40 protein-coding genes (2 of these 40 cut by a window edge) are annotated in these 57,671 nt (G+C 74.3%); 16 read left to right on the top strand and 24 right to left on the bottom strand.

Annotated features, from left to right (window positions below):
* Positions 1 to 590, bottom strand: partial view of an MFS transporter gene (locus tag ACIRD3_RS07945; protein WP_402213074.1) — the 5' portion only. It extends 943 nt beyond the left edge of the window; 590 of the gene's 1,533 nt are visible here — the first part of the coding sequence; the start codon lies at positions 588 to 590; its stop codon lies off the left edge, out of view.
* Positions 591 to 857: 267 nt separating this feature from the next.
* Here ACIRD3_RS07945 and ACIRD3_RS07940 point away from each other — a divergent pair, with 267 nt between their 5' ends.
* Positions 858 to 1,229: a YciI family protein gene (locus ACIRD3_RS07940; protein WP_402213072.1), complete on the top strand. Its 372-nt coding sequence runs from the start codon at positions 858 to 860 to the stop codon at positions 1,227 to 1,229.
* Positions 1,226 to 2,452: an RNA polymerase sigma factor gene (locus ACIRD3_RS07935; protein ID WP_402213071.1), complete on the top strand. Its 1,227-nt coding sequence runs from the start codon at positions 1,226 to 1,228 to the stop codon at positions 2,450 to 2,452. Before ACIRD3_RS07940 ends, ACIRD3_RS07935 begins: the two co-directional genes overlap by 4 nt.
* 46 nt (positions 2,453 to 2,498) lie before the next feature.
* Here ACIRD3_RS07935 and ACIRD3_RS07930 read toward each other — a convergent pair whose 3' ends face one another.
* The 5 genes from ACIRD3_RS07930 to ACIRD3_RS07910 all read right to left on the bottom strand — a co-directional run bounded on the left by ACIRD3_RS07930 (position 2,499) and on the right by ACIRD3_RS07910 (position 10,360).
* Positions 2,499 to 3,026 (bottom strand): GNAT family N-acetyltransferase, encoded by a 528-nt coding sequence (locus tag ACIRD3_RS07930; RefSeq protein ID WP_402213070.1) that lies wholly within the window; start codon positions 3,024 to 3,026, stop codon positions 2,499 to 2,501.
* A gap of 91 nt (positions 3,027 to 3,117) precedes the next feature.
* Entirely contained in the window at positions 3,118 to 4,857 is a 1,740-nt protein-coding gene (locus tag ACIRD3_RS07925) for a penicillin-binding transpeptidase domain-containing protein (RefSeq protein ID WP_402213068.1), read from the bottom strand.
* Between the two features lie 203 nt (positions 4,858 to 5,060).
* Complete coding sequence (locus ACIRD3_RS07920) at positions 5,061 to 5,567, bottom strand: carboxymuconolactone decarboxylase family protein (protein WP_402213066.1); 507 nt, start codon at positions 5,565 to 5,567, stop codon at positions 5,061 to 5,063.
* A 126-nt stretch (positions 5,568 to 5,693) separates the two neighbouring features.
* Positions 5,694 to 6,932 carry a cytochrome P450 gene (locus tag ACIRD3_RS07915; protein WP_402213064.1) on the bottom strand — a complete coding sequence of 413 codons (1,239 nt, stop codon included), beginning with the start codon at positions 6,930 to 6,932 and terminating at the stop codon, positions 5,694 to 5,696.
* Between the two features lie 218 nt (positions 6,933 to 7,150).
* Positions 7,151 to 10,360, bottom strand: coding sequence for a M28 family peptidase (locus ACIRD3_RS07910; protein ID WP_402213062.1), 3,210 nt, complete (start codon positions 10,358 to 10,360; stop codon positions 7,151 to 7,153).
* Between the two features lie 301 nt (positions 10,361 to 10,661).
* On the opposite strand from ACIRD3_RS07910, the gene ACIRD3_RS07905 reads away from it, so the two are divergent.
* From ACIRD3_RS07905 to ACIRD3_RS07880, 6 genes are all read left to right on the top strand, one after another.
* The gene (locus tag ACIRD3_RS07905) at positions 10,662 to 12,101 is read left to right on the top strand and encodes a helix-turn-helix domain-containing protein (protein ID WP_402213060.1); all 1,440 of its coding nucleotides are present in this window, start codon (positions 10,662 to 10,664) and stop codon (positions 12,099 to 12,101) included.
* Positions 12,102 to 12,344: 243 nt separating this feature from the next.
* Positions 12,345 to 13,202, top strand: a complete 858-nt coding sequence (locus tag ACIRD3_RS07900; RefSeq protein WP_402213058.1) for a sterol desaturase family protein — start codon at positions 12,345 to 12,347, stop codon at positions 13,200 to 13,202.
* Positions 13,203 to 13,269: 67 nt separating this feature from the next.
* Positions 13,270 to 22,512, top strand: coding sequence for an amino acid adenylation domain-containing protein (locus ACIRD3_RS07895; protein ID WP_402213056.1), 9,243 nt, complete (start codon positions 13,270 to 13,272; stop codon positions 22,510 to 22,512).
* Positions 22,499 to 24,298, top strand: coding sequence for a phytoene desaturase family protein (locus ACIRD3_RS07890; RefSeq protein WP_402213054.1), 1,800 nt, complete (start codon positions 22,499 to 22,501; stop codon positions 24,296 to 24,298). Before ACIRD3_RS07895 ends, ACIRD3_RS07890 begins: the two co-directional genes overlap by 14 nt.
* 26 nt (positions 24,299 to 24,324) lie before the next feature.
* Positions 24,325 to 25,989: a phytoene desaturase family protein gene (locus ACIRD3_RS07885; protein ID WP_402213473.1), complete on the top strand. Its 1,665-nt coding sequence runs from the start codon at positions 24,325 to 24,327 to the stop codon at positions 25,987 to 25,989.
* Positions 25,986 to 27,041, top strand: a complete 1,056-nt coding sequence (locus ACIRD3_RS07880) for an MDR family NADP-dependent oxidoreductase (RefSeq protein WP_402213052.1) — start codon at positions 25,986 to 25,988, stop codon at positions 27,039 to 27,041. The genes ACIRD3_RS07885 and ACIRD3_RS07880 overlap by 4 nt, the downstream gene beginning before the upstream one ends.
* A 28-nt stretch (positions 27,042 to 27,069) precedes the next feature.
* Here the strand turns inward: ACIRD3_RS07880 and ACIRD3_RS07875 are convergent, their stop codons facing one another.
* Together ACIRD3_RS07875 and ACIRD3_RS07870 are read right to left on the bottom strand one after the other, a co-directional pair.
* Positions 27,070 to 28,299, bottom strand: coding sequence for a pyridoxal-phosphate dependent enzyme (locus ACIRD3_RS07875; protein ID WP_402213050.1), 1,230 nt, complete (start codon positions 28,297 to 28,299; stop codon positions 27,070 to 27,072).
* An 84-nt stretch (positions 28,300 to 28,383) separates the two neighbouring features.
* On the bottom strand, positions 28,384 to 28,938 hold the full coding sequence (locus ACIRD3_RS07870; RefSeq protein ID WP_402213049.1) for a YceI family protein: 555 nt from the start codon (positions 28,936 to 28,938) through the stop codon (positions 28,384 to 28,386).
* A gap of 139 nt (positions 28,939 to 29,077) precedes the next feature.
* Here ACIRD3_RS07870 and ACIRD3_RS07865 point away from each other — a divergent pair, with 139 nt between their 5' ends.
* Entirely contained in the window at positions 29,078 to 29,380 is a 303-nt protein-coding gene (locus ACIRD3_RS07865; protein ID WP_402213047.1) for a hypothetical protein, read from the top strand.
* Positions 29,381 to 29,422: 42 nt separating this feature from the next.
* Here ACIRD3_RS07865 and ACIRD3_RS07860 read toward each other — a convergent pair whose 3' ends face one another.
* Entirely contained in the window at positions 29,423 to 30,022 is a 600-nt protein-coding gene (locus ACIRD3_RS07860; protein ID WP_402213045.1) for a hypothetical protein, read from the bottom strand.
* Positions 30,023 to 30,076: 54 nt separating this feature from the next.
* A complete protein-coding gene (locus ACIRD3_RS07855; protein ID WP_402213044.1) occupies positions 30,077 to 32,887 on the bottom strand; it encodes a penicillin acylase family protein in 2,811 nt (936 codons plus the stop codon).
* Between the two features lie 317 nt (positions 32,888 to 33,204).
* Between ACIRD3_RS07855 and ACIRD3_RS07850 the strand changes: the two genes are divergently transcribed.
* Positions 33,205 to 34,437: an SUKH-4 family immunity protein gene (locus tag ACIRD3_RS07850; RefSeq protein ID WP_402213042.1), complete on the top strand. Its 1,233-nt coding sequence runs from the start codon at positions 33,205 to 33,207 to the stop codon at positions 34,435 to 34,437.
* 58 nt (positions 34,438 to 34,495) lie between these two features.
* On the opposite strand, the gene ACIRD3_RS07845 is transcribed toward ACIRD3_RS07850, so the two are convergent.
* The 3 genes from ACIRD3_RS07845 to ACIRD3_RS07835 form a co-directional block, all read right to left on the bottom strand.
* On the bottom strand, positions 34,496 to 35,398 hold the full coding sequence (locus tag ACIRD3_RS07845; protein WP_402213040.1) for an N-acetylglucosamine kinase: 903 nt from the start codon (positions 35,396 to 35,398) through the stop codon (positions 34,496 to 34,498).
* A 297-nt stretch (positions 35,399 to 35,695) separates the two neighbouring features.
* On the bottom strand, positions 35,696 to 36,709 hold the full coding sequence (locus tag ACIRD3_RS07840) for a zinc-binding dehydrogenase (protein ID WP_402213039.1): 1,014 nt from the start codon (positions 36,707 to 36,709) through the stop codon (positions 35,696 to 35,698).
* A gap of 179 nt (positions 36,710 to 36,888) precedes the next feature.
* Entirely contained in the window at positions 36,889 to 37,575 is a 687-nt protein-coding gene (locus ACIRD3_RS07835) for a macro domain-containing protein (protein ID WP_402213038.1), read from the bottom strand.
* Between the two features lie 260 nt (positions 37,576 to 37,835).
* On the opposite strand from ACIRD3_RS07835, the gene ACIRD3_RS07830 reads away from it, so the two are divergent.
* Together ACIRD3_RS07830 and ACIRD3_RS07825 are read left to right on the top strand one after the other, a co-directional pair.
* On the top strand, positions 37,836 to 39,455 hold the full coding sequence (locus tag ACIRD3_RS07830; protein WP_402213037.1) for an ADP-ribosyltransferase domain-containing protein: 1,620 nt from the start codon (positions 37,836 to 37,838) through the stop codon (positions 39,453 to 39,455).
* 155 nt (positions 39,456 to 39,610) lie between these two features.
* The gene (locus tag ACIRD3_RS07825; RefSeq protein WP_402213036.1) at positions 39,611 to 41,776 is read left to right on the top strand and encodes a HelD family protein; all 2,166 of its coding nucleotides are present in this window, start codon (positions 39,611 to 39,613) and stop codon (positions 41,774 to 41,776) included.
* Between the two features lie 51 nt (positions 41,777 to 41,827).
* Here ACIRD3_RS07825 and ACIRD3_RS07820 read toward each other — a convergent pair whose 3' ends face one another.
* The 4 genes from ACIRD3_RS07820 to ACIRD3_RS07805 all read right to left on the bottom strand — a co-directional run bounded on the left by ACIRD3_RS07820 (position 41,828) and on the right by ACIRD3_RS07805 (position 45,641).
* On the bottom strand, positions 41,828 to 42,430 hold the full coding sequence (locus ACIRD3_RS07820; RefSeq protein ID WP_402213034.1) for a phosphatase PAP2 family protein: 603 nt from the start codon (positions 42,428 to 42,430) through the stop codon (positions 41,828 to 41,830).
* A complete protein-coding gene (locus tag ACIRD3_RS07815; RefSeq protein ID WP_402213032.1) occupies positions 42,423 to 43,913 on the bottom strand; it encodes a diacylglycerol/lipid kinase family protein in 1,491 nt (496 codons plus the stop codon). Before ACIRD3_RS07815 ends, ACIRD3_RS07820 begins: the two co-directional genes overlap by 8 nt.
* A gap of 465 nt (positions 43,914 to 44,378) precedes the next feature.
* On the bottom strand, positions 44,379 to 45,233 hold the full coding sequence (locus tag ACIRD3_RS07810) for a universal stress protein (RefSeq protein WP_402213030.1): 855 nt from the start codon (positions 45,231 to 45,233) through the stop codon (positions 44,379 to 44,381).
* A 15-nt stretch (positions 45,234 to 45,248) separates the two neighbouring features.
* A complete protein-coding gene (locus ACIRD3_RS07805) occupies positions 45,249 to 45,641 on the bottom strand; it encodes a DUF302 domain-containing protein (protein WP_402213029.1) in 393 nt (130 codons plus the stop codon).
* A 182-nt stretch (positions 45,642 to 45,823) separates the two neighbouring features.
* Here ACIRD3_RS07805 and ACIRD3_RS07800 point away from each other — a divergent pair, with 182 nt between their 5' ends.
* Entirely contained in the window at positions 45,824 to 46,099 is a 276-nt protein-coding gene (locus ACIRD3_RS07800) for a DUF6059 family protein (RefSeq protein ID WP_402213027.1), read from the top strand.
* Positions 46,100 to 46,168: 69 nt separating this feature from the next.
* On the opposite strand, the gene ACIRD3_RS07795 is transcribed toward ACIRD3_RS07800, so the two are convergent.
* The 5 genes from ACIRD3_RS07795 to ACIRD3_RS07775 form a co-directional block, all read right to left on the bottom strand.
* Positions 46,169 to 47,116, bottom strand: a complete 948-nt coding sequence (locus ACIRD3_RS07795) for an SDR family NAD(P)-dependent oxidoreductase (protein WP_402213025.1) — start codon at positions 47,114 to 47,116, stop codon at positions 46,169 to 46,171.
* Positions 47,116 to 47,916, bottom strand: a complete 801-nt coding sequence (locus tag ACIRD3_RS07790; protein WP_402213023.1) for a BTAD domain-containing putative transcriptional regulator — start codon at positions 47,914 to 47,916, stop codon at positions 47,116 to 47,118. The genes ACIRD3_RS07795 and ACIRD3_RS07790 overlap by 1 nt, the downstream gene beginning before the upstream one ends.
* Positions 47,917 to 48,192: 276 nt before the next feature.
* On the bottom strand, positions 48,193 to 49,863 hold the full coding sequence (locus ACIRD3_RS07785; RefSeq protein WP_402213022.1) for an MDR family MFS transporter: 1,671 nt from the start codon (positions 49,861 to 49,863) through the stop codon (positions 48,193 to 48,195).
* Positions 49,864 to 50,054: 191 nt separating this feature from the next.
* The gene (locus ACIRD3_RS07780) at positions 50,055 to 50,648 is read right to left on the bottom strand and encodes a TetR/AcrR family transcriptional regulator (protein ID WP_402213020.1); all 594 of its coding nucleotides are present in this window, start codon (positions 50,646 to 50,648) and stop codon (positions 50,055 to 50,057) included.
* Positions 50,649 to 50,764: 116 nt separating this feature from the next.
* Positions 50,765 to 51,385 carry a flavin reductase family protein gene (locus ACIRD3_RS07775; protein WP_402213019.1) on the bottom strand — a complete coding sequence of 207 codons (621 nt, stop codon included), beginning with the start codon at positions 51,383 to 51,385 and terminating at the stop codon, positions 50,765 to 50,767.
* A 265-nt stretch (positions 51,386 to 51,650) separates the two neighbouring features.
* Between ACIRD3_RS07775 and ACIRD3_RS07770 the strand changes: the two genes are divergently transcribed.
* Positions 51,651 to 52,415, top strand: a complete 765-nt coding sequence (locus tag ACIRD3_RS07770; RefSeq protein ID WP_402213018.1) for an SDR family NAD(P)-dependent oxidoreductase — start codon at positions 51,651 to 51,653, stop codon at positions 52,413 to 52,415.
* A 78-nt stretch (positions 52,416 to 52,493) separates the two neighbouring features.
* Here ACIRD3_RS07770 and ACIRD3_RS07765 read toward each other — a convergent pair whose 3' ends face one another.
* Positions 52,494 to 53,228: an SDR family oxidoreductase gene (locus tag ACIRD3_RS07765; RefSeq protein WP_402213016.1), complete on the bottom strand. Its 735-nt coding sequence runs from the start codon at positions 53,226 to 53,228 to the stop codon at positions 52,494 to 52,496.
* 357 nt (positions 53,229 to 53,585) lie between these two features.
* On the opposite strand from ACIRD3_RS07765, the gene ACIRD3_RS07760 reads away from it, so the two are divergent.
* Positions 53,586 to 55,226: an FAD-dependent monooxygenase gene (locus ACIRD3_RS07760; protein WP_402213014.1), complete on the top strand. Its 1,641-nt coding sequence runs from the start codon at positions 53,586 to 53,588 to the stop codon at positions 55,224 to 55,226.
* Positions 55,227 to 55,315: 89 nt separating this feature from the next.
* Here ACIRD3_RS07760 and ACIRD3_RS07755 read toward each other — a convergent pair whose 3' ends face one another.
* Positions 55,316 to 56,347, bottom strand: a complete 1,032-nt coding sequence (locus tag ACIRD3_RS07755; protein WP_402213013.1) for a ketoacyl-ACP synthase III family protein — start codon at positions 56,345 to 56,347, stop codon at positions 55,316 to 55,318.
* Positions 56,348 to 56,808: 461 nt separating this feature from the next.
* Here ACIRD3_RS07755 and ACIRD3_RS07750 point away from each other — a divergent pair, with 461 nt between their 5' ends.
* On the top strand, positions 56,809 to 57,671 hold the 5' portion of the coding sequence (locus ACIRD3_RS07750) for an acyltransferase domain-containing protein (RefSeq protein ID WP_402213012.1). The gene runs 196 nt beyond the window's last position; 863 of the gene's 1,059 nt are visible here — the first part of the coding sequence; it begins with the start codon at positions 56,809 to 56,811; the stop codon falls past the right edge of the window.

Genomic DNA, 57,671 nt, shown 5'->3' with positions numbered 1-57,671 from the left:
GGGTCCAGCCGGCCGGCCCGGTCGCCGCGGTACTCCGGCAGCACGGCCGGACCGGCCAGGACGAGCAGCACCATCGCGGGGACGGCGGCCAGGAACACCGATCCCCACCAGAAGTGCTGCAGCAGGAACCCGGCGAGGACGGGGCCGAGCGCGCCGCCGGTGAACTGGCAGGTCGCCCAGACCGCGATGGCCCGGCCGCGCTCCCGTTCGTCGCGGAACAGGTTGGTGATCAGGGCGAGCGTGGACGGCGCCAGGGTGGCACCGGCGGCGCCGAGCAGAGCGCGGACCACGATCAGCATCAGTGGGCCGGTCGCGAAGGCGGCCGCCGCCGACAGCACCGCGAAGGCCGCCGCCCCGCCCAGCAGCAGGCGACGGCGGCCGATCCGGTCGCCGAGCGTCCCCATCGTGATGACCAGGCCGGCCACCACGAGGCCGTAGGCGTCACTGATCCACAGCTGCTGGACGCCGGTGGCGCCCAGGTCGGCGGTCAGCTCGGGCAGGGCCAGCAGCAGCGCGGTGGTGTCCATCGCGACGAGCAGCGTGGGCAGCATCAGGAGGGCCAGCCCCAGCCGGGCCCGGGTGAGTCGCATCTCGGGAACTCCTCTTTCCTCATGTGGTCCGTCGACATGTGGTCCGTCGACGGACCACGTCGTCCGTCGACGGTTCGGGGCTGGTCGGAGCGGGCCGGGCGTTCTTGACACGCTTCCGGGGCCCGAGGTGCCGAGCCGCGTGCCTCCCGGGCGGCCCCGGAGATTCCGTGCGAGATTTCCGGCGGAGGACGTCAAGACGGCGGCGTCCGCTCCGACCACCGGTCGAAGCGGCCCCGCCGGGGCCCGCACACCCGAGGGAGACGCACGATGAAGTTCCTGATCAGCCTGCACATCAACCCGGCCGTCCTGGACGCGCTGACCGACGAGGAGAAGGCGGCGGTCGGCGCCGGGCACGGCACGTTCCTCGAGGAGTTGAAGGAGTCCGGCGAGCTGATCCTGACGCAGGCGCTGGTCGACCCCTCGCAGGCCGCCGTGGTGACCGTCCGCGACGGGCAGCCGGTGGTGACCGACGGTCCGTTCCTGGAGGCGAAGGAGTTCCTGGGCGGCTTCTACCTGGTCGACTGCGAGGACAAGGCGCGGGCGATCGAGCTGGCGGCCCGGATCCCGGACACCCGGATCGAGGGCCTGGGCGTCGAGGTCCGGCAGGTGATGTTCTCCGAGGGAAACTTGGAGGCATGACAGCACCGACAGCACCGGACATCGAGGACCTGCTGCGTGGCCTCACGCCGCAGGTCCTCGGCACGTTGGTACGGAAGTACGGCCTGTTCGAGGGGTGCGAGGACGCGGTGCAGGAGGCCGTCCTCGCCGCCGCCGTGCAGTGGCCGTCCGAGGGGGTGCCGGACAACCCGCGCGGGTGGCTGGTGACGGTCGCCTCCCGGCGGCTGGTCGACCAGGTGCGCAGCGACCGGGCGCGCCGCGAGCGGGAGTCGGCGACGGCGGCCGCCGAGGTGGTGCCGGAGTCCGTCCCGGACACCGACGACACGCTCCTGCTGCTGTTCCTGTGCTGCCACCCGGCCCTGACCGCCGCCTCGCAGACCGCCCTGACCCTGCGGGCGGTCGGCGGGCTGACCACGGCCGAGATCGCCCGCGCGTTCCTGGTGCCGGAGGCCACCATGGCGGCCCGGATCAGCCGGGCGAAGCAGCGGATCCGGGCCGCCGGGAGCACCTTCGCCCCGCCCGAGGGCGCCGAGCGCGAGGCGCGGCTCCGGGTCGTCCTGCAGGTGCTCTACCTGATCTTCAACGAGGGCTACACCGCCTCCTCGGGCAGCGAGCTGCACCGCCCCGACCTGGCCCGGGAGGCGATCCGGCTCACCCGGACGGTCCACGCCCAGCTGCCCGGGGACGGCGAGGTCGCCGGACTGCTCGCCCTGATGCTGCTGACCCACGCCCGCCGGAGCGCCCGCACCACGTCCACCGGGGACCTCGTCCCGCTCGACGAGCAGGACCGCACGGCGTGGGACCGCCCACTGATCGACGAGGGCACCGCCCTGGTCAAGGCCGCGCTGGCCGGCCCGGAGCTCGGCCCGTACCGGCTCCAGGCGGCCATCGCCGCCACGCACGCCGACGCGGCCACCGCCGCGGAGACCGACTGGCGACAGGTGCACGGCCTCTACCTGATCCTGGAGCGGATCGCCCCCAACCCGATGGTCACCCTCAACCGGGCCGTCGCCCTCGCCGAGACCGAGGGCCCCGGGGCCGGCCTGGCCCTGCTCGCCACCCTCGACGCCGATCCCCGCATGGCCGAGCACCACCGCCTGCTGTCCGTCCGGGCGCACCTCCTGGAGAAGGCCGGCGACCCGGCCGCGGCCCACGACCACTACCGCCGCGCCGCCCGCGCCACCGCCAGCCTCGCCGAGCGGCGCTACCTGGAGGCTCGCGCCGCCCGCCTGCGGCCGAGCTGACGGCTGAGCCGGCGGGCCGGGCCGACGCCGAGCGCCGGGCGGGGTGTCAGGACGTCGGCAGCAGGTAGCGGAGTTTGCCGCCCTCGGCGGCGGTGAGGCGGCCGCCGTTGGCCTCGATGACCCGGCGGGACGCGGTGTTGGTGTCGTCACAGGTCAGCAGGGCCGCCGTGATGCCGAGGGCGGCGCCGACCGGGAGCGCGGCGGCGAGCATGGCGGCCGCGTGGCCCCGGCGGCGGGCACTCGGCCGGACGTCGTAGCCGATGTGGCCGCCGACCCGGGCCAGTGCAGGGGTCAGCCGGTGCCGGATCGCGATCCTGCCCAGCACCTCGTCCCCGTCGGCCCACCACAGCGTGGTCATCGGCACGCCCGCGTCGCGTCGCGCCCCCGCCTCCGTCCGTTCGGCGAGCACCCGGGCGACGTACCGGCCGAAGGCGGCGTCGTCGCCGGTCAGGGCCGCCGGGTCGACATCGGTGACGAACCAGGGGACGGGGTGGCCCGGGTCCGCGCGGAACTCGGCCACCGCCGCCAGGAACGACCTCCGCAACCGGACGGTCGGATCGATCAGCCCGGGCACGGACTCTCCTCCGCCGCATCGGCGCCCGGCGCCCGGTCCTCGAACTCCCGCCGCGCCCCCGGGGGCCCGGCGGGAGCGCCGCCGGCCGTCATCAGCCGGTGCCGCCGGCCTTCAGGACCTGGGCCGCCGCGACGCCGGCGGCGCTGTTGCCGTGGCCGCCGCCCTCGACCTCGGCGGCGACGGCGAGGTCGCCGCGGTAGGCGATGAACCAGCTGTTGGTGGTCTGGCCGCCGGTCTCGACGGTGCCGGTCTTGGCGCCGATCTGGCCGGACAGGCCGGACATCGGGGCACGGGCGGTGCCCTGGGTGGCGGTCTTGGCCATCATGCCGCGCAGGTCGCGCGCGACGTCGGCGGGCAGCCGGCCGGGGGCCGGCACGCGCTTGGCGTCGTCCCGCAGGACGGGCTGGCGGAACGTTCCGCTCTGCACGGTGGCGGCGACCGAGGCCATCAGCAGGGAGTTGACCTGGATCTGGCCCTGGCCGATGTACTCGGCCGCCGCCTCGTCCTTGTTCCCCGGCGCCGGGATGGTGGCGTCCCGGCTCTGGATGCCGATGTGCCACTCCAGGCCGAGGCCGAACTGCTCGCGGGCCACCTTGCCGAACGCGCCGGGCTGCAGCTTCTCCAGGCCCTTGTCGATGAAGCCGGTGTTGCAGGAGTGGGTGAAGTCGTCGGTGAGCGTGTACGACGGGAAGTCGCCGGGCTCGTCGTTGTGCCACGGCTTCGGCGAGTTGGTGGTGTTCTTGCACGGCACCACGGTGTCCGGGGTCACGCCGGCCTCCAGCAGGGCGGCCGAGGTGATCACCTTCATGGTGGAGCCGGGCGCCTGGCCGCCCGCGACCGCGCGGTTGAACCCGGCGGGGGAGTAGGCCATCGCCAGGATGTGGCCGGTGCTGGGCTCGACGGCCACCAGGGAGGCCGGCTTGCCGCCCGCCGACTGCTGCTTGACCGCCTCCTCGGCGACCTTCTGGAGGTCCGCGTCCAGGGTGAGCTTGACCTGCGGCGCGCTCGGCGGGGTCAGCACGAACAGCTGCTCGGGCTCCTTCCCGGAGCCGCCGGAGAGCACCACGGCCCGTCCGGTGACGGCGGTCGCGCCGTCGGCGGGGGCGATCTGGGGCAGCACGGCGGCCAGCGACGGGAAGCCCTCCAGGGGCTTGCCGTTGCGGTCGGTGGGCTTGGTCACCGGGCCGGGCAGCGCCTTCACGGCGATCGTCCGGCCGGTGGCGAGCTGCGGGTGGACGACCGTCGGCGCCCAGCGCACCACGGCCCGGCCGTCCTGGGCCCGGACGACGGTGAGCGCGCTGTCGTACTCCCAGGCCCCGGTCGCGCCCTCGAACTCGGCCTTGACCCGGTAGCCGAGGGCCGGCTCGCTCGGGGTGCCGGACGCCGCCGGGCCCGTCCCGGTCAGCGCGAGCGAGCGCGCCGGCACGTTCTCGTGGAACGCGGTGAGCGCGGCGCGGGCGGCCTCCGGCCGGTCGGTGAGCGCGGAGGCGGCGGTGACGTCGCCGCGGCCCCAGGCCGCCAGGAAGTCCTTCGCCGTCGCCTCGGCCTGCGCCGCGGTCGGCGGCTCCTGCGGGGCCTTGGCCGAGGCGTCGGAGCCCTGCGTGCCGCCCCCGCCGCCGGACGAACCGCCGCCCTGGACGGCGTTCACGATGTTGTAGAGGCCGTACCCGCCCACCGCCAGCAGCGCGGCGAACACCCCGCCCACGGCCACCAGCACGGCCCGTCGGGCGCCCGAGCGGCGCGGGGCCGCTTCCTCGTCCTGGAACTCGACGTAGTCCTCGTCGAGTTCGGTGTACCCGGCGTACCCGTCCGGCTCATGCCCTTCGCGCATGTCCTCGTCCCCCCTGTGTCCTGCCGTCGTCCTGCCGTTTCACGGGCCTGCCCCCTCCGGCGTCCCGGCCCGCCGCCCGTTCGGTCCGTCGGTGATCCGTTCGAGCGCGGACCAGCCTAAGCGGAGAAGGGCGATCGGTCGACAGCGGGAGGGTCCGCCGGGCGGAGTCGCCCGGCGGACCCTCCCGAGCGGGGCGGGGGCCGTCAGGCCCAGGGGTCGGTGAAGGCGCGGCCGGGGACGGGCTTGGCGATGACGGCGATGGCGGTGAAGAAGTTGACCTGGCCGATCGCGATCATCAGGGTGGCGAGGGCCTTCTCCTCGTAGTGCCCGGCGACCTCGGCGTACAGCGCGTCGGGGACCCGCTCGCCGTGCGGGCTGGGCAGGAGGGCGGCGTCGACCAGCGCGAGCGCGGCGCGCTCGGCGGGCGTGAAGTGGGGCGAGTCCTGCCAGGAGGCCACCGAGGTGATCCGGTCCTCGCTCTCGCCGGCCTTGCGGAGGAACCCGGTGTGCAGGACGGTCAGGTAGGTGTTCCCGGCGAGCTGGCCGGCCCGCAGCTGGACCAGGCTGATGGTGCTGCGGGGCACCGAGTGGTTGCCGGTGGCCTTGAACAGCGCGGCCGAGACCTCGGCGAGCTCGGGGACGAGCTGCGTCGGGTCCTCGGTCATGCGGGGGCGCGGCGGGACCTCGGCGGTGATCGGGCGGATGGTCATCGCGGGTGTTCCTCTCGGGGGTGCCGGGATCCTGGTGATCCCGGTGATCAGCGGTGCTGTCACTTCCCCGACGGATCGCGGCGCGGCCTTGTGACACCGCGGCCGAAGGAATGTCCGCGGGCTCCCTCAGCGCAGCACCGCAGGCGTCGGCCCGTCCGGCCGTACGGTGATGCTGTAGGCGGCGCGCGTGGGCTTGGCGTGGAACTCCAACACCCCCATCGGCAGCAGCAGTTCCAGCAGCGAGGTGGTCTCCCGGAGGGCGAACTGGGTGCCCAGGCAGGCGCGGGCGCCGAGGCCGAAGGGGAGGTAGGCGCCGAGGTGGCCGGGGCGCTCCGAGCCGGGGGCGAAGCGCGCGGGGTCGAAGCGCTCGGGGTCGGGCCACAGGGCCGGGTCGCGGTGGACGAGGTACGGGCAGACCAGCACGTCCGTCCCGGCGGCGATGCGGTGGCCGGCGATGACGTCGTCCTCGACGGCGTGCCGGGGGAGCAGCCAGGCCGAGGGGTAGAGCCGCAGGGTCTCGCTGACCAGCGCCTGCGGGTCGGCGGTGCGGGCCTCGGGGTGGCGGTCGAGGAGCAGGAACAGCCAGGTGAGGGTGGTGGCGGTGGTCTCGTGCCCGGCGACGAGCAGGGTGACGAGTTCGTCGCGGATCAGCCGGTCGGTGTACTCGGGGTGCTGTGCGCCCGCGTCGAGCAGGACCCGGAGCACGCCCGGATCCTCCGTCGGGCCGGCCGAGCGGGCCGCCTCGATCGCGCCCCGGGCGACGGCGTCGACCAGGGCCAGGTCCTCGGCGACGGCGTCCCGGGCGTCCGCCGCGTCGGTCGGCAGCGTCGGCATGGCGGCCACCACCCGTTCCACCGCGCGGAGTTCGCGGTCGGTCCGGTCCTCCAGCGGCAGCCCGGTGAGCGCCCGCCAGACGGTGTCCAGGGCGAAGCGCCGCATCTCCTCGCCCACGTCGAAGGTCTCCCCGCTGCGCCGGTACCCCTCCCAGCGCTCGGCGGTACGGCGCGCGGCGGCCGCGATCCGCTGCTCGTACCTGCGCATCCCGGTGCCGGTGAACTGCGACTGCAGCAGCCGCCGTTGGCGCTTCCAGGCATCGCCGGTGGCGGACAGCACGCCGTCCCCGACGAGCATCCGGGCGCGGTGCGAGCGCTTGACGTACCGGTCCGGGTGCCGGCCCAGGACGTGCTGCACCGCCGCCGGGTCGGTGACCAGCACGGTCGGCGTCGGACCGAGCCGGAACGCGGCGAGCCCCCCGACGCCGCGCTGCGCCCGCCCCAGCAGCTCGATCAGCTCGACCCCCTCGGCCCGCCACTGCTCGACGGCCTCCGGGGCCAGCTCCGGTACCGGGCGGGTGTCCGTGCTCACGGCTGGTGTCCTTCCGCTCTGCTGACGCTGCGTCGGCCCCGACTCTATGCCAGGGCGACACCCCGCCGGACGGCGCCGACCGGGCGCGGCAGGCGGGCGAGGGAGGCGGTGACGGGGGCGGGCGGCCCGCCCCTCGGCGCACGGCTGCGCCGCGGTCCGTCCCCCTCGACGGACCGCGGCGCAGCGGCTTTCGGGTGGCGTCGGTCAGGACGCCCCGGTCACACCTGCTGCCACAGGGCCGGGACGATCGGCGGTTCCCAGCCGACCTGGGCGGTGTGGCCCTGGATGCAGACGTAGCTGACGCCGTTGTAGGTCACGGTGTCGCCCGCCTTGTAGGTGGTGCCGGGGGTCCAGGTGCCGCCGGGGTTCGGGTTCCCGTTGCCCACGACCAGGGAGAAGCTGGTGCTGTGGGTGGCCGAGCCGGTCCCGGTGAGGGTGATGCCGTAGGTGCCGGCCGCGGTGGAGGCGGAGGTCGCGATGGTGACCGTCGCGGAGCCGCCGGACTGCACCGAGGAGGGGCTGAACGTGACCGTGACGCCGGCCGGCGCGCCCGAGGCGGTCAGGTTGACCGTCTGGGCCGAGCCGGAGGTGGTGGCGGTGGCGACCGTCGCCGAGGTGGAGGCGCCGGGCTGGACGGTGGCGGTGGCGGGGTTCACCGCGAGGGAGAAGTCGTTGGCGGGCGTGCTGCCGCCGACCGAGGTCTTCCAGATGGTGTAGGCCACGCCGTCGGCGCTGCGGTTGAGCACCGTCGCGTCGACGTTGCCCGTGGTGTCGCAGGACTGGTGGTAGCAGGAGTCGTAGGAACGACCCGCCGTACCGCCCCACTTGGCCGCCTGCGCCGAGGTCTTGGTGTCGCTGGCGCCGGCCGCGTAGCCGGAGGTGGGGATGCCGGCCTGCTGGAAGGAGTAGTCGTCCGAGCGGCCCTGTCCCTCGACGTTCTCCTCGGGCTGGAGGTTGAGCGAGTCCCAGTAGGCCTTCATCGGCGCCGAGGCCGAGGAGGAGATGTTGTTGATGAAGTAGCCGGCGTTGGGCGAGCCGACCATGTCGAAGTTGTAGTACGCCTTGATCGCGGAGCGCTGGGCGGAGCCCAGCTGGCCGACGTAGAACTGCGAGCCCTGCAGGCCCTGTTCCTCGCCGGTCCACCAGGCGAACCGGACGTGCCGGGTCAGGGTGGGGTTCTGCTGGGCGAGCACCAGCGCGTTCTCCAGCAGGGTGGCCGAGCCGGAGCCGTTGTCGTTGATGCCGGGGCCGGCGCCGACGCTGTCCAGGTGCGCGCCGAACATGGTGACCTGGTCGGCGGGGCCGCCGGGCCAGTCGGCGATCAGGTTGTTGGACTGGTAGCTGCAGGAGGTGCAGGTCTGCTCGCTGACGGTGTAGCCGGCCGCCTGCAGCTTGGACTTGACGTACGCCACCGACTGGCTGTGCCCGGCGGTGCCCGCCCGGCGGTTGCCGCCGTTCTGGTTGGCGATGCCGTTCAGCTGGGACAGGTGGGCCTGGACCTTGGCGACGTCGATGTCGGGTGCGGGTCCGCCGGGGTTGCCGCCGCCGCCGACGGTCAGGGTGTACTGGGCGGTGTGGGTGGCCGCGCCGGCGGTGCCGGTGACGGTGATCACGTACGTCCCGGCCGGGGCGCCGGAGGAGGCCGCCAGGGTGAGGGTGGCGGAGGAGCCGGTCTGCACGGACGAGGGGCTGACCGTGGCGGTGACCCCGGTCGGGGCGCCCGAGGCGCTCAGGCTGACGGTCTGCGCGGTGCCCGAGGTCAGTGCGGTGCTGACCGTCGCGGTGGTCGAGGCGCCGGGCTGGACGGAGCCGGAGGCCGGGCCGAGCGCCAGCGAGAAGTCGTTGCTGCCGGACGGCGTGCAGCTCGGGTCACCGCTCTGCGCGGGCACGCTGACCGCGTCCCAGGCCGCCTTGGCCCGGGTGAAGAAGGTGCAGGACGGGTCCAGGTTCTTCGCCGCCGTCAGGGTGGCGGTGCGGTAGCGCTTGTACGTCATGCCGCTGGTCTTGAGCAGCATGCCGCCGTAGAAGACCCGCCCGGCGTCCTTGATCCCGATGCCGGTGACGGAGGAGTTGTTGCAGGTCGGGCTGGTGGGCTTGCCGCCGCCCGGGTTGGAGCCCTCGGCCAGCAGGTAGAACCAGTGGTTCAGCGGGCCGGCCGCCGCGTGCTCCTCGGTCTGCGGGATGGACGAGGAGTAGCAGTTGGGGTCGTTGTTGACCTGCGAGGGGTTGGACATGTTCCGGATCGGCCCGCTGCCGACCAGGTTGATCATCTCGCCGACGGTGTAGTCCGGGCTGTCGTACGGCGCGGGCTCGTTGGCGTAGGCCTCGGTGAGCGCGCCCATGATGTCGCCGGTGGCCTCGCCGAGGCCGGACTCGTTGTTGGCGCCGCCCGGGGTGTACTGGTCGATGCCGTGGCCGAACTCGTGGCCGACGACGTCGATCGAGGCGATCCACTCGTTCGCCTGGCTGTGGCCGATGGATATCGAGCTGCCGTCCCAGTAGGCGTTGACGTCGTTCAGGCCGACCTTCACCGGCCAGCTGCCGCCGTTGCCGTTGTGCCCGTTGCGACCCAGCCAGTCGCGGAGCATGTCCCATTCCTTCTGGGCCGCGAACATCGCGTCGCCGCAGGCGGTCTCCTTGGTCGACGGGCTGCCGTTGCCCCAGGAGTCGCTGGACTTGGAGAAGACCTGGCCGGTGCTGTAGTCGGAGCAGCTCAGGCCGGGCCGGTTCGGGTCGCGCAGCGAGTACGAGCCGCCCGAGCCGGTGGTGCTGATGCTGACCGGGGCGGGCCCGTTCCACTTGCTGGTGAGGGTCCCGGCGCGGACGTCGTCGTAGCTGTCGATCACCTCGCCGCTCGCGGCGTCCACGAAGACGTGCAGCCGGCTGGGGGCGCTGCCGTTGTGACCGGTGAGCACGGTCTCCCAGGCGAGCCGGCCGCCGCTGCCGTCCTTGACCCGGACGACCAGTCGGCTGGACTCCACCGTGTCCACGGAGGGCAGCGCGGTGCGGGCGGTCCTCTCGGCCGTGTCCGCGCCGATCCGCGGGGTGACGGAGCCGCCGACCGGGCCGGTGGCGGCGGACTGCAGGCCGCGGACCTTCCCCTGCCCGTCGGCGAGCACCACCGCGTCCCCGCCGACCACCGGCAGGCCGCGGTAGCTGCGCTCGTACGCGACGGAGTAGAGGCCGCCGACCCAGGGGGTGACGGCCCGGCGCTCGTAGGTCTCGCCGGGGCCCTTGGCCAGTGCGTCCAGTCCGGCCGCGGCCGCGGCGTCGGCGGCGTTGACCGCGGCGGCCAGGGCGCCGGGTGGCGCCGGGGAGGGGGTGGGCGCGGCGGTGGCCGGCCCCGCGGTGGCGGCGATCAGGCCGGCCAGCACGGTCAGGGTGGTCGCCGTGGTCAGCAACCGGCCTGGGGAAACTCTGCGTTGCATCGAGGCTCCTCGCATGTGGGGGTCCTCGACCGCGGACGGCAACGGCTGGTGGCGCACCGCAGGCCATGTCGGGGGGCGGCCGTACGGGCCGTCCGCGCTCGGGTGCCCGAACCCTCACATGGCGTCATGCTCGGGTCAATGGCCGGTGCGGTCCCGGCATAGGGTTGGCAAATTCCGTCAAGCCGGTCGTCCGGCTTCGCGTCAAGCTGGGCTTTTCTCCGAGTGGTTGAGACCACCTCATGTACGGGCCCGGGTGCGAGCGGGTACCGTCGGGGCGACGAACGCACCCGGGGAGGCAGCCGTGGAGCGGAACCGAGTGGCGGCCCCCGCCGCCCCCGCGACGGGGACGCCGGCCCCGCCGACCGGCCAGGGCCGTGCCGCCTGGCGCGAGTTCGGCGCCCGGCTGCGGCACTGGCGGCGCCGGGCGGGCCTCACCCAGGTGCAGCTCGGCGCCGCGATCGGCTACGACCACACCGCGGTCAGCAAGATCGAGCACGGGGCCCGCCGGGTCACCCCCAGGATCGCCGACCGGATCGACGAACTCCTCGGTGCTGAAGGGGAGTTGATCGCGGCTTGCCTGCGCGCCGAGACCGCCGAACTGTGCGCGCCCGACTCCTTCCCGCCCGCCCTGCTCCGCCCCCCGCTGCCCGGCCCCGGACCGGCCGGGTCGGCCCCGAGCGTCCTCGCCCCGGCCCGGCTGCCGGACTACGGCCTGCTCTGCCCGCTGCACGGCGCCGAGGGCTGCGACGTCCCCCCGAGCGCCGAACTCGCCCTGCTTCACGCCGAGTTCTGCGCCCCCGAGGCGCTCGCCGCTCCGGCCGCGGCGCCGCCACTGGACGCCGACACCGCGCACGCCCTGACCGGACTGCTGGCCGCCCACCTGCGCTCCGGTGAGACCGGCGACCGACCGGGCCTGGCCGCCGCCGTCGAGCGGACCCTGCGCGCGGTGCTCGCCCGGCTCGCCAACGCTCCCGCCGCGCACCGCCGTCCGCTGGCCCGGCTGGCCGCCGAGCACGCCCACGCGGCCGGTGCACTGCGCATGCAGGACGGCCGCAACGCCACCGCGATGGCCTGCTACGACCGCGCGCTCACCTGGGCCGGGCTGGCCGGGGACCAGGCCACCCAGGTCGGCACGCTCAGCGACCTGAGCATCCTGGCCCGACTGGACGGCGATCCGGAGGCCGCCCTTGGCTACGCCCGCGAGATCGACCGGGTCGCGCCCGGCCGGCACTGGGCCGGGGCGATGGGACGGATCAGCCGGGCCCGGGCCCACGCGCTGACCGGTGACGTCCCGGCGACGGTCCGGCAGATCGAGCTGGCCCGGGCACACCTGGACCACATCGGCGCGCGGGACGAGGTCGACGTGCCCTGGCTCTCGATCGCCTCGATGCGGATGCGGGTGGAGTCGGCCGCGGCCGCCGCGCTGCGCGACCTCGCCGCGGCCGGGGACGACCCGGGGCTGGCCCGTCGGGCGCTGGACGCCACCGAGACCGCGCTGGGCCTGCTCGGCCCGACCCAACTTCCGGCCAGCCGCCTGCTGTTCATCGTCCGGGCGGCCGACTGCCTGCTGTGCGCGCACGATCCGCGGTCGGCCGTCGACCTCCTGGGCCGCGCCCTGGAGGACACCCCCGCGGCCGCCCTCCCGGCGCTGGTCGGGTACGAGCTGCGCGGGGTGCGCGACCGCCTCGCCGCGCACGCTCCGCAGGCCGCGGACCGGCTGGCGGAGCTGGTGCGCGCCTGATCGGCGCGGGAGGGGGCGCTCGACCGTTCTTGCGCGCCGGAGCGAAGGAACCGCACCCCGGTAACTCCCGCATCTTCCGGAAAGTGCGCCCCCTTCACGCCGTTCGAGCGTCAACTTCGTGCGCGGATGGTCCGCCGATCGGGTCATTCATGGCGTTAACACGTCGAATGACTTCCTCGGCCAGCGGCTCCCGCTAGAGTCTCTGAATATTCCAGTCGTTAGTCCGCGAAGAACGGGGGGCGCGTGCTGTCAACCCTTGCGCGCCGGCTCGCCCATCCGCTCCTGCTGCTGGGCGTCCTGTCCGTCTCCGTCGCGACCCTGCGCTTCCACTGGGCCCCCGACCGGGTCTCCCCGCTCGTCCTGGTCGCCGTGATCGGCTACCTGGCGGTCCTGGAGCGGCTGATCCCGTACCGGAGCGACTGGCACCCGACCCGGCGCGAACTCGGCTGGTACAGCGTCTACTTCGTCCTGAGCATGGTCGGCGGCGCACTGGCCCAGGGGCTGGTGACGAGCCTGGTGGAGGTGCTCGGCCCGGCGCACCCGGCGCTGCCCTTCGCGGTGGAGATCCCACTCGCGCTGCTGGTCGGCTCGCTCGGCGACTACCTCGTGCACCGCTGGTCGCACCGGAACCGGTGGCTCTGGCGGCTGCACGGGGTGCACCACGTCCCGGAGAAGGTGAACGTCGCGAACAACGGCGTGAATCATTTCCTGGACGTCTTCGTCGCGCAGTCCGTGGTCCAACTTTCGCTGGCGCTGATCGGATTCTCGGCGGATTCGGTGTTCGTGGTCGGAATATTCGTTCTGGCCCAGGGGTATTTCGTCCACGCGAACATCGACGTCCACCTCGGGCCGCTCGGCCACGTCCTGGCCGGCCCGGAGCTCCACCGCCTGCACCACAGCACCGACCTCGCCGAAGCCGGCCACTACTCCTCCGACCTCTCCCTGTGGGACCACGTCTTCGGGAGCTTCACCTGGCGGCCCGGCCGAGTGCCCACCGCCGTCGGACTCACCGACCCGGCCGCGTTCCCCGCGACCGGCGAACTCGGCGCCACCCTGCTGCACCCCTGGCGCCGCGCGAAGCCCACCGAGCAGTCCGTCTGACTGCGGCCCGCGCAGTCGTCCCCCCGCCCGTGTCCCCGGCGCCACGCCATCACCCTCGGATTGGATCATGACTTCCTCGCCCTTCGCCGTGCCCCGCGAGCCCATCGCGATCACCGGTATCGGCTGCCGCCTGCCGGGACACGCCAACGACCACCGGACCTACTGGCGCAACCTGCTGGAGGGCCGGGACTGTCTCACGGAGACTCCCGCCGACCGGTACGACACCGGCAGCCTGGGCAGCCGCGACCGGGCCAAGCAGGGGCGGCTGATCGGCGGCCGGGGCGGCTACATCGACGGATTCGACACCTTCGACCCGGACTTCTTCGGGATCAGCCCGCGCGAGGCCGAGCACATGGACCCGCAGCAGCGCAAGCTCCTGGAGGTCAGCTGGGAGGCCCTGGAGGACGGCGGCCTGCGTCCGGGTGAACTGGCCGGCCGGGAAGTCGGCGTCTACATGGGCGCCTTCACCCTCGACTGGAAGATCCTGCAGTTCGCGGACCTCGACTTCAGCACCATCGCCGCGCACACCGCCACCGGCACCATGATGACGATGGTCTCCAACCGGATCTCGCACTGCTTCGACTTCCGCGGCCCCAGCGTCTCGATCGACACCGCCTGCAGCTCCTCCCTGGTGGCCGTCCACCTGGCCTGCCAGAGCCTGCTCCGCGGCGAGACCGAACTCGCCCTGGCCGGAGGCGCGTTGCTGCACATGGCGCCGCAGTACACGATCGCCGAGACCAAGGGCGGCTTCCTCTCCGCCGACGGCCGCTCGCGTGCCTTCGACGCCTCCGCCGACGGCTACGTCCGGGCCGAGGGCGTCGGAGTGGTGGTGCTCAAGCGGCTCTCCGACGCGCAGCGCGACGGGGACCCGGTGCACGCGGTGATCCTCGGCAGCGGCGTCAACCAGGACGGCCGCACCAACGGCATCACCGTCCCCAGCGCGGACGCCCAGGCCACCCTGATCGAACGGGTCTGCGCCGAGGCCGGGGTGCTGCCCGGGAGCCTGCAGTACGTCGAGGCGCACGGCACCTCGACCGCGGTCGGCGACCCGATCGAGGCGGCCGCGCTCGGCCGGGTGCTCGGCATCGGCCGCCGCTCCGGGGACCGTTGCTACGTGGGCTCGGTCAAGACCAACATCGGGCACACCGAGGCCGCGGCCGGCGTCGCCGGGCTGATCAAGACGGCGCTCGCCCTCAAGCACCGCCGGATCCCGCCGCACCTCAACCTGGAACGGCCCAACCCGGCCATCGACCTGGCCGCGCTGCCCTTCGAGATCCCGGCCGAGCCGCTCGACTGGCCCGAGCACCCCGGCCCGGCCCGCGCGGGCGTGAACTCCTTCGGCTTCGGCGGCACCAACGCGCACGTCCTGCTGGAGGAGCCGCCCGCCCCCGTCCCCGCGGCGCCGGCCGCCGAACCGCTCTGCACCGTGCTGCCGCTGAGCACCAAGGACGCCGCCGGCCTGCCCGAACTGGCCGACGCGGTACGGCAGGAGCTCGCCGCCGGCGTCCCGCTCACCGACCTCGGCCACACCCTGGCACACCGCCGCCAGCACCTGCCCGAGCGGCTCGCGGTGGCCTACTCCTCCCGGCAGGACCTGGCCGAGGCGCTGGCCGCGTACGGGCGCGGCGAGGAGCACCCGCGGGTGGTCCGGGGGCGCGCCCGGGAGCGCCGGGAGCGCCGCCTGGCCTGGGTGTTCACCGGCATGGGCCCGCAGTGGTGGGGGATGGGCCGGGGTCTGTACGAGAGCGAGCCGGTCTACCGCGAGGCCGTCCGGGCCGTCGACCGGGAGATCCGCGAGCAGGCCGGCTGGTCGCTGCTGGAGGAGCTGGCCCGGGACGAGGCGGACTCCCGGATGGCCGAGACCTGGCTGTCCCAGCCCGCCAACTTCGCCGTCCAGGTGGGCCTTTCGGCGCTCTGGCGGAGCCACGGCCTGCGCCCGGACGCGGTGGTCGGCCACAGCACCGGCGAGGTGGCCGCCTTCCACGAGGCCGGGGTGTACGACCTGGCCGACGCCGTCCGGGTGGTGCTGGCCCGCAGCCGGCTGCAGCACCGGCTGGCCGGTACCGGCGGCATGCTCGCGGTCGGACTGCCGGAGGCCGAGGCGGAGCGCCGGATCCGGCCGTACCGCGACCGGATCTCGCTCGGCGCCGTCAACAGCCCGTCCGCGGTGACCCTGGCCGGGGACACCGAGGCGCTCGGCGAGCTGGCCCGGGAGCTGACCGCACAGGACGTCTTCGCCCGTCTGCTGGACGTCGAAGTCCCCTACCACAGCGTGCGGATGGACCCGATCCAGGACGAGCTGGTCGCGGCGCTCGCCGTCATCAAGCCCCAGGAGGCACGGCTGCCGCTCTACCTGACCGCCCGGGAGGGGCTCGCCCAGGGGCCCGAACTGGACGGCGGGTACTGGTGGGAGAACGTCCGCAACCCGGTGCGCTTCCGGGCCGCCGTCGAGCGGATGGCCGAGGACGGGCACGGCCTGTTCCTGGAGGTCGGCCCGCATCCGGTGCTCGGCCACGCGATCCGCGAGTGCGCCGAGCGGGCGCACACCCTGCCGTCGATCCGCCGGCACCAGGACGAGCCCGAGCGCTTCGCCCGCAGCCTCGCCGAACTGCACACCCTGGGCGTCGAGTTGAGCTGGGACGCGCTGCACCCGACCGGGCGCCCGGTGCCGCTGCCGCGGTACCCGTGGCGGCGCGACCGCTACTGGGTCGAGCCCGCGCCGGTCGCCCAGGTCCGGCTCGGCCGGGTCGACCACCCGCTGCTCGGCCGCCGCACCGCGAGCGCCCAGCCCGGCTGGACCACCGCGCTCGACCCCGAGCGGCTGCCCTACCTGGGCGACCACCGGATCGAGGGCCGGATCGTCTTCCCGGCCGCCGGGTACCTGGAGATGGCCGCCCAGGCCGTCCGCGCCCTGACCGGCGGCACCGAGGTGGTACTGGCGGAGATCGAACTCAACCGGGCGCTGTTCCTCTCCGAGAGCGACCCCGTCCGCGTCCAGCTCGGCTACGCGCCGGAGGACGCCCGGTTCACCGTCGCCGCCACCCCGGCCGGCGGCGAGCCGGCCACGCACGCCTGCGGCCGGGTCCGCACCGGCCAGCGGCGCTCCTACGGCCCCGCGCTGGAAACCTCCGCCCCCGACACCCACGGACAGCACCTCGACGGACCGGACTGCTACCGGCGGCTGGCCGGGCGCGGCTACGACTACGGGCCCGCCTTCCAGGCCATCGAGCAGGTGTGGGCGGGCCCCGGCGAGGCACTGGCCCGGCTCCGGCCGACCCCCGGGCTCGGCCCCGACGCGGCCGACCACCAGCTGCACCCGGTGCTCCTGGACGCCTGCTTTCAGACCCTGCTCACCACCACGCTGCACGCGCCCGAGGGCGGCAGCGTACGGCTTCCGGTCTCCATCGAGGAGGTCCGGCTCGACGAGATCGGCGCCCGGCCGCTCTGGGCGCACGCCACCGTCACCCGGGACAGCGGCGAGGAACTCGTCGGCGACATCGCCCTGTACGGCGAGGACGGCACCCCGCTCGGCCGGGTCACCGGCTTCCGGGTCGCCGACGTCGCCCAGGCCCCCGCCTCCGTCGGCCTGGCCACCATCGACGGCTGGCTCACCGAGGTCGCCTGGGTGGAGGCGGCCGCCCCGACCACCGGGGAAGCCCTCGGCGACCTGCTGCTCTTCGCCGACGAGGGCGGCCTCGCCGAGCGGCTGGCCGCGCTGGCCGCCGAACGCGGCGCCCGCTGCCACCTGGTCCGGCCCGGCCCGGAGTACCGCCACGGTGACGGGCACTCGACCGTACGGCCCGACTCCGCCGAGGACGTCCGACGGCTGCTCGCCGACCTCGACACCGGCTACGGCACCGCCGTCCACCTGTGGAACCTCGACCTGCCCGCCCTGGACACCACCACGCCCGACCGGCTCGCCGGGCTCGCCACCCTCGGCGCCTACTCGCTGATCGCCCTCGCCCAGGCGCTGCCCGCCGCCCGCCCGGACGGCCGGCTGCACATCGTCACCCGGGGCACCCAGCCCGCCGCCCCCGGCGACCGGGTCGAACCGCTCGGCGCCCCCGCCTGGGGCATCGGCCGGGTGCTCTGGCAACAGGAACTCGTCGCCCAGCGCGGCAGCCTGGTCGACCTCGACCCGGCCGTCCCCGCCGCCGACCAGGCCGAGGCCCTGCTCGCCGAACTCACCGCCCGGGACGAGCAGGAGATCGCCCTGCGGGCCGGCGGCCGGCTCACCAGCAGGCTGCGGCAGGCCGAGGGCCTCACCCGGCCGCTGCCCCCGGTGCTGCGCCCCGACGGCAGCTACCTGGTCACCGGCGCCTTCGGTGCCCTCGGCCGGCTGCTCTGCCGCACCCTGGTCAAGCGCGGCGCGCGACGGCTGATCCTGGTCGGCCGCACGGCCCTGCCCGAGCGCTCCCGGTGGGCGCACACCGACCCGCGCAGCCCCGTTGGAGAGCGGATCGCCTTCCTGCGCGAACTCCAGGCGCTCGGCGCCGAACCACTGCTCGCCCCGGTCGACGTCACCGACGAGGCCGCCCTCGCGGCCTGGCTCGCCGACTACCGCGAGCACCAACACCCGCCGATCCGGGGCGTCTTCCACCTCGCCGGGCAGGTCAAGGACATCCTGCTCGCACAGATGGACCGCCCGGCCTTCGACGCCGGGTACGCCCCCAAGGTGGCCGGCGGTCACCTGCTGCACCGGCTGCTGCGCGACGAACCGCTCGACCACTTCGTCCTGTTCGCCTCCGTCGCCTCGCTGCTCACCACCGCCGGGCAGACCAACTACGCGGCCGGCAACGCCTTCCTGGACGCCCTCGCGCACCACCGCCGGGCCGACGGCCTGCCCGCGCTCAGCCTGGACTGGGGGCCCTGGGCCACCGGCATGATCGAGGAGCTGGGCCTGGTCGCCCACTACCGCGACGCCCGCGGCATGAGCTCGCTGCCGCCGGACGCCGGGGCGGCCGTCCTGGAGCGCGTCCTCGGCCAGGACCGCGCCCAGCTGCTGGTCGCCACCGTGGTCGACTGGCCGACCTTCCTCGCGTGGTACCCGGCGCCGCCCCCGCTGGTCGCCGACCTGGCGGCGAACGCCGCCGAGCAGGCCCCGGCCGAGACCGGCGGCTTCCTGGACGCCTACCGGGCGGCCGACCCGCAGACCCGCCGGGCGCTGGTGACCGAGCGGCTCACCGCCGCGGCCGCCGCCGTGCTGCGGATCGGCGCCGAGCGGATCGACACCGACACCAGGCTCGGCGCGCACGGCCTGGACTCGCTGCTCGCGATGGAGCTGCGGGCCCGGGCGCACGGCGAACTGGGCGTCGCCCTGCCGGTGGTGGCCCTGCTCAGCAACGGCACCGTCGGCGACCTGGTGGACCTGCTCGTCGAGGGCCTCACCGAGCGGCTCGCCGCCGACGGCACCCCGACCGGCGCCGAGGTCGAGCTGCACACGGACGAGTCCCGCTACCCGCTCACCCACAACCAGCAGGCGCTCTGGTTCCTGCGCCAGCTGCACCCGGACGGCTTCGCGTACAACATCGGCGGCGCCGTCGAGGTGCGCGCGGTGCTCGACCCGGAGCTGGTGTTCGCCGCGTTCCGCCACCTGGTCGCCCGGCACCCGGGCCTGCGGGCCGTCTTCACGGCCGAGGAGGGCCGCCCGGTCCAGCGGATCCGCGCGGAGGCCGTGGCCGACACCGGGCTGTTCGACGTCGAGGACCGCCCGTGGGAGGAGATCCACGAACTGATCGTCCGCGAGTACCGGCGGCCGTACGACCTCGCCGAGGACCCGCTGGTACGGCTGCGGCTGTTCCGGCGCGGGCCGGACCGCTGGGTGCTGATGAAGGCCGTCCACCACATCGTCTCGGACGCCATCTCCACCTTCACCTTCATCGAGGAGCTGTTCGAGGTCTACGAGGCGCTGCGCCGGGGCCGCACCCCCGAACTGCCCCCGGTGGCCGCCCGCTACCTGGACTTCCTCAACCACCAGAACCGCTTCCTGGCCGCGCCCGAGGCACAGCGGATGCTCGACTACTGGCGCGGCCACCTGCCCGCCGAGATGCCGGTGCTGGCGCTGCCCACCGACAAGCCCCGCCCGGCCGTGCAGACCCACAACGGCGCCTCCGAGTTCTTCCGGCTGGACGCCGAGCTCACCGCCCGGGTCCAAGAGCTGGCCCGCGCGCAGAACGCCACCCCGTTCATGGTGCTGCTCAGCGCCTACTACCTGCTGCTGCACCGCTGGTCCGGGCAGCCGGACATCGTGGTCGGCAGCCCGGTCACCGGCCGCACCCAGGAGGAGTTCGCCGCCGTCTACGGCTACTTCGTCAACCCGCTGCCGCTGCACGTGAGCCTGGCCGGGGAGCCGACGGTGGCCGAGCTGCTCGCCCGGGTGCGGGAGAGCGTGCTCGGCGGGCTGGACAACCAGGACTACCCCTTCCCGCTGCTGGTCGAGCAGCTGGGGCTGCAGCACGACCCGAGCCGCTCCGCGGTGTTCCAGGCGATGTTCATCCTGCTCACCCACAAGGTCGCCGTGGAACGCTTCGGCTACCGGCTGGAGTACATCGAACTCCCGGAGGAGGAAGGACAGTTCGACCTGACGCTGTCCGCCTACGAGGACCGTGCGGACGGCTGCTTCCACTGCGTCTTCAAGTACAACTCGGACCTCTTCGAAGCCGGCACCGTGCAGCGGCTGGCCGCCCACTACCGCAACCTGCTGGACGCCATGACCCGCGCCGCGCAGGACGAGCCGGTCGGCCGGCTGCGGATGCTGGACTCGGCCGAACGCCGGGAGATCCTCACCGCGTTCAGCGGCGCCGAGCGCCGGATCGAGCACGACACCCCGCTGCCGGAGCTGATCGCCAAGGCCGCCGCCGAGCACCCGGAGGCCGTCGCCGTGGTCGCGCCCGGCCGTGACGAGGTCCGCCGCATGACCTACGGCGAGCTGGACCGGCGCTCCCAGCGCACCGCCGTACGGTTGCGCGAACTGGGCGTCGGGGAGGGCTCGGTGGTGGCGGTCCACCTGGACAAGTCACCGGAGCTGATCACCACCCTGCTGGGGATCTGGCGGGCCGGCGCCGCCTACCTGCCGCTCGACCCCGGGCACCCGGCGGACCGGCTGGCGTACCAGGTGGCCGACGCCGGGGCCGAGCTGGTGGTCGTCGACGAGCGGCGCCCGCCGGCCGCCGAGCTGCCCGCCCGGCCCGTCACCCTGGAGGAGCTGGACCGGCCCGCCGCGGCCGCCCTGCCGCTGCCCGCCGCCGATCCGGACCGGGCCGCCTACGTGATCCACACCTCGGGCTCCACCGGACGGCCGAAGGGGGTCCGGGTCGACCACCGCAACCTGGCCGCCGTCACCGCCGGCTGGCGCGCGGAGTACCGGCTGGACACCGAGGTCCGGGTGCACCTGCAGATGGCCGGGACGGCCTTCGACGTGTTCTCCGGCGATCTCGCCCGGGCGCTCGGCAGCGGCGGAACCCTCGTCCTGGTCGACCGCGACCTGCTCTTCGACACCGCCCGGCTGCACCGGGTGATGCGTGAAGAGGCCGTGGACTGCGGCGAGTTCGTGCCCGCCGTGGCCCGCGCCCTGCTGACCCACTGCGAACGGGAGGGCCTGCGGCTGGACTTCCTGAAGCTGGTGATCGTCGGTTCCGACTCCTGGAAGGCCGCCGAACACCGCCGGCTGCGCGCCCTGTGCGGCGAGCGGACCAGGCTGGTCAACTCCTACGGCCTGACCGAGGCCACCGTCGACAGCAGTTACTACGAGGGCACGGCCGAGGAGCTGGAACCCGGCCGGATGGTGCCGATCGGCCGGCCCTTCCCGAACAGTGCGCTGTACATCCTCGACCCGTACGGCGAGCCCGTCCCGGCCGGGGTGCCCGGCGAGCTCTGGATCGGCGGCGCGGGCGTCGCGGCGGGCTACCCCAACGACCCGGAGCGGACCGCCGAGCGCTTCGCCACCCTGGAGCTCGACGGCGCGCCCGAACGGCTCTACCGCACCGGCGACCTCGGGCACTGGGACACCGCGGGCACCGCGCACCTGCTCGGCCGGATCGACAACCAGGTCAAGGTGCGCGGCCACCGGATCGAGCCGGGTGAGATCGAGGCCCACCTCACCGCCCGACCCGAACTCGCCCAGGCCTGCGTGGCCGTCCGCCGGGACGCCTCGGGCGAGGCCGTCCTGGCCGCCTACGTCGTCCCGGCCGAGGGCACCGTGCTGGACCGCCGCGAACTGCGCCGCCACCTGGCCGAGCACCTGCCCACCGTGATGATCCCCTCCTACCTCACCGAACTGCCCGCCCTGCCGCTCACCCCGAACGGCAAGGTCGACCTCGCCGCCCTGCCCGAGCCGGAGGCCGACACCGGCGGTGCCCAGCACGAACCCCCCGTCACCCTCTACGAGACCAGGGTCGCCGAGCACTGGCGGAACCTGCTCGGCCTCGACGAGGTCGGCCTGCAGCACGACTTCTTCGAGCTCGGCGGCAGCTCGATCAGGCTGATCGAGCTGATCCACCACCTCCAGACCGAGTTCACCATCGACATCCCGGTCGGCCTGCTGTTCAAGGTCACCACCCTGCACGGGATGGCCCGCACCGTCGAGCAGATCATCACCGGCGAGGTGGCCGGCGGCCAGTCCCACCTGTGGTTCAACCCGACGGCGCCCGAGGACCGCACGGTCTTCTGCTTCCCGCCGGCCGGCGGCCACGGCCTGGTCTACCGGCAGCTCGCCGCGCACCTGCCCGAGCACCGGATCGCCGCCTTCAACTACCTGACGGGCGACGACAAGACCGCCCGCTACGCCGACCTGGCCGAGGAACTGCACCCGGACGGGCCGTACGTCCTGCTCGGCTACTCGCTCGGCGGGAACCTCGCCTTCGAGGTGGCCAAGGAGCTGGAACGCCGCGGCCGTACGGTGAGTTCGGTGCTGCTGGTGGACGCCTACCGGGTGCTCGACGCCTTCGACCTCGGCGAGGAGCACGTGGCCGCCTTCGAACGCGAACTCCACGAGCACCTGCACCGCCACACCGGCTCGCGGATCGTCGCCCGGGAGACCCTCGAACAGGCCAGGGACTACCTGGAGTTCTGCAGCCGCACCCCCAACACGGGCACGGTGAGCGCCCAGCTCGACGTGGTCTGCGAACGCGACCGGCTGGCCGTGCACGTCGGCGGCGAGGACGGCTCCTGGCACGGCGCCTCCACCACCGGCACCGCCGTGCACGTCGGCCACGGCAGCCACGCGGAGATGCTCGACGGCGAGCACGCCGCCCGCAACGCCGAACTGGCGGGCGCCATCCTGGCCGGAGGCACCGTCGATGGCCGCGGCTGACCGCGGACCGGACTGGTCCAGCAGGGAGCGGGCCCCCGGCGGCCCGCCCCGGGTCATCGTGATCGGGGCCGGCCTGGCCGGCCTCGCCACCGGCTGCTACGCCCAGATGAGCGGCCTGGAGACCCGGATCTTCGAGAAGCACGTACTGCCCGGCGGCTGCTGCACCGCGTGGTCCCGGCACGGCTATCTGTTCGACTACTGCATCGACTGGCTGATCGGCACCGCCGAGGGCACCGGCGCGCACCAGGTCTGGCGCGAACTCGGCGCCCTGGACGGCAAGTCCGTGACCCGCTTCGACGTCTTCAACCGGGTCGTCGACGAACACGGCCGCGCCGTCACCTTCTACGGCGACCCGGACCGGCTGGAGGCCCACCTGCTGGCCCTCGCCCCCGGCGACGCCGAGCCGATCCGCGCGTTCTGCCGGGACCTGCGCCGCTTCGCCGCCGCCGAGCTGCCCTGGGACCTCACCCCGCCACCGCTGCGCACCACGGCGGAACGGCTGCGCACCCTGCGCAGCGTCCTGCCGGCCTTCCGGCTGTTCTGGCGCACCGCGACCACCCCGATGAGCGGCTTCGCCGAGCGCTTCCAGGACCCGCTGCTGCGCCGGGCCTTCCCCAACATGTTCCTGCAGGAGCCGACGGGCTTCCCGCTGCTGCCGTACCTGTACACGCTGGCCGCCGCGCACAACGGCAACGCCGGGTTCCCGCAGGGCGGTTCGCTGGGGCTGGCCCGCTCGGTGGAGGAGCGCTACACCTCGCTGGGCGGGGTGATCGGCTACCGCTGCCGGGTGGAGCGGATCCTGGTCGAGGACGGGCGTGCCGTCGGCGTCGAACTGCGGGACGGCTCACGGCACTTCGCCGACCACGTGGTGGCCGCATGCGACGGCCCGACGGTGCTCGACCGGCTGCTGGAGGGCCGCTGGTCCAGCCCCGCCACCGACCGGCTGTACGGCGAACTGCTCGACAAACCGGGCAACCTGTACCCGGCCGTGGTCTCCGCCTTCGTCGGCGTCGACGGTCCGCTGCCGCAGGGCGAGCCGCACAGCACCACGTACCTCCTCACGCCCGAGGAGGGCTCCCGGCTGCCCGGCTCGCTGCAGCGGAGCCTGGTGGTGCAGCTGCGTTCGGCCTACGCCGACGGCTTCGCGCCGCCCGGCAAATCGGTGCTGCACTGCACCTACTTCAGCGACTACCGCTCCTGGAAGGACCTGCGGCTGCGGGACCGCCGGGCGTACCGGGAGCGCAAGCAGGAGGTCGCGGCGTTCGTCCGGGAGTTCCTGGACCGGACGTACCCGGGGCTCGGTGAGCGGATCGAACTGGTCGACGTGGCCTCGCCGGTGACCATCGAGCGGTTCACCGGGAACACCTACGGCTCCATCCTCGCCTGGCAGGCCTTCTCCGAGGCCGAGGACGCCGCCAACCGGCTGGTCAACCGGGACCGGATGCGGCTGCCCGGGCTGCGCGGCTTCTCCATGACCGGCCAGTGGACGGCGCTCGGCGGGCTGATCCGGGCCGCCACCAGCGGGCGGTACGCCGCGCAGTACCTCTGCCGGGAGCTCGGCCGGCCGTTCCGGGCCTGGCCCAGTGACAACCGGGAACCCTGGCACACCGGCAAGTGGGGCGACCTGCCGCAGCTCGGCCGGGCCACCGTGGGCGTGCCGCGGGCGGGGTCGCCGGGCGGGGGACCGGCCGACGAGGAGCCGGCCGACGAGGCACTGGTCGACGAGGAGCCGTTGGGAGCGGGCGTGCCGGACGCGGACGTGGCGGAAGTAGGAGCGGCGGAGTGAGCGGGATGTCGAGAGACCGGCGGACGATGGTCATCATCGGCGGAGGGCTCGGCGGCCTGTCCACCGGCTGCTACGCGCAGATGAACGGCTACCGCACCCGGATCCTGGAGATGCACGAGATCCCCGGCGGCTGCTGCACCGGCTGGGACCGCGGCGAGTTCACCTTCGACTGCTGCGTGAGCTGGCTGCTGGGCAGCGGCCCGGGCAACGAGATGCACCGGATCTGGCTGGAACTCGGCGCGCTGCAGGGCAAGCGGATGCGCAACTTCGACGTCTTCAACGTGGTGCGCACCCGGGACGGCCGGGCGGTCTACTTCTACTCCGACCCGGACCGGCTGGAAGCCCACCTGCTCGAACTGGCCCCGGAGGACGCCCGGCGGATCCGGCAGTTCTGCGCCGGACTGCGCAAGTTCCGCCTGGCACTGGCCCGTTACCCCTTCCTCAAGCCGGTCGGGCTGATGGGCCGGCGGGAACGGTGGCGGATGCTGGCCTCCTTCCTGCCGTACTTCAACGTGATCCGGCGCTCGATCACGGTGCTGATGAGCGACTACGCGGCGCGCTTCCGCAGCCCGCTGCTTCGCGAGGCGTTCAACTTCGTCCTGTACGAGAAGCACCCCAACTTCCCGGTGCTGCCGACGTACTTCCAACTCGCCTCGCACGCCGTGCAGTCGGCCGGAGTGCCGGAGGGCGGCTCGCTCGGCCTGGCCCGCTCGGTCGAGCAGCGCTACCGGCGGCTCGGCGGGGAGATCACGTACAACGCCAAGGTGACCGAGATCCTGGTCGAGCGGGACCGGGCGGTCGGGGTGCGGCTGAGCGACGGCCAGGAGGTGCGGGCGGACATCGTGGTGGCCGCCTGCGACGGCCGGACCACCATGATGGACCTGCTCAAGGGCCGCTACCTGAACGAGACCTACCGCCGGCTGTACACCAGGACCATCACCGAGCCGGGCATGGTCTTCCCCGGCTACCTGACCGTCTTCCTCGGCCTGCGGCGCCCCTTCCCGGCCGGTGACCCGTGCACCACCTACCTGCTGGAGGACGGGCTCGCCGCCCGGCTCACCGGCATCCGGCACCCCAGCATCAACGTCCAGTTCCGCAGCCGCCACTACCCGGAGCTCTCCCCGGACGGGACCACCGTGGTGTACGCCAGCTACTTCTGCGACATCGCCCCCTGGCGGGAGCTGAGCACCGGCCCCGAGCAGGCGCCCCGGCTGCGGCGCGGCGAGGAGCTGCACACCCTGCCGGTCGGCCGCGGGCGCGAGTACCAGCGGGAGAAGCGCCGGGTGCGGGACGCCGTGATCGAGTTCCTGGACGGCCACCACCCGGGCCTGAAGGAGGCGGTGGCCGTCAAGGACGTCTCCACCCCGCTCACCCAGGTCCGCTACACGGGCAACTACGACGGCACGGTGCTGGGGTGGCAGCCCTTCGTGGAGAGCGGCGAGACCCTGGAGGAGGAGGTCAAGCGCAACGGCCCCGGGCTGCCGAGCCTGGCGAACTTCTACCTCTCCGGCGTCTGGGCGACCACCGGTGGGCTGATCCGGGCCGCGGCGGCCGGCCGGCACGTCGTCCAGTTCATCTGCCGGGACGACCACAGGCCGTTCACCGCCGAGATCGACGACCACGCGCCGCCGCCGACCCTGCTCATCGAACCGGTCGGACCCGCCGACCGGCAGTTTGGAGTCACCTCGTGAGAGTCGAGAAGTGGATCGTCCGGGAGCACGTGGACGGCGTGCCGGACGTCGAGCGGATGTACCGGAAGGTCGTGGAGGAGATGGACGTCCGGCTCGCCGCGGACGAGATGCTGCTGCGCACCCGGTACGTCTCGGTCGACCCGTACCTGCAGGGCATCGCGCTGGACACCCCGCTCGGCGACCACATGGGCGCCGACTCGATCATGGAGGTGCTGGAGGCCGGGCCGGCCGCGCGGTTCGGGGTCGGCGACCTGGTCCAGGGCTTCGGCGGCTGGCGCACGCACCTGATCAGCAACGGCGCGCCCAGGCTCTGGCAGACCGGCACCTTCCCGATGGTCTTCCCGGCCTTCCGCCGGCTGGACCCGGACCACTACGACGAGGCGCTGCCGCTGTCCACCGCGCTCGGCGTGCTGGGCGGGCCGGGGATGACGGCCTGGGGCACGGTCGAGAAGTTCCTCGAGGTGCGCGCCGGGTCGACGGTGCTGGTCAGCGGCGCCTCCGGGGCGGTCGGTTCGCTGGTCGGGCAGCTGGCCCGGCACCGGGGCGCACGGGTGATCGGCACCACGGCGACGCCGGAGAAGGCCGAACGGCTGTGGGAGCTGGGTTTCGACGGGGTGGTGCTGTACCGCGACGGCGACGCCCCGGAGCGCCTGGAGAAGGAGCTCGCCGAACTGGCCCCGGACGGCATCGACCGCTACTTCGACTGCCTCGGCGGGGTGCTGACCGACGTGGTCTTCGGCATGCTCGCGGTGGAGAGCCGGGTCGCGGTCTGCTGGCAGTGGGGGAGCCAGGTCGGCGGGGACTGGACGGGCCCGCGGCTACTGCCGATGATCATGTTCCCGCGCACCACCATCCGCGGCATCTTCTCGCTGGAGTGGTTCACCGAGGAGAACTGGGCCGCGCTGCGCCGGGACCTCGGCGCCCTGGTCCGCAGTGGCGAACTGAGCTACCAGCAGACCGTCCACCGCGGCTTCGACAGCATCCCCGACGCGTACCGCAGCCTCTACGCGGACCGCTCGGCGAGCCGGGGGAAGGTGCTGGTGGAGCTCTGAGGGCCCGGTGGCGGGCCGGGGACGGCGGCTAGCCTCCGATGCCGGCGGCGCGGAGGCGGCGGTGGACCGCCTCCCACTCCGGGACGACCGGATCCGTCCGGCGGGTGCCGACGCCCAGGTCCTTGAACCCGCTGGAGGTCGACACGCAGACCACCGGCCCGTCCGACAGGTCCGGCTCGCCGAGGCTGCGCAGCCCGGCCAGACCGGCCGCCGCGGACAGCTCGGCCCACAGGCCGGCCCGGGCCAGCTCGCGCTGGGCGTCGGCGAGGCGGCGGTCGTCCAGCGTCAGCGCCCGGCCGCCGCTCTCCCGCAGCGCGAGCACTCCGCGGTAGCCGCTCACCGGGGCGGCGATCGAGTAGGCGTCGCTCGGCCCGACCTCCACGTGGGCGGCCGGGAGGCCCTGCGCGACGGCCCGGGCCAGCGGGCTGCCGGACGCCGCCTCGCAGGCGTGGATCCGTGGCACCCGGTCGACCAGGCCCAGCCGGCGCAGCTCGGCGAAGCCCTTCCAGACGCCGAAGAGCAGCTCGCCGTACCCGACCGGGACGAACACCGCGCTCGGGGCGCCGACGTCCTGGAAGATCTCGTACGCGACCGTCTTGTAGCCCTCGGGCCCGAAGGCGTGCCCGGTGTGGGTGGTGGTCAGGTTGCTCACCGGGTGCAGGCCCAGCCGGTCCGCCACCTGCCGCAGCAGCGGCCAGCGCGCCTCCCACGGCACCGGGAGCACCACCGCGCCGTAGGCGTTGAGGAAGGCGTCGACGTTCGGCGGGAGGTCGGGGCCGGTGAACACGACGCAGGGCAGCCCGGCGCGGGCGGCGTAGGCGGCGGCCGAGGCGCCGTGGTTGCCGGAGGAGGCCACCGCGATCCCCGGCGCGCCGACGCCCACGGCGGCGCTGGTGGTGCAGCGGTTCAGCCGGTCCTTGTGGCTCCACGTGGGGTTGCGCGACTCGTCCTTGACGTACACCCCGGGCTCGATCTCGATCAGCGGCGTGGCGCCCTCGCCGAGGCCCGGGGCGAGCAGCGGCGGCAGCAGCGGGGCCCAGCGCTCCAGGCCGCCGCGGGTCGGGGCGGGGGCGAACAGGCGCTCGGGGTCGACCTCGTCGTAGGCGTAGTCGACCTCGACGGGGTAGGAGACGTCCTCCGTGCTGGTGCGCGGGCAGCCCGCGGTGAGCGGGGGCCAGAGGGGGTGGCGGAGGTCCTGGTCCGGGCCGCCCTCGCCGAGGGAGAGCTGGCCGGTCGCGAGGGAGTCCGTGGTCGCCATGTCAGGAGACTAACCGGGCGGCCGGCCTCCGGTCCGGTGGTTCCCGATCTTCCGTTGCCGGCCTGCGCGGGCCGCGTGGGTGGGTTACTGACCCTGGCGGATGGCGGAGACGTCGAACTCCAGGACCACCTTGTCGCCCACCAGGACGCCACCGCCCTCCAGGGCCGCGTTCCAGGTGACGCCGAAGTCCTTGCGGCTGATGGTCACCGAACCCTCCAGGCCCACCCGCTGGTTGCCGTACGGGTCGACGGCGTTGCCGGTGTACTCGAAGTCGATGGTGACCGGGCGCGTGACGTCCTTGATGGTGAGGTCGCCGGTGACCCTGTACTCGGTGTCGGAGCGCGGCTCGACCGCGGTGGAACGGAAGGTGATCTCCGGGAAGTTCGGCGCGTCCAGGAAGTCGTTGGTGCGCAGGTGCTGGTCGCGCTGCTCGACGCCGGTGTCGATGCTCTCGGTCTTGATCACCACCTGGGCCGTCGAGCGGGACGGGTCCACGCCGTCGAGGTGGGCGGTGCCCTCGAAGGTGTGGAAGGCGCCGCGGACCTTGGTCACCATGGCGTGCCGGGCGACGAAGCCGATCCGGCTGTGCACGGGATCGATGACGTAGTCGCCGGTGAGGTCGGAGAGGTTGGCGGTCATGGTCGGGCTGCCTCCTGGTGCGGGTGTCGGTCGGTCCCCGGACCACGCTAGGGGGAGTTTCCGGCCGTCGCCCGTTGGGTTGGGCCTTAGCGGGCGCGGGGAGGGAAGGACGTCGGAACGCGCGAGAACGGAGCACGGGATGGACAGCGGCATCGAGGCCATGGTCGAGGCGGTTCGAACGGCGAAGGCGAAGATCCGGGAGGACGCACTGCCGAAGGCCCGGGAGGGCGGACGGGACATGGTGCCCGAGGCGGCGGAGGCGGCCCTGCTGGGGGCGCTCGCCGAGCTGCTGGACAGCGTGGGGGAGTTGGCCGAAGGGATCGCCGGACGGATGACCACCAGCGCGACGCGGCGGACGTACCGGATCGCCGGCAAGCGGCTGAGGGACGAGGCGAGCAACCTCAAGGGTGACGCGGAGGACGCCGTCGCCCGGGTGAAGTGACGGCCGTCGGGACCCTGCGGGGCGCCGACGGCCGTCCGGCGGTCACCCCGCGGTGAACAGGAGGGCGACCAGGCGGCCGTCGGCGTCGCGGCCCTCGTAACAGCCGGCCGAGTCGGCGATCATGGGGAACGCCAGCACGTTGGACCCGGTGCGCTCGTCGACCGTGACGTCCACCCAGGCGCGCGGCCGGCCGTCGGCGTCGGGGACGGCGAGCTCCGCCTCGACGTGCGCCACGAAGGCGTCGAGGTCCGGGAAGGCCGCCGGGCGCGGGCCCTTGAAGCGCAGCGCGTCCATCGCGACGCCGTCCCAGAGGAAGCCGAGGCTGGGGCCCAGTGGCTGGTGGTCGTCGACGGCGTCCTCGAACTCGGCCTCGGCGATGGCCTCGGGCTCGGCGAAGGGGATCAGTGCCATGGTGACGTCCACCTGCTCCAGTCCGGTCTCCCGGTCCTGCCACCGGTCCACGGCGATGTGCACGGGGTGCGTGCCGTGCGGCATGTTGCCGCAGGAGGTCCACTCGGCCGGGTCGGGGCTGCTGAAGACCAGGTTCGAGGCGATGGTCAGGTCTCCGGTGCGGTGGAACTCCTGGGGCCGGTGGAGGCCCTGCTCATCCGCCAGCTTCTGCAGCAGTGTGTCCATATTCATGCCGGTCATGATGGCAGCCCCCGCCGACAATCCGGCGGGGGCCGCTGCCCGGGCTCAGCGGTGGGTGGGGAACTGCACCACCTGCTGGTACGTGGGCCGGTTCTGCCAGGTGGACTTGGCGTCCGTCACGCCGCCCAGCGGGCGCTGGATGATGGTGTCGGCGCACCACTGGTCGCCGGCCGAGCAGTCCGTGTCGCCCGGGTAGACCTGGGCCGGGGTCTGGGCGGCGGCGCGCTTCAGGGTGTCCAGCAGGACGCCCCGGCAGGCGGTGAGGTCACCGCCGCCGCAGAACGGGCGGGCGAGCGGGCCCTTGACCTGGTCGCCGTGGACCGACCGCAGGTCCTTGTCCAGGTAGCTCCACCAACCGTACTGGAAGGACGAACCCTTGTGCGGGATGGCCTCGTTGGCGCTCACCGGGCCGCCGCCGGGGCCGGTCTGCCCGCCCGAGGGCGACTCGTTGACCTGCAGGGCGCCGGTCAGTGCGCCGAACAGCTGGTCGCCGAGGCCCGGGTGCATCACGCCGTCCGCGAGCAGCGGCCACCAGGCGTCCATCACCCGGATCGCGGTCGCGTCCGCGTAGGTGTGGCTGCCGGGTGACGTCTCCTTCCTCCGGGCGCCGTCGGCGAGCCAGGACTCCAGTTGCTGCAGGGCGGTGAGGGTGGCCGGATCGGTGACCGGTGCGCTGCGCAGGATCCGGATCACGTCGGGCAGGACGTCCTCCGCCCGGAGGTCGGCCAGTGCGGCGCTCTCCATGGCCTGGGTGAGCGAGACCCGGCTGACCTTGCCGCCGTTGGCCAGCAGGGCCTTGACCCGGTCGTCGAGCAGGTTGCCGCGGTGCACCGAGCCGTTGCCGAAGCCGGCCGAGGTGTAGCCGTTCGCCTGCTTGTTGTTCCAGGAGACGTAGTAGTCCTGGTCGACGGACTGCGGGTGCTCGGCCGCCGGGGTGTACCGGGCGGTGTTGGTGGCCGGGTCGAAGTCGGCCCACTCGTAGGCGGGTCGGGCGAGCACGGGCAGTCCGTCGTCGACGCCCGGGGCGCGCACCGGGTTGCTGCCGGAGTTGTAGTACGCGATGTCGCGGGAGTCGGCGTAGAACCAGTTGAAGGTGTAGTTGATGTCCTGCGCGGCCTTCTGGAAGCTCGCCGCGTCGTGCACCGCCCCGGGGTCGTTGAGCTCCTGGAAGCCGATGATGGAGTCGGCCTCGTGGCGGTAGGTGGAGCGCAGCGCGGTGAAGGCGACGGGGGCGCCGCCGACCGTGCCGCGGGCGGTGACCAGGCCGTACTTCGAGCGGTACATCACCAGGGTGTAGGAGCCCGCCGCGGTGGAGTCGGCGGTGGTCGGGCTCCAGGCGTTCTTGCGCTCCAGCCGGTCGAAGGGCAGGCACTGGCCGTGCCAGAGGTAGGAGTCGGCGGCGGTGGTGACGGGCGAGCCGTCGGTGGTGCAGAGCGGGACGGCGTAGGAGTCGGTGATGTCCTGCCCGGCGGAGGTGGCGCTCCAGGCGTAGTCCTGGCCGCGGCCGAGCTGCACGTAGAAGCTCAGGCCGGCGAAGGCGGCGCCGCGGGCGCTGATCCCGGGGCCCTGGATCTCCTCGAGCATCAGCAACTGCGGGGCGAAGTAGCCGGTTTGCGGGCCGAACACGGCCACCGGGTGGCCGTCGTCGGTGTGCGCGCCGGAGACCAGCAGGGCGTTGGACATGCCGTGCTTGGCGGTGAGCAGGTTGCCCGGCAGCACGCCGTTCGCCTTGGTGGCGGCGGAGTTGGCGGAGCCGGTGGCGTCGTAGACCATCCGCTCGGGCACCACCGAGCCGGGGTCGGGCAGCGCCTCGCCCTGCGGCTGGTCGGGCACGGTCGCGTACGGGAAGTTCTGCCCGTCGTGCAGGGTCTGGACGGCCTCCGGGTCGTCGGCCTCGCGCAGCGACTTCCAGACCGCGTCCCCGGCGTCCTTGCCGTAGCGGGCCTCGGCGGCCGACTTGACCTGGGCGGAGGCGAGTTCACCGCCGCCGCCGGAGCCGAACAGGGCGCCGACCACGGAGGCGAGGGCGACCAGGTCGGTCAGTTTGAACGGCTCGATGGACCCGGCGTTGGTGATCGGGTCGATGTGGCCGGTCAGGTCGTACTCGCCGGGGAAGGTACGGGCGTTGTACGCCTCCTTGGCGTACTGGTTGATGCCGTCGAGGTAGGCGTTGGCGTCGGCGAGGGCCTGGGTGGCCCGGCCGCCCCGGGCGGCGATGGCGTCGATCTGCTGCTGCAGCTCGGCCTCGGTGTACGGCGCGGCCTGCCAGAAGCTCTGCTCCAGTTGGCGGTTGGCGCCGGCGCCGCCCGCGAAGCCGGACAGCTGGCCGCGGCCGACGTGCCGGAACAGGTCCATCACCCAGAGCCGGTCCTGGGCGGCGGCGTAGCCCGCGCCGAACTCGGTGCCGTAGCGGGTGGTGCCGCTGATGTGCGGGACGCCGGTGGCCTTGTCGCGCACGATGGTGACGTCCGGGCGGGGGCTGGTGCTGCCGGCGACCTGGTCGGCGGGGACGCCGAAGGAGGCGTCGTTGAAGAAGTCGCGCAGCTTGGCGTCGGTGAGGCCCGGGTAGCCGGACGCCAGGGCGGCGTACGGGCCGAGTTGGTCGTCGGTGTGGGCGGGGCGGGTGCCGAACATCCGGTTGAGCAGGATGTCGGCGAGGGTGGCGTTGCCGTTCTCGCCGGGCGGCAGGATGTCGTTGCAGTGGCCGCCGCAGTAGTCGGTGGCGGCCGCGGTGGGTGCGGTCGGCGCGGTGGGGGCGGCGGTCGCGGTGGGGGTGGCGGTCAGGGCGGCGGTGACGAGCAGGGCCGACGCGACGGCGGCGGCCGGGAATCGGAGGGGGTGGGGGCGTAGGCGCAAGGCGGACTCCTCCGTCGTAGCCACGGGGAGTCGACGGTAGGGGTGCTACTGGACGGTTGGCTAGTGGCGTGCATGCCATTTCCCTGGGGGGTGGGGGAGGTGACGGGGCGTCGGCGGAAGGCGGGGAGGGCGTCGGGCCTGGTTGTCGGTGGTGTCGGCTATGGTCGGGCGCGTCGGTGGCGCGGGGTGCGCCGTCGGTGGTGCCGGTGCCGGTGCCGGTGCCGGTGCCGGTGGTTCGGTGGCGCGGGGTGCGTTGCCGGTCGCGGCGGTGTCGGTGGTGGAACGTCCGTCCGAGTGGCGGGGGAGGAGGGCGAGCAGTGGTGGAGACGAGTGCGGAGGCGGGGGAGCGGGTGTCCCGGGAGCTGCCCGCGCGGCTCACCCACGGGCCGAGCCGCGAGCGGCTGGCGGCCGGAGGCCTGCCCCGCTCCTTCGCGCACCTGGATCTGGAGGCGTCCTGGTACGAGCCGCTGGGGACGGCCGCGACGTGGTACGCCGGGCTGGAGGGGGACGAGGAGGCCGAGGGGCTGATCGTCCTGGGCGAGGCGCGGTACTACGACCGGTTCGGCGACGACCACGCCGATGTGCTGCTCGACGGCGCCACCGGTGAGGTGTACCTGGCGTGCCTGGGTGGAGCCGGTGACCTCCCGCGGGACTTGCTGGCCAGCGATCTGGAGTCGCTGGTCGCGCTGATGATCGAGGTCGAGGCCGTCACGGGGGGCGCCGACGAGCCCTACGAGCCCGGGGAGGGCGAGGACGTGGTGCCGCGCGGCCCGGCGGCCGTCGCCGAGGTCACCAGGATCTCGCTGGACCGGATGCGTGAGGCCGATCCCGAGCTGTTCCGGAGGACGGACGACCGGCCCGCGCACTGGGAGACGGCGGTACGGATCCGGGCGCTCGCCTGGGGGGCGCTGCCGGGCGACGATCCGGGCGGCCTGCGGTACGACCTCGACGTGTCCCTGGTCGAGGACCTCGCGCGGCTCACCGGCGGCACCGTCCGGCGCTTCCGCGAGGAGGACCTGCCCGCGGAGCTCAGCCACGCCCCGACGCGGCGGCTGCTCACCGGGCTCGGCGTCCCGGTCGACGGGGAGGGGATGCTGCAGGTCGATCCGGAGGTGCCGCTGCGGACCATGGCGGAGGCCTTCCCGGCGTCCTTCGAACCCGAGGAGGGAAACGACCAACGCCGCCTCTACCAGGGCGAGTTCCTCGCCTTCGCCGACTGGCTGTACGACTTCACCGTCGCGCTCGACGGTGCCGGCGGCGGCCTGGAACTCCCGTCCTGGTTCGACGACGGCGAGCCCGCCGCCTACCTGCACCGGGACGTCTCGGCGCTGCTCTACGTGGTGTGGACGCACGAGCGGCTCCGCGCCGAGCGGAGCCGCTGGGACAGCCGGAACGGTCCGCTGCCCTGGAAGGTGTTCCATCCGTACGAGCTGCTGGACAGCGCGGCCGAGGAGGCCATGCGGGTGCTGGACCCGGAGGCCTTCGCCTCGGAGACGCACTTCTGGCCGATACGGATCGAGGACGGCCACATGGGGAGCCTGCTGGAGTAGGTCGGGTGGAAGGCTGGTCGGGTGGTCGGGTGGTCGGGTGGTCGGGTGGTCGCGCGGGTCACCGGCCCCCGGCGAGGTCGTCGCCCGGCTCCGCGGCGAGGCGGCCGGCGAGCCGGGCGGCGGCGGTGGCCGCGTCCGTCGCGGGCAGGCGCGGGGCGAGGTCGGCGAGGAGCCGGCGGAGGCGGTGGTGGACCGGGCCGGGTGCGGTGGCGACCGAGCCGGTGAGGACGAGCGCTTCCCCGGGCACCGCGGTGGCGCGGACCAGGCCGGCCAGGTGGTCGGCGGCGGTGCGGGCGATGGCGAGGGCGGTGGGGTCCCCCTCCTCGGCCAGGCGGGAGACCAGCGGGGCGAGCTCGGCGAGTCGCCGCGGCGGGCCGTCGTAGGCCCAGCGCAGCAGTCGGTCGGGGGAGTCGGCGGCGCAGTGGTCGCGCACGGCGGTGCCGAGCGGGCCGTCCGGCTCGGCGTGGGCGTGCCGGAGCGCCTCCCGGCCGAGCCAGAAGCCGCTGCCCTCGTCACCGAGCAGCCAGCCGAGCCCACCGCTGCGGGCGAGCGTCCGGGTGCCGTCGAGGCGGACGCAGATCGTGCCCGTCCCGGCGATCAGAACGGTGCCCCGGCCGTCGCCGACGCCGCCGGAGGCCAGGGCCGGGACGGTGTCCGGGACCAGCGTGACCGGGCAGCCGAGCCCGAGCGCGGCCCGGATGCGCCGGGCGAAGCCGTCCGGGTCGGGCAGTGCCCCGTACCCGGCGAGGCCGATCAGACAGGCCGTGACCCGGGCCGGATCGCGGGGCCCGAGCGCGGCCGAGACGGCGGCGGCCAGGAGTTCGACCGTACCGGCCGGGTCCTGGCCGGCGGGGTTGGCGCCGCCGCTCGCACCGCTGCCGAGCGGGGTGCCGGCGCTGTCGAGGAGGACGGCGCGGGTGCGGCTGCCGCCCGCGTCGACGCCTAGGTGCAGGGTGCTCACGGGGCGGCTCCGAATGGGCGGAGGGGGTGGGGGCCGGTCCGCCGGACGGGTCCGGCCGCGCGGGGCTGATCGGCGGTCAGTCTGCCAGGTGCGGCCCCGGGTCCGCCGGTCCCTGGGCGACTCGGGTGAAGCGGGTGAAGCGGGTGAAGCGGACCTGCGGGCCGTTCCGTTCGGGTGAGGCGTGGAACGGCCGGGCCGCCGCCGGCGCCGCCGGGCTCAGCGGTGCAGCGGTGCAGCCGGTGGCGGCAAGGTGTGGAAGGGGCCGTTCGACGCCCGCCCGGGTGGGCGCGGGGGTTCTCAGGGCTTCAAAACGAGGCGGATCGGGTCGCCCTCCTTGCGCTCCAGCGCCCGGACCGCGCGGGCGGCCTCGGCCAGCGGGAACGTGCCGCTCACCGACCGGGAGAACTCCAGCCGGCCGCCGCGGACCAGGTCGACCAGATCGGCCACGTCCCGCCCCTCGGAGCCGTAGTGGCCGAGGATCTGCTGGCGCCGGTAGCTGACCAGGGTGCCGTTGGTGACGGTGAGCGGCTGGTCCGTCAGGCCGACCAGCACCAGCCGGCCGCGCTCGCCGAGCGAGGCCATGGCCTGCTCGCGCACCGGGGCGACGCCGGCGAAGTCGAAGGCCGCGGCCAGCGGGCGGCCGCCGGTGGCCGCCCGCAGCAGCTCGGCGAAGCGGGCGTCGGTCGGGTCGAGGGCGGCGTCGGCACCGAAGGCCAGGGCGCGCTCCCGGGCGACGGGCAGCGGGTCGACGGCGACGATCGGGAAGGCACCGACCGCCCGCAACAGCTGGACGCCGTGGGCGCCGAGCCCGCCGACGCCCCAGACGCCGACGGCCTCGGCCGGGCGGACGGCACCGGTGGAGGTGATGGCGGCCCAGGGGGTGGAGACCGCGTCGGGGATGAAGCAGGCCTGCTCGAAGGGGAGGTCGTCGGGGATCGGTACCAGCGTCGTGGCGGTGGCGAGCGCGTACTCGGCCCAGCCGCCGTCGTAGTCCACGCCACGGGTGTGCACGACTCCCTCGCGGCTCTCGCCGGCCTGCAGCAGCACCCGGTCGCCGACGGACGCGGTGGTCACTCCCCCGCCGAGGGTGTGCACGGTGCCCGCGACCTCGTGGCCGAGGGTGACCTTGTCGCCCTTGAGCAGGAAGGGCTTGAGCGTTCCGTCGATCAGGTGGACGTCCGAGAGGCAGACGCCGGCGGCCTCGACCTTGATCAGCACCTCGCCCGGACCGGGGACCGGGACGGGGACCTCCTCCACGGCGAAGGCGCCCTTCGCGACGTCGAGCCGGCCGGCGAGCATCGTGGCGGTCATCGGGACTTCCCTCCTGACGGGGGTGGCGGGGCGGAGCGTGTCCGCCACCCCGAGCTTGTTGGTGAGCCGACGACCAAGTGTCACCCACCGCGCGCGCGGCCGCCCGGAAGACGTGCTCAACGCCCTTGGCCGGAAGGGGCGGTGGGCGCGGCGGCGGGGTGCCTGACCCGTCGGGCGCGTCAGGCCCTGCGGGCCGGGGAGCGCCGGCGGGCCGGGGGCGCGATGCGGACCCGCTGGGTGGCGGGGGCGCGCTCGAGGTCGTCCAGCTGGGCGAGGATGGTGGCGCGCAGGTCGTCGTCGTCCTCGAAGTGGTGGTCGTTGAACAGGGTGTAGCCCGTCCACATCAGGTTGGCGCAGACCCGGGCCGGCACCCGGCCCGTCCGGGCGCCCATGCCGACCAGGGCGACCGAGCGTATGGAGCCCGGCTCCAGCCGGTTCTGCCGGTGGACCGCCTGGAAGGCGGCGGCGCAGGCCAGGGCCACGTTCAAGGTCTCGCTCACGTTCTCCGAGGAGGTCTCCATCGTCGGGGCCGAGATCAGGAACCGCGGGTTGACGGCGCCGGACGGCACGCACACCGCGCTGCCGACCGGGAGCGAGCCCGCGTGACCGTCCCGGATCGCCTTCTGCACCCGCAGCTGGATGCCCGCGCCCAGGTGGCGCTTGATCGCCGCGTCCGTCCCGCCGTCCATCCGGCCGCGGGAGTTGGTGGGGCTGACCCAGGCGTCGGCCTTCGTGGCGAGGAGCGAGGCGTTGCGGATCTCCACCCCGGGGGTGTCGGCGAAGGCCGCCCGCCAGGACTCGACCACCGTCGCGTCGAGGTCGGTCAACACCACCGTGAGCGGCGACTGCGCGCGGTCCGTGGTCATGGGTGTGTGCTCCTGTCGGTCGGGGCGGCCTGCTGACACCGACGAAGCTAGCGCGCGCCACTGACAATCCGTCCGCCGTCCCGGGCCGGCGCCGTGTCACCGCCGTCCGCGCCCGTCCGCGCCCGTCGGCGGCTCGTCCGGGCGGGCCGGACTGTCGGACCCGGCTGGTAGGACTGTGGTGTCAGCCAGGGGAGCTGACGGACCGTCAGTCCGGGTCCGTCCGCCATCCGTACCGCCCGACCAGCCGGAGTTGCACCACCATGAGCGCTGTCGACACCCCCGCCACCCAGCCCGACCCGAACGACCCGCTCGCCCTCGCGGAGCTGTTCGCCGGCGGCGGCGAGCCGTGGCTCCCGCTGCTGAAGCCGGTCATCGAGGCGCAGCCCGGCGCGGCCTCGTTCATCGGCCCGGGCCGCGGCCCGGACGTCGTCCCGGTCCGCGAGCTGACCTTCCAGGCGCTCAAGCCGCACGCGCCGCACAAGTGGAAGGTCGTGGTCTTCGGCCAGAACCCGTACCCGCGGCCGGAGAGCGCCACCGGCATCGCGATGTTCGACAACACCTTCCACGACTGGAAGGACAGCAAGTTCGGCCGGGTGGTCAGCATCCGCTGCATCATCAAGGCGGCGGCGATGTGGAAGTACGGCATCCCCAAGAAGACGCCGATCGCCGACATACGGGCGCTGCTGAAGGAGCGGGAGACCGTCCAGCCGCCGGAGTGGTTCCAGGCGATGCTCACCCAGGGCGTGCTGCTGCTGAACGCGGCGCTGACCGCCAGCAGTGACGGCGCGATGGGGCCGGACCAGCACACCGGGTTCTGGCGGCCGGTGGCCGAGCGGATCGTCGAGGAGATCCTCCGGGCCAAGCAGCAGGCCGCCGAGGAGGACCGCTACGTGGTCTTCGCCTGGTGGGGCGCGCACGCGCGCAACCTGAAGAACGTCGTGCTGCGGCTGCAGAAGAAGTACCCCGAGGTCGAGGTCCGGCACATCGACCACGCCAACCCGGCCGCCCAGGGCGACATCTTCTGCGACGGCGAGCACTTCGCCACGGTGAACGCGGCGCTCGCCGCGCTCGGCGCCGAGGAGGTCGACTGGCTGCCCAGCACGGGCTGGAACGCGCAGTCGGACGGCGCCGGCGGGGCGGACGGCGGGGTCGCCGAGCGGATGGGCGCGTTCATCGCCTCCACCATGGAGCTGCACCAGCTCTACCTGGACCGCCTGGCGAGCGTGAAGGACGAAGGCCTCGTCCTGCCCGCCATCACCGGTGTGTTCGACACCCCGTTGATGGGCTTCCGGGAGGCCGCGGCGCCGGTCGCCGAGGTGCTGCGCGGCCTGGACCGGCACGTCGCCCTCTCGCACGACTTCGGCAAGCGGCGGGCGGACGAGGCGGCGGCCGGCCTGTCCGCCGACGAGATCGCCGCGCTGTACCTGTACACCTGCGAGTCCGCCTTCTACCGGGAGATCAACGCCGTCCTGCGCTCGCCCGACCGCGGCCGGCTGGTGCCCTACCTCCCGTACCTGAGGCTGCTGTTCGCGGCGGTGTCGCGGCTGCCCGTCCGCACCGAGCCGCTCTGGCGCGGGGTCTCGCTGGACCTGCGCCGGCAGTACCCGCTGGGCAGGACGGTGACGTGGTGGGGCGTGTCCTCCTGCACGTCCAAGCTCGGGGTGGCGCAGGCCTTCCTCGGCAGCCGCGGCAAGCGGACGCTCTTCGAGGTGCGTCCGGCCCGGGCCGCGGGCATCCGGAACTTCTCGGCGTTCACCGGCGAGGAGGAGTTCATCCTGCTGCCCGGCACGCAGCTGGAGGTCACCGATGTGCGGACCGAGCGCGGCGGTCTCTGCACCGTGACGCTCACCGAGTCGGCGGAGGCGCCCCTGGTGTCCTGAACCGAACGGGTCGCCGCCCGTTCCTCCGGCCCCTCCGCTCCGGCTTGCCGTGCCGCTCCTCCAGATTGCGTAACCGAGTAAGAAGTTTTACTTGGTTCAGCTATGCTGGAGTTCGAGCGGACAGGCAAGCCGTGGCGAGGGAAGGGACGCGAACGATGACCTCGGAGATCCAGCAAGGAGCGCCGGAAGCCCACGGCCTCGACGGCGAGCTGCGCCGGGAGCGGGCCTACGTCGAGGTCTGCCGGGCCGCGCTGGCCCGGCAGGTCGAGGACGCGAGCCACCAGGTCGTCGCCGGGGAGGACGTCTCCGGCGACGGCGCCAGCGCGGAGGCGCTGGGCCGTTACCTGCGGACCCGCGCCAAGCGGATGAGGGAACTGCCGGAGAGCCCGTCGTTCTTCGGCCGCCTCGACTTCGCCGACACCCCGGAAGCCGGTGAGCACCGGCGGCAGCGCTACTACGTGGGCCGGCAACGGATCTCCGAGGACCCGACCGTGCCACCCCTCGTGGTCGACTGGCGGGCCCCGGTCTCCCGGGTGTTCTACCGGGCGAGCGCCCACGCCCCGCTCGGCCTCGCGCAGCGCCGCCGGTTCGGCTGGGCACCGTGGAGCCTCGGCCGGCCGGAGGAGCTCACCGGGCTGGAGGACGAGCGCCTCGGCGGGGCCGGTTGCGGTGGCGCGGCCGGTGCCGGGACCGGTGTGGTGGCGGGCGGTGTGGTGGCGGACGGTGCGGGCGGCGGCATCCTCGCCGCCGAGATCGAGCGGCCCCGCACCGGCCCGATGCGGGACATCGTCGCCACCATCCAGCCCGAGCAGGACGAGCTGGTGCGGGGCGAGCTGAGCGAGTCCGTCTGCGTGCAGGGCGCGCCCGGCAGCGGCAAGACCGCCGTCGGCCTGCACCGCGCCGCGTACCTGCTCTACAGCTTCCCGCAGCGGATCCGGCGCAGCGGCCTGCTGGTGATCGGCCCCAACCGGACCTTCCTGCGGTACATCGCCGAAGTGCTGCCCGCGCTCGGCGAGATCGACGTCAGCCAGTGCACCGTCGCGGACCTGGTCGCCACCCGGCCGCTCGCCGCGGTGGACGACCCTCGGGCCGCCGCGATCAAGCAGGACGCGCGGATGGCGACGGTGCTGCGCCGGGCGCTGTACGGGCGGATCCAGGCGACGGGCTCGGAACCACTGGTCGTGCCCGACGGCTCCTACCGCTGGCGGGTGTCGCCGGAGCGGCTCGACCGGGTGGTCGCCGAGGTGCGCGAGCAGGCGCCGCCGTACGCGATCGGCCGGGAGAGCCTCCGCACCCGTGTGGTGGCCGTGCTCCAGGACCAGGCGGAGCGGCGGGCCGGCGTGATGTCCGGCGCCTGGACGCGGAAGACCGGGCGCTGCAAGCCGGTCACGGCCTTCTTGGACGCGGCCTGGCCCGACCTGCGGCCGGAAGCCGTGGTCGCCGCGCTGCTCGGTGACCCGGCCGTGCTGGCCGAGGCGGCGGACGGGGTGCTGAGCCCCGAGGAACAGGCGGCGATCCTGTGGCGCAGGCCGCCGCGCTCGGAGAAGAGCGCGAAGTGGTCGGAGCACGACCTGATGCTGCTGGACGAGGTGGCCGGACTGATCGAGCGCCCGGCCGGCTTCGGCCACGTGGTCGTGGACGAGGCCCAGGACCTCTCCCCGATGCAGTGCCGGGCGATCGCCCGCCGAAGCGCCTTCGGCTCCCTCACCGTCCTCGGTGACCTCGCCCAGGCGACCGCTCCCTGGGCCGCCCGCAGCTGGCCCGAGCAACTCGCCCACCTCGGCAAGCCGGAGGCCGCCGTGGTGCCGCTCACGACCGGCTTCCGCGTCCCGGCCGCGGTGATGGCGCTCGCCAACCGGGTGCTGGGCGCGCTGGACGTGGACGTGCCGCAGGCCGTCTCGCTGCGGCGGGACGGCGAATTGACGGTGCGGCGGGTCGAGGAGGCGGACTCGGCCGCGGCGGGCGGTACGGCGGGGCTGGGCGGCGCGGTGGTGGCGGCGGTGCGGGCCGCGCTGGAGCGGGACGGCTCGATCGCGGTGATCGCGGCCGACGGCGCGGTCGAGGAGGCCGCCGAGGCGCTCCGGACGGCCGGGATCACGACGGCCTCGGCCGAACAGGTCGGCACCACGGCCCGGGTGACGGTGCTGCCCGCCTCGCTGGTCAAGGGGCTGGAGTACGACCACGTGGTGGTCCTCGAACCGGCCGCGATCGTGGCGGCCGAACCGCGCGGACTGCACCGGCTCTACGTCGTGGTGACCAGGGCCGTCTCGCGGCTGGACATCCTGCACTCCCGGCCGCTGCCCGCGCCACTGGGCGATTGACGGGAGACGGACGGTCCCTGCGTGCCGCCGCGTCTCACCGGCCGCCGCGCCTCACCGACGGGCGAGGCGCAGGGGCACGTGCACGACGGCCAGGGCCGCGGCCGCCGACGCGAAGCCGAGGACCGCACCGGCCGCGACGTCGCCCGGGTAGTGCACGCCCGTGTGCACCCGGGAGTAGCCGACGGCGACCGCCAGCGCCCCGAGCGGCACCGCCGCCGGTGGCAGCACCACGCCGACGGCCGTGGCGAAGGCCGTCGCCGACGCCGTGTGCCCGGACGGGAAGGAGGCCGACTCCGGCATCCGCACCTGCCGCGCCACGATCACCCGGGCCCGCTCGCGGTCGGGCCTGTGCCGGTGGACGAGCTGCTTGCCGAGCAGGTTCGCGCCCACCGAGGCCAGCGCGACGGCGGCGACCCCCACCACGGCCGCCTGCCGGGGCCGACCGGGCAGCAGGGCGAGGCCGGCGGCGACGGTCAGCGAGATCTTCGAGTGGTCGGCCGCGCGGGACAGCCGCCGCAGTGCGGAGTCCAGGCTCGGCGTCGGAGTCGCGGCGACGGCGGCGTACAGGGCTCCGTCGATCGCCCGGAGGTCGGTGAGCACACCGGCCTCGGCGGGCGGGGCGGGCGTCGCCGCGATGGTGTTCCGGTCAGGCATGGGGCCGTTCCTCCGAGTCCCGGGCAAAGTCCCGAGCAGAGCCCGCAGCGGAGTCCTGCTCGGTGTTGGTTTCCGCGGCCGTTTCCGCGGTCGTTTCCGCGTCCGGCCCGCCGCGGTCGAACGCCAGCGCGGCCAGCTGCCGCCAGTCCACCCGCGGTGCGACGGGCACCACCCCCGGGCGGTCGCGCGGCACCAGCACCCGCAGCGCGCCCGGGTCCAGCGTGCACACCACCGGCGTGGGCAGCCGCAGCGCCTCACCGTCGACGGCCACCGCGATCTCGGCCTCCTCGGAGGTCACCTCGACCCGCCGCGCGGTCAGCACGGTCAGCCCGGTGGACTGCGAGCCCCGGACGGCCAGTTCCGCGGCCTGCGCCGCGCCCTCCACCCGGATGCCCGTCACCCCCAGCTCGCCGCTGTCGAGCCGGGGCCGGCGGCCGCCGCCGGCCAGGTCCGGGGAGCCGTACGGATTGTTGCTGACCAGCAGCGCCTGCTGGTCAGAGAGCGGTGGGGCCGACGGAGAGGTGGGCGTGGCGCCCCCGAACGTGGCGTCGACCCGCCGGACGCCCTCGCCGACCAGCAGGTCCGGCAGCAGGCTCAGCATGGTGCCCGCCTTGTCCTCGCGGTACTCGGGGCGCTGCACGATGTCCGCGTACACCCCGAAGGAGACGGTGTTGACGAAGGCCCGGCCGGCGACCTCGCCGAGGTCGACCCGCAGCTCCTCGCCGTCGGTCAGCGCGTCGAGGCAGCGGGCCGGGTCGGCCCGGTCGAGGCCGAGGTCCATGGCGAAGTGGTTGCGGGTGCCGGCGGAGATCACCAGGAACGGCAGTCCGTGCTCGGCGGCCACCGCGGCGACCTGGGCCTGGGTGCCGTCACCGCCCGCGACGCCCAGCAGGTCCGCGCCCTCCGCCACCGCCTCGCGGGCGAGCGCGGCCACATCGGTGTGGGCGGACGGGTCCAGCAGGACCACTCGGGCGCCGAGCCGCTCCGCCCGCTCGACCAGCCCGAAGCGGCCGACCTTCCCGCCCCCGGACTTCGGGTTCATGATCAGCACCGGCCGTTGCGGCCGCGGCGCGGCGGTCGCCCGACCCGCCCTGGCCGGGCGCGCGCGACGCAGCGCCCATCGGGCGAGGGCCAGCGCGGCACCCCAGCCGAAGAACAGCAGCAGCGCCGTCGGCCACAGGTCGTGATAGGCGAACAGCACCACGACGCCGGCCGGCGCCGCGACCGCGAGGAGCGCCCCGACCACCCGCACCGGGCCCCGGTGCGCCAGAAACCACCAGACGCCGGCCGCCCACACGACCAGCGCCAGGAATCCGAACGCGACCACCTCCAGGCCGCCGTCGCCCAGCGCGACCAACAGCACCACGACGGCGCCGACCGCGGCCAGCAGCGCGCACCGCGCGAGCACCCGCGCGGTCCGGTCGGCGGAGCGCCTCTGAGGTGTGCCGTCGATGTCGACCTCCCTGAACCGTGTTGCCGTCATGTGCCGTGCTGTGCCGTGCTGTGCCGGGCTCTGCTGCGCTGTGCTGCGCTGCGCCGTGCGGCCGGGCCGTGCCAGCAGCCTGCGCAACTCCGCGGTGGGAGGCATCCCGGCCCGGCTGTCCGGGTGACCGCCCCGGTCGGCCGTCTGCTACCCCGAACGGGGCAGCACACACGTCCGCCGGCGCGCCCCCGTGGTCCGGCGGCGCGGCGTGCGGCCGCGTGTGGGGGGTCGCGGGTGCGGGGCTTGGCTGGGTGGGCCGGGTCTCGGGCGGGGTGTCGCATTCGGGCGTGGTTGGTAGGGGCCGGATCGGGGTCGGTGGGGCGGTGTGGTGGGCGTGGGGTGCGGGGTGCGGGGCTGGGTGGGGGTGGCCGGTGGGGGCCGCGTCTGGGGTCGTGGGTGTGGGGCTTGGCCGGGGTCCGCCTGGTGGGGCCGTGTGCGGGTGCCGGGGGGTGCGGGCCGGCCCGGTCAGGGGTGGGGGACGAGGGCGAGGGGGCAGGGGGTGTGGTGGATGGCGGCGTGGGCGACCGGGCCGAGGTGGGTGCCGAGGAGGTGGCGGCGGAGGCGGCGGCCGAGGACGAGGAGGCGGGCGGAGGCGGCGGCGTCGACGAGGGCGACGGTGGCGCTGCCGCGGACCAGGTCGGCGGTGACGTCCACGTCGGGGTGGCGGGTGCGCCAGGGGTCGAGGAGTTCGGTGAAGCGGGTCCGTTCGACGGCGGAGAGTTCGTCCTCCAGCCCGCCGATGGCGTCGAAGGCCATGTACTCGCTGCCGACCCGGGGTGACCAGACGTGGACGACGCGCAGCGCGGCCGAGCGCCGGGCGGCGGCGTCGAAGGCGAAGGCGAGCACCTCGTCCACCGGGTGGGCGAGGTCGACGCCGACCAGGACCGGGCCGTCCGGTTCGGTCCCGTCGGCCCGGACCAGCACCACCGGGCAGGTGGCCCGGCGCAGTACTTCCTGGCTCACCGAGCCGACCAGGAAGCCGCGGACGGCGCCGAGGCCGCGCGAGCCGAGGACGAGCAGGGCGGCGTTCCGGCCGGCGGCCTCCAGGGCCTCGGCCGGGGCGTCGGCGACCTGGGTGGACGTCACCGGGACGTCCACGGTGGCGCGCAGCTCGGCCTCGCGGGAGGTGAGTCGTTCGGCGGAGCGGTACTGGTCGGCGGCCTCCCGGTGCGGTCGTGGCCAGGCCTGGAGGAGTTCGAGCGGGCTGCCGCGGCGCTGCGCCTCGCGGGCGGCCCAGGCGGAGGCGGCGAGGCTCTCGGGGGAGCCGTCGAAGCCGACGACGACGGGTCCGAGGACTGGGCCGAGGACGGGGCCGGTCACGGTGGGCTCCCAGCTCTATCCACGGAGGGCGTCGAGGGCGGCGGTCAGCCGCCGGGCCGCCTCGTCGGCGACCTCGCCCAGCCCGCCGCCGGGGCCGGCCAGGGCCACCAGCGTCTGCGGGTCGACGGCCTCGACCACGGTGGCGTCGCCGTCGGCGCGGACCACCACGTTGCAGGGCAGCAGCAGGCCGATCCGGCGGTCGGCGTCGAGCGCGCGGTGGGCGAGAGCGGGATTGCAGGCGCCGAGGATCAGGTAGTCCTCGATCTCCGCGCCGATCTTCTCGCGCAGGGTCGCCCGGACGTCGATGCTGGTCAGGACGCCGAAGCCGTGTTCCTGGAGGGCGGCCGTGACCGCCTCCACCGCCTGGGCGAACGGCTGGTCGAGCCGTACGCCGATGCCGTAGTCCATGGTTCCTCCCGGCGCCGAGGGATCGCCCGGCCCAGTATCGGCGGCCGAGGGGAGCGCCGCGACCGTGGGCCGTGGGCCCCTGGCCGGTGCGGGGGCTTCCGGTTCGCGTCCTCCAGGCGGGCTTGAGGCGCACCGCGGAGACTGGCCGCCCGCGCTGGACGGGACGCCGACAGGAGGCGGGCGTGATCGCTCTGTGGAGGGTCCTGAGGGGCCTGGGTGCGGTGGTGGGGTGGCTGTGGTCGGGGTTGCAGCTGCTCGGCGGGGCGGAGATGTACCGGGCCGCCGCGCTGGCCGCCGAGGCTCCGGCGGGGGTGCCGGAGCCCCGGGGGCTGCGGGGGCCCGTGCCGGGGCACCCCGAGCGGCTCTGCCCGGAACTGCCCCTGAGCGAGGTGGAGTTGCGGTTGAGCCGGGAGTTCATCCGGTTCTCCGGGCGGCCCGGCCGGGGTGAGGAGGGCTAGGCTCCCCGCCGGTCAGCCCGCCCCGGTCAGCCCGCCCCGGTCAGCCCGCCCCGGTCAGCCCGCGCCGGGTCAGTCCGCGTCGACCATGGTGGCGGAGACCGCCCAGAGGCGCTCGGCGCGTTCCGGGTCGAGCGCCTCGGGCAGGTAGCCGCGCGGTGGTGTCCCGCCCTGCGACGGGCCGGCGAGGGCGCAGTCCTCCAGGTAGGCCCCTCCGGTGTCGGCCAGTTCCGGGGCGACCGCCGCCCACACCGGGCCGGCCGCGCCCTGGGCGGCCGTGCGCAGCCGTGGATCGGGCGTGCCGTCCGGGCGGATCAGGCCGACCGCGCGCTTGGTCCCGTCGCTGAGGTGGCGCTGGAGGCCGGTGAGGGCGGCGCCGGGGTTGACGGTGTTGGCGAGCACGCCGTCCGCCCGGTGCCGGCCGGTGAGGGCGACGGCGAACAGGCAGTTGGCGGTCTTGGACTGGGCGTAGGCGAGGTACGGGTCGTACGGGCGGTGCTCGAAGTGCGGGTCGTCGAGGTCGAGTCCGCCCAGGTGGTGCGCGCTGGAGCCGACCACGACCACCCGGGCCCGCCCGGCGGAGCGCAGGGCGGGCAGCAGCCGGAGGGTCAGGGCGAAGTGCCCGAGGTGGTTGACGCCTAGGTGGGTCTCGAAGCCGTCGGCGGTACGGCCGAGCGGCAGGCCCATGACGCCCGCGTTGGCGATCAGCAGGTGGACGGGCTCGCGGCGGCGGAGCAGGTCGTCGCCGAAGTCCCGGATCGAGTGCAGCGAGCCGAGGTCCAGGGCCGCGACGGTGACGGCCGGGTTGCCGGTGCTCTTCCGCAGGTCGGCGGCGACCGTTTCGGCCGGTCCGGGGGCGCGGGCGCCGATGACCACCCGGGCGCGGGCCAGGGCGAGCGCGCGGGCGGTCTCCCGGCCGATGCCCGAGGTGCCGCCGGTGACGACCGCGGTGCGGCCGGTGAGGTCGTGCCCGGCGACGACGTCCAGCGCCGTCGGCGCGGGCGGGGTGGGGCCGCCCATCATCCTCTCCTCGCCCCGGAGGCGACCGGCATCCGCTGGACCGGCGGCCCGTCCACCCGCAGCACCTGCTGGTGGACGCGCTGGAGTTCGGCCGAGGGGTCGAGCCCGAGCTCCTCGCCGAGCAGGCGCCGCACCCGCTGGTAGGCGTTGAGGGCGTCGCCGCGCCGGCCGGAGCGGTTCAGCGCGAGGATCAGCTGGGTGTGGAACCACTCGTTGAAGGGATAGGAGCAGACCAGGGTCTGCAGTTCGGCCACGAGTTCGCGGTGGCGCCCGAGTTCCATGTCGGTGCGGACCCGGGCCTCCAGCGCGCTGATCCGCCGCTCCTCCAGGTGGGTGGCGTAACTGGCCAGCACCGGCCCGCAGGTGACGTTGGACAGGGCCGGCCCGCGCCACATCGCGAGGGCGTCCTCGAGGAGTTCGGCGGCCCGGAGCGGTTCGCCGTCCTCGGTGAGGAGCCGGGCGTCCTCGACCAGCCGGTCGAACCGGGGGGCGTCGAGCTGCCGTTCGTCGATCCGCAGCACGTAGCCGGGCAGGACGGTGGAGATCATGTGCCCGGCCGCCTCCTCGCCGACCTCGGCGGCGAAGGCCTTCCGGAGTTGGTAGATGTAGGTCTGCGCGGTGGTGACCGCGCTCCGCGGCGGTCGGTCGTCCCAGAGCTCGGTGATGATCGAGTCCAGGCTCACCACCTGGTTGACCCGAAGGAGCAGCAGGGCCAGCAGCTGCCGGGTCTTCGGAGGGCTCGGGGTCCGCGAACAACCCAGGTGGTTGACCTCCAGTGGGCCCAGTACCTTGAAATCCATGGGAAGCTCCTCGCCGGTCGGCTGAATCCTCATGAACGCGGGTGGGCCGGCCCCTGGTGGCGGCCGGCCTGCGATCAGGACCCTAGAAGTGTTGTCCGGGAGCGCTCAAGGCGAATGCTTCCAATGGTGCGCCGGACACCCACCTTGGGGGTATCCGGCGATGTCACTGAAGAGAGATGGCGCGCGGCGCGGCCGCTGTGCGATCGCCCGTACGGGGGAGCCGGGCGGGGTGCGCGGCGGCCACGCCGCGGCCGGTCTTCGGAGATTGACGGATCGTCAGGTGTGACGGTGGGTCAATCCTTCGTCCACATCGCTGGGTTGGGCCGGGAAGTCGACGGCGTGGACCGTTCCGCCGGTGTGGGGGGAGGTGGCTGCGTCCTCGTCGGTCCCGGCGTCCTCATCGAGGTCCAGGTGGGCGAACTCGCCCAGCGGGACGCTCTGGTCGAGGTGCACGTTCTTGAGGAAGGCCGAGAGGATCAGCACCCCCGCCATCACCGGGGTGAGCCAGAAGAAGACGTCGGTCAGGGCGTCGCTGAAGGCCAGCCGCAGGCCGTCCCGGATCGCCGGGGGCAGGGCCTCGACCACGGTCGGCGACACCGAGCCGTCCGACGGTACGCCCGCGACCTGGGCGGCGGTCAGGTGCTTGGCGAGGCCGTTCTCGTACTGGTGGGCGAACAGGGCGCCGAGGGCGGCGAGGCCGATCGAACCGCCGATGCGCTGGGAGAAGGCCGCGGTCGCGGTGCCGACGCCGAGGTCGCGGCGTTCGACGGTGACCTGGACGGCGATCACCAGGGGCTGCATCATCAGGCCGAGGCCGGCGCCGAGGATGGTGACGTAGACGGCGAGCAGCCACCAGCCGGTGTGCTCGTTCATCGTGGAGAGCAGGAACATGGTGAGCGCGCCGATCACGGCCCCCACCATGGGCGACCACTTGTAGCGCTCGGTCTTGGTGATCAGGTTGCCGCCGACCACGGAGGAGAACATCAGACCGACCATCAGCGGGAGGGTGAGCAGCCCGGTGTTGGTCGCGGTGATGCCGGTGACCAGCTGGAGGAACATCGGGATGAAGGTGGCCAGGCCGTTGACGCAGGTGAAGACCAGCATGCTGGCCAGGCAGGCGAGCACCACGGTGCGGACGGTGAACAGCCGCAGCGGGATCAGCGGGTCGCTCGCGTAGCGTTCGGCGACGATGAAGGCGGCGACGAAGACCGCCATGCCCGCGAACAGCCCGAGGATGGTGGTCGAGGACCAGGCGTACTTGGTTCCGCCCCACGAGGTGGCCAGCACCAGGCAGGTGAGCGCGCCGGCCAGCATGACGAACCCGGCGTAGTCGATCTTCCCGCCGCGGTTGCGGGCCGGCAGCTTCAGCGCGGTGGCCGCCACCGCCAGGGCGACCAGGCCGAGCGGCAGGTTGATGTAGAAGACCCAGCGCCAGGTGGTGTGGTCGACGAAGTAGCCGCCGATCAGCGGGCCGGCCACCGAGGACAGGCCGAGGACGGCGCCGTACAGGCCCATGTACTTGCCGCGTTCACGGGTGGGCACGATGTCGGCGATGATCGTCAGGGTCAGCACCATCAGGCCGCCGGCGCCCACGCCCTGGATCGCCCGGAAGGCGATCAGCTGGAAGATCGACTGGGCGGCGCCGGCGAGGGCCGAGCCGGTGAGGAACGCGACCAGCGCGAACAGGTAGAGCTTGCGCCGGCCGTAGAGGTCCGCGAGCTTCCCGTACATCGGCGTGGAGATGCCCGACGCGAGGATGTAGGCGGTGAACAGCCACGAGGTGTACTTGAGGCCGTGCAGGTCGCCGACGATCGCCGGTAGCGCGGTGGCGACGACGGTCTGGTCCAGGGCGCCTAGGGACATGGACAGAAGCAGGGCCGCCATCACGACGGCCAGTTGGCGGCGGCTCAGGGGGCTCCGGGCGGCGTCGCCAGCTGTTGGTGGCACGGGTGGCTCCTTGGTGCGGCTGGTCACGAGGACGGATGGTCACGTGGTGCTGCGGTGGGGCGCGGGTCGAGCGGGTTCAGCGGGGTCGAGCGGGCCGAGCGTGGTGGAGCGGGCCGAGCGTGGCGGGGCGGGGCGAGCGTGGCGGGGCGGGGCGAGCGGATGCGCGTGGTGGGGCGGGGCGGTGCGGCGGTTCAGAGGCCCCGTTCGAGCAGGTCGAAGGCCTCGTTGATGAGGTCGGCCGTGGTCCGGCCGTCCTCGGTGATCCAGGAGAAGCGGACCGCCCACTGGATCACCGAGAACGCCGAGGTGACCACGACGCTCGGGTAGCTGTCCTTCATCGGGTCGCAGCCGACCCGCTCGGCGACGGCCAGGATGAGGCTGCGGAAGATCTCCTCCTCGCCTTCCGGGCTGCGCTTGGCGAGGAGTTCCGGGTGCCGGCGCCACAGTTCGCGCCAGAGCTGGGACTCCTCGCGCGCCGGGACGAACGAGTCGGCGATCTCCTGGGCCACCACCCGCATCGAGCGGAACACCGGCTCGTCGGCCGGCCGGGCCTGGAAGAGCGCGGTCAGGGACTCCGCCGACCAGGACGGCCGCATCTGGAGCGCCTCGTCCTTGCTGGAGAAGTAGTTGAAGAAGGTCCGGGGGCTGATGTCGGCGGCCTCGCTGATGGCTTCGACGGTCATCGCGTCGAGGCCCTTGTCGAGGACGAGCCGGACGGCCGTGAGGGTGATCGCGTGTCTCTTGGCCGCCTTCTGGCGTTCTCTGCGTTGGTCCGATGCGCTCATCACCACTGCACTCTATGCAATCTTGGCGTGGACTGCAAGAAGTGCAGAGGTTGCATTCTCATCGGACAATGCAAAAAGTGCACGGACTGCAAAAGGCGAGGGGGTGGGCGCGGGCCTCAGCCCTCCGCGGCGAGGGTGATCGCGGCGGAGGCCTCGTCCGGCTGGGCCGGCCACGTCCCGTACTGGCTGCGCCAGTACATGAGCGGGGTGGAGAGGCCCTGGTGGGCGGTGCCGTCCACCACCGCGCCCAGCAGCACGGTGTGGTCGCCCGCCAGGACGGCGCCCGCCAGCCGGCACTCCGCGTGCGCGATCGCGTGCCGCTCGATCCACGGCAGGCCGGTCGCCGGGCTCGGCCGCCACGGCGTCGCGCCGAAGCGGTCCCCGCTGCGGGAGGCGAACAGGTTGGAGACCCCCTCGCCGCGCTCGCGCAGCACGTTCACCACGAAGGCACCGCGCGCCAGGACGGCCGTCAGCACGGTGCTGCGGTTGTCCAGGCAGGCCAGCAGCAGCGGCGGGCGGGCCGAGACGCTGCACACCGCGCTGCAGGTCAGCCCCTTGGGGCGGCCGTCCTCGTCGAGCGTGGTGATCACGGTGACGCCGGTGGGCAGGGTGGCCATGATCGACCGGAACACGGTGTCGTCCACGTGCGGTCCCTCGCCGGCGTAGTCGATCCGCAGCACCCGCTCGTCGGTGTGCGGCTTGTCGGTGTCGGTGCCGGTGTCGGTGTCGGTGCCCATGTGCTTCCTCCTGGTGCTCGGGTGCGGTCCCGCGGGGCCCTCAAGGCCTCGGGGCCCCGGTGCGGCTGGCGGCGAGGCTGGCAGAGCCGTCTCGACCCGGGTTCGAATTCCGGCCAACCTTCTTGTATGAGACGGAGGTTGACGGCCGGTGGCGAGGCTCGAACCGCCCTCCAGTCGGGCCGGGCAGGCTCGCGCCGGGACCGGCGGCCGCTTCGCCGGGCCCCCGGAGGCCGGCCCGCCGGAACCCGGGCCGCGAGGAGGCAGCGTGGAACTCGCAGTCGCGGACCGGGTGGTGCTGGTGACCGGGGCGACCGGAGGGATCGGGCGGGAGATCGCGCGGGCCTTCGCCGCCGAGGACGCCAGGGTCCTGATCGGCTACCACGGCAAGGAGCGCGAGGCCCTCGACCTGGCCGAGGAACTGGGCGCGGCCAAGGGCCGGGCACGGGCGGTGCGGTACGCGCTGACCGAACCCGAGCGCACGCTCGACGAACTCGCCGCCGCGGGCGAGGGCTGGGCCGACATCGACGTCCTGGTCACCAGCGCGGTGCGGATGATGGGCAGCCGGCGGGCCCCCGGCACGCACTTCGAGGACGTCGCCGTCGCGGACTGGGAGCCCGTGGTGCAGCAGAACCTGGCGCCGACCCTGCGGCTCGCCCAGCTGGTGGTGCCCGGCATGCGCCGGCGCGGCTGGGGCCGGATCGCCCTGATCTCCTCGCACGTGGCGGTCGACGGCCACCGCGGCCAGGAGTTCTACGGCGCCGCCAAGGCCGGACTGCACGGCTTCGCCCGCAGCCTGGCCTGGGACACCGGGGAGGACGGCATCCTGGTCAACGTGGTCTGCCCCGGGCTGACCCTGACCGAGCGGGCCCTGACCGGCCTGCCGGCCGCGGTGCGCGAGCAGGAGGCCGCGCGGACCGCGAGCGGCCGGCTGAGCGCTCCCGCGGACGTCGCCAACGCGGTGCTGTTCGTCTGCTCCGGAGCCAACGGCAACATCACCGGCGAGGTGCTGACCGTCGCGGGCGGTCGCTGAACGCGGGCGGGGGCGGCCGGGGTTCGCACCCGGCCGCCCCCGCCTCGCTTCGGGACGGCTCCCCGAAGCGTCCGGACATCAGGACAGCTGCTCCCGGGTGGAGAGCACCGTCAGCTCCGTCAGGTGCACCCCCGCCGGGGCGTGCAGCACGTGCAGCACCTGCTCCGCCACCTCCGCCGGGTCCAGGCCGACCGCCTCCTGCACCTTCGCCAGCACCCCGCGCAGTCCTTCGTCGCGGATCCGCTCGCTGCCCCCGGTGCGCACCGCTCCGGGCGACACCAGGGTGACCCGGACGCCGTCCCCGGCGAGCTCCAGCCGCAGCCCGTCGGTGAGCGCCACCAGCGCGTGCTTGGTCGCCGCGTACACGCCCTGGATCGCGTGGGACACCGAACGCCCGGCGGTGGAGCCGATGTTGACGATCTGCGGCCGCTCTCCGGCGAGCAGGGCCGGGATCGCCGCGCGGGTGACCGTGAGCACGCCGAGGACGTTCAGGTCGACCATCGTCCGCCAGTCCTCGGGATCGCCGTCCCGGACGGTGCCCAGCGGGAACACCCCGGCGTTGTTGACCAGGACGTCCAGCCCGCCGAGCTCCCCGCAGGCCTCGGCCACGGCCGCCTCCGCCGCGACCGGGTCGGCGAGGTCCACGCCGACCGCCACCGCGCCGAGTTCGGCCGCGAGACCGGCCAGTTCGGCCGACGGGCGGGCCAGCAGCGCGACCCGCCCGCCGTCCGCGGCCACCGCGCGGGCGATCGCCGCCCCGATCCCGCGCGAAGCCCCCGTCACCAGCACCCGTCGCCCGCTCGATCGCGTCATCCTCGTCCCCTTCCCGATGCCCCCGGCTGACCGGGGATCCTCCTCAGTGTCCGGCGGGTCAGCAGTACCGGTCGCGGCTGGAGAACGGTTGGAAGCCCGCCGCCGGGCGGCCCGATTCGCCGTCCCCGGACGGCTGTCGGGACCGGAGAGCGGACCGGTAGGGTCGGTCGGCCGTCCCGCAGCCGTCCCGCAGCCGTCCCGCAGCCGTGTCGCGGCGGTCCCGCGGCGGTTCCGCAGCCGTCCCGCAGTCGTTCTCCAGCACCGTTCGAGGCGGACCGGCCAGGGTGGGGGACGCGGGCGCGCGAGGGGCTCCGACGCCCGCGCCCAGCCATGTGCACGCTCGGACGAGGGAGAGTCATGGACGACGAAGAAGTTTCGGTGCTCGTGGTCGGCGGCGGCCTCGTCGGGCTGTCGGCGGCCGCCTTCCTGCGCGGCCACGGCGTGACCACGACGGTGGTCGAACGGCACCCTGGCACCTCGGTCCTGCCCCGCGGCCGGGTGATGAACTCCCGCTCCATGGAGGTCTACCGGTCCTCCGGACTGGAACAGGTGATCCGGGCGGCGCCGCCGTCCGTGTTCGAGCGCTACCCCGAGCTGGCCCGGGTGGAGACGCTGGCCGGCCGGGAGGTCTACCGGGTCCGGCGCGAGGAACCGGGCTCAGTCGCGCACCTCAGCCCGTGCGAACCCGCCTTCGTGGACCAGCAGGTGCTGGAGCCGATCGTCCTCGCGCACGCCCGCAAGCTCGGCGCCGACGTCCGCTTCTCGACCCGGATGGTGGAGTTCGAGCAGGACCCGGACGGCGTCACCGCGCTGGTCGAGTCCACCACCACCGGCGAGCGCCGACGGATCCGCGCCCGCTACCTGGTCGGCGCCGACGGGCACCGCTCGCCCGTCCGGCAGGCCCTCGGCATCGCGACCCACGGGCCCGGCGTGCTCCACCACGTCGCCAACATCGTCTTCGAGGCCGACCTCACCGCCCTGCTGCGCGGCCGGCGGATCTCGGTCTGCTACATCGACCGGCCCGAAGCCGGCACCCTGCTGGCCATGTTCGAACGCCAGGACCGCTGGCTGCTGATGGTCCCGTACCACCCCGAACGCGGCGAGCAGCTGGACGACTTCACCCCCGGGCGCTGTCTGGAGCTGGTCCGCACCGCCACCGGGGACCCGTCGCTCGACGCCGAGATCGTCCCCACGCTGGCCGGCTCGGAGCGGCCGGTCCAGGGCTGGGAGCTGGCCGCCCGGGTGGCCGACCGGTTCCGGGACGGACGGGTGTTCCTGGCCGGGGACGCGGCCCACGTGGTCTCGCCGGCCGGCGGCTTCGGCGCCAACACCGGGGTCCAGGACGCCCACAACCTGGCCTGGAAGCTCGCCGCCGTGCTCAACGGCTGGGCCGGGCCCGCGCTGCTGGACTCCTACCAGCCGGAGCGGCGGCCGGTCGCCGAGACCACCTGCGCCTTCTCCGCCGCCAAGCAGCACGAACGCAGCCGCGCCGACGGCGAGGGCGGCGGCTTCTCCCCGCTCGCCCTGACCTTCGGCTACCACTACCGCTCGGGCGCGGTGATCGGCGGCCCCGCCGCGGGCACCGACCCGTGCGAACCCACCGACCTCGCCGGGCTCGCCGGCACCCGGGCCCCGCACGTACGGCTGCGGCGCGAGGAGAGCGACATCTCCACGCTGGACCTGTTCGGCGAGCGCTTCGCCCTGCTCACCGGCCGCGACGGCACCCCCTGGGCCGAGGCCGGCACCCGCGCCGCCGCCCGCTACGGCGCGCCGTTCGCCGCCCACCGGATCGGCACCGACCTCGCCGACCCGGACGGCGAGTGGGGCGCCCGCTACCACCTCGGCCACGCCGGAGCCGCCCTGGTGCGCCCGGACGGCTTCGTCGCCTGGCGCTCGGTCGACCACGGCGGCCGGAGCGGCGCGGCCCTGGAGGGCGAACTGGCCCAGGTACTCGGCCGCTTGCTGGACCGCCCGGTCACCCCGGCCCCGGCGCCCTGACGGGTACGGCACCCCGAGGGCGTGCACCGAAACGCCGGGACGCGCATGAGCGGCCGGCCCGGAGACGGGCCGGCCGCTCGCGATGTGCGTCAGTGCCCGTCGGGCGGCGCCTGGGTTTCGAGGACGGCGGCGGACCAGGTGAAGCCGGCGCCGACGCCGAGGAGGAGGATGCGGTGGCCGGGGTGGAGGCGGCCGGTGTGGTGGAGGTGGGCGAGGCCGGCGAACTGGTCGGCGGGGCCCAGGTGGCCGACGGTGCGGCCCCATTCCCAGGTGGAGCGCTCCACGGGGATCCCGTAGCGGCGGAAGTAGCCGGAGTCCAGGCGGTGCATGCCGAGGTTGGGCAGGACGAAGTGGTCGATGTCGGCCAGGGCCGTCCCGGCCTCGGCGAGCACCGTTTCCAGGGACGTGCGCCCGCCGCGGGACACCCGCGCGGCGGTGTAGGGCATGCCGTGGCGGGCGATGAAGGCCTTCTGCCAGACGCCCATGTCGATCGGCCGCCGATGGGTGAACGGCGCGTCGCCGAACAGGTCGTCGCCCCGGTGCATGCCCTCCAGTCCGGGCTCGGAGTGCGACACCAGCGCGACGATCCGGGCGAACCCGGGCCGGCGGGTGACCACCACGGCGGCGGCGCCGTCGGCGTAGAAGGTCCCCGGGTCGGTGCGCCAGCGGTCGAAGCCGGGCGGGCAGAAGCGGTCCCCGGCGGTCAGCAGCGCGGCCCGGTCCTCGGGGGCGCCGTCCAGGTAGTGGCAGGCGAGGTCCAGCGCGGCCATGCCGCCGTTGGACATCTGCCGCACCTCCATCGCCGGGCAGTGGCTCGCCCCGGCCACCTCCCGCTGCACGAAGGAGGGGGCCGGCCATTCGTCGAGCCCCTGGTAGTACGCGGTGGCGTGCAGCAGCAGCGCGAGGTCGGCCGGATCGCGCCCGGCCGAGCGCAGCGCGGCGCGTGCCGCCCGGACGGTCATCTCGGGCGCCGAGAGGGTGTCGGAGACGCGCACCGACAGCATCCGGGTGGACTCCTCCAGCTCCGGCTCGCACCGGCCGGCGCGGACGGCGCTGCGCACGGTCACGGGCGGGGGCAGATGGAGGGCGGCGCCCGCGATGAACAGGCCCTCGAACCTCATCCTCACTCCGATGTCGATGTGTTGACGTGTCGACGCCGGCGTTCGCGGGCGCCGGCGGGGCGGGGCGGGGTGCCGGACCGGGACGCGGGCGCTGTCGGCCCCGCCGGTCCGGCACCGTGCCGTGGTGATCGGCCAGGACGAGGCCGGACGGCGGCTTGTGGCACGCGCCCGGGGTCGTCCTCCGTCGACCGTCCCGCGGGTTCCGCGTGGGTCGGTCGGGGACCATCCTGCGCGGGGCGCTTCGACCGGGCGTGGAGCGGGGTTCGAGGCCGGACCGGGCCGGTCCGCCGCCGCCGGTCGAGCTCCGGTCAGTTCCCGTCGGCCTCCCGCCGGCCTCCTGCCGAGCGCGCGTCGACCGCCCGTCGACCGCCCGTCGACCGCCGTCGACCGCCCGTCGAGACCGCCTCGACCCGTCCCGGTCAGCATCGGCGGACCACCCACCCCTGGAAGGACGGGCCGCGATGACGACACTCCCCGACCGGACCACCGCCACCACGGACCCCGGGAGCGACGGCTGCGGCCCGCGCCCGGTGGCGCTGCTGCTGCCCGGTCAGGGCGCGCAGTACGAGGGCATGGCGGTGGGGCTGTACGGCGCCGAGCCGGTGTTCACCGCCGCGATGGACGAGGTCTTCGCGCTGATGGGCGCGGAGGGCGGCCGGGTGCGCTCGGACTGGCTGAGCGAGCGCCCGGCGGTGCCGCTGGACGACGTGACCCGGGCCCAGGCCCTGCTGTTCGCGGTGGACCACGCGCTCGCCCGGATGGTGCTGGGCTGGGGGATCCGGCCGGCGGCGGTGCTCGGCCACAGCGTCGGAGAGGTGGTCGGCGCGGTGCTGACCGGGGTGCTGGCCCTCCCGGACGCCGTCCGGCTGCAGATGGACCGGATCTCGCGGATCAGCGCCGCCCCGCCCGGCGGCATGCTCGCGGTGGCCGCCCGGGAGGAGGAGCTGGCGCCGTACCTGAGCGAGCAGGTGGTGGTCGGTGTGGTGAACGGCGCCAAGCAGTGCGTGCTGGCCGGTCCGGAGGACGAACTGGCGGTGGTGGAGGCCGGGTTGCGGGTGGACGGCTTCCTCTGCCGGCGCACCCGGGCGGTGCAGGGCTTCCACAGCCCCGGCCTGGCGGCCGCCGCCGCGCGTTCGCTCCCCACGGTGGCCGCCCTGCGGTTCTCTCCGCCGGACCCCGTCCTGTTCTCCGGCTACACCGCCGGGCCGCTCGGCGCGGCGCAGGCCACCGACCCGGCGTTCTGGGCCGGACAGCCGGCCGCGCCGGTGCTGTTCGGCCCCGCCCTCGGCGCCCTGCTGGACTCCGGCCGGTACGTGCTGGTCGA

The organism is Kitasatospora sp. NPDC093550, assembly GCF_044764985.1.
In the GTDB taxonomy this organism is placed as follows: Bacteria; Actinomycetota; Actinomycetes; order Streptomycetales; family Streptomycetaceae; genus Kitasatospora.
This window is presented reverse-complemented; position numbering and strand designations above follow the sequence as displayed.

Coding starts and splice junctions, on each gene's coding strand:
- ACIRD3_RS07940 (WP_402213072.1), top strand. CDS start 858: ATGAAGTTCCTGATCAGCCTGCACATCAACCCGGCCGTCCTGGACGCG.
- ACIRD3_RS07935 (WP_402213071.1), top strand. CDS start 1,226: ATGACAGCACCGACAGCACCGGACATCGAGGACCTGCTGCGTGGCCTC.
- ACIRD3_RS07925 (WP_402213068.1), bottom strand. CDS start 4,857: ATGCGCGAAGGGCATGAGCCGGACGGGTACGCCGGGTACACCGAACTC.
- ACIRD3_RS07920 (WP_402213066.1), bottom strand. CDS start 5,567: ATGACCATCCGCCCGATCACCGCCGAGGTCCCGCCGCGCCCCCGCATG.
- ACIRD3_RS07910 (WP_402213062.1), bottom strand. CDS start 10,360: ATGCAACGCAGAGTTTCCCCAGGCCGGTTGCTGACCACGGCGACCACC.
- ACIRD3_RS07895 (WP_402213056.1), top strand. CDS start 13,270: ATGACTTCCTCGCCCTTCGCCGTGCCCCGCGAGCCCATCGCGATCACC.
- ACIRD3_RS07890 (WP_402213054.1), top strand. CDS start 22,499: ATGGCCGCGGCTGACCGCGGACCGGACTGGTCCAGCAGGGAGCGGGCC.
- ACIRD3_RS07885 (WP_402213473.1), top strand. CDS start 24,325: ATGGTCATCATCGGCGGAGGGCTCGGCGGCCTGTCCACCGGCTGCTAC.
- ACIRD3_RS07875 (WP_402213050.1), bottom strand. CDS start 28,299: ATGGCGACCACGGACTCCCTCGCGACCGGCCAGCTCTCCCTCGGCGAG.
- ACIRD3_RS07870 (WP_402213049.1), bottom strand. CDS start 28,938: ATGACCGCCAACCTCTCCGACCTCACCGGCGACTACGTCATCGATCCC.
- ACIRD3_RS07865 (WP_402213047.1), top strand. CDS start 29,078: ATGGACAGCGGCATCGAGGCCATGGTCGAGGCGGTTCGAACGGCGAAG.
- ACIRD3_RS07860 (WP_402213045.1), bottom strand. CDS start 30,022: ATGAATATGGACACACTGCTGCAGAAGCTGGCGGATGAGCAGGGCCTC.
- ACIRD3_RS07840 (WP_402213039.1), bottom strand. CDS start 36,709: ATGACCGCCACGATGCTCGCCGGCCGGCTCGACGTCGCGAAGGGCGCC.
- ACIRD3_RS07835 (WP_402213038.1), bottom strand. CDS start 37,575: ATGACCACGGACCGCGCGCAGTCGCCGCTCACGGTGGTGTTGACCGAC.
- ACIRD3_RS07830 (WP_402213037.1), top strand. CDS start 37,836: ATGAGCGCTGTCGACACCCCCGCCACCCAGCCCGACCCGAACGACCCG.
- ACIRD3_RS07825 (WP_402213036.1), top strand. CDS start 39,611: ATGACCTCGGAGATCCAGCAAGGAGCGCCGGAAGCCCACGGCCTCGAC.
- ACIRD3_RS07820 (WP_402213034.1), bottom strand. CDS start 42,430: ATGCCTGACCGGAACACCATCGCGGCGACGCCCGCCCCGCCCGCCGAG.
- ACIRD3_RS07815 (WP_402213032.1), bottom strand. CDS start 43,913: ATGACGGCAACACGGTTCAGGGAGGTCGACATCGACGGCACACCTCAG.
- ACIRD3_RS07805 (WP_402213029.1), bottom strand. CDS start 45,641: ATGGACTACGGCATCGGCGTACGGCTCGACCAGCCGTTCGCCCAGGCG.
- ACIRD3_RS07795 (WP_402213025.1), bottom strand. CDS start 47,116: ATGGGCGGCCCCACCCCGCCCGCGCCGACGGCGCTGGACGTCGTCGCC.
- ACIRD3_RS07790 (WP_402213023.1), bottom strand. CDS start 47,916: ATGGATTTCAAGGTACTGGGCCCACTGGAGGTCAACCACCTGGGTTGT.
- ACIRD3_RS07780 (WP_402213020.1), bottom strand. CDS start 50,648: ATGAGCGCATCGGACCAACGCAGAGAACGCCAGAAGGCGGCCAAGAGA.
- ACIRD3_RS07775 (WP_402213019.1), bottom strand. CDS start 51,385: ATGGGCACCGACACCGACACCGGCACCGACACCGACAAGCCGCACACC.
- ACIRD3_RS07765 (WP_402213016.1), bottom strand. CDS start 53,228: ATGACGCGATCGAGCGGGCGACGGGTGCTGGTGACGGGGGCTTCGCGC.
- ACIRD3_RS07760 (WP_402213014.1), top strand. CDS start 53,586: ATGGACGACGAAGAAGTTTCGGTGCTCGTGGTCGGCGGCGGCCTCGTC.
- ACIRD3_RS07755 (WP_402213013.1), bottom strand. CDS start 56,347: ATGAGGTTCGAGGGCCTGTTCATCGCGGGCGCCGCCCTCCATCTGCCC.